Annotated in this window: 51 protein-coding genes and 1 pseudogene (1 of these 52 running past the window's edge); 27 read left to right on the forward strand and 25 right to left on the reverse strand. The window is 61.4% G+C overall.

All coding sequences use genetic code 11. The annotated features are described in order from the left end of the window. Positions 1-182: 182 nt before the first annotated feature. Positions 183-1,718: a histidine ammonia-lyase gene (hutH, locus tag GGI60_RS23980; protein WP_183918973.1), complete on the reverse strand. Its 1,536-nt coding sequence runs from the start codon at positions 1,716-1,718 to the stop codon at positions 183-185. Then, on the reverse strand, positions 1,715-2,977 hold the full coding sequence (gene hutI / locus GGI60_RS23985; protein ID WP_183918972.1) for an imidazolonepropionase: 1,263 nt from the start codon (positions 2,975-2,977) through the stop codon (positions 1,715-1,717). Before hutI ends, hutH (GGI60_RS23980) begins: the two co-directional genes overlap by 4 nt. A 122-nt stretch (positions 2,978-3,099) precedes the next feature. On the opposite strand from hutI, the gene GGI60_RS23990 reads away from it, so the two are divergent. Next, positions 3,100-4,446 carry a formimidoylglutamate deiminase gene (locus GGI60_RS23990; protein WP_183918971.1) on the forward strand — a complete coding sequence of 449 codons (1,347 nt, stop codon included), beginning with the start codon at positions 3,100-3,102 and terminating at the stop codon, positions 4,444-4,446. Between the two features lie 61 nt (positions 4,447-4,507). Next, entirely contained in the window at positions 4,508-5,230 is a 723-nt protein-coding gene (gene hutC, locus GGI60_RS23995; protein ID WP_183918970.1) for a histidine utilization repressor, read from the forward strand. A gap of 31 nt (positions 5,231-5,261) precedes the next feature. Here hutC (GGI60_RS23995) and hutC (GGI60_RS24000) read toward each other — a convergent pair whose 3' ends face one another. Continuing rightward, entirely contained in the window at positions 5,262-6,017 is a 756-nt protein-coding gene (gene hutC / locus GGI60_RS24000; protein WP_183934858.1) for a histidine utilization repressor, read from the reverse strand. Between the two features lie 190 nt (positions 6,018-6,207). On the opposite strand from hutC (GGI60_RS24000), the gene GGI60_RS24005 reads away from it, so the two are divergent. From GGI60_RS24005 to hutH (GGI60_RS24025), 5 genes are all read left to right on the forward strand, one after another. Beyond that, complete coding sequence (locus GGI60_RS24005) at positions 6,208-7,050, forward strand: transporter substrate-binding domain-containing protein (protein WP_183918968.1); 843 nt, start codon at positions 6,208-6,210, stop codon at positions 7,048-7,050. A gap of 105 nt (positions 7,051-7,155) precedes the next feature. Further along, the gene (locus GGI60_RS24010; protein ID WP_183918967.1) at positions 7,156-7,881 is read left to right on the forward strand and encodes an ABC transporter permease; all 726 of its coding nucleotides are present in this window, start codon (positions 7,156-7,158) and stop codon (positions 7,879-7,881) included. A 10-nt stretch (positions 7,882-7,891) separates the two neighbouring features. After that, the gene (locus GGI60_RS24015; RefSeq protein ID WP_183918966.1) at positions 7,892-8,596 is read left to right on the forward strand and encodes an ABC transporter permease; all 705 of its coding nucleotides are present in this window, start codon (positions 7,892-7,894) and stop codon (positions 8,594-8,596) included. Between the two features lie 25 nt (positions 8,597-8,621). Continuing rightward, entirely contained in the window at positions 8,622-9,398 is a 777-nt protein-coding gene (locus GGI60_RS24020; RefSeq protein WP_183918965.1) for an ABC transporter ATP-binding protein, read from the forward strand. Further along, positions 9,395-10,885: a histidine ammonia-lyase gene (gene hutH, locus GGI60_RS24025; protein WP_183918964.1), complete on the forward strand. Its 1,491-nt coding sequence runs from the start codon at positions 9,395-9,397 to the stop codon at positions 10,883-10,885. Before GGI60_RS24020 ends, hutH (GGI60_RS24025) begins: the two co-directional genes overlap by 4 nt. Before the next feature lie 10 nt (positions 10,886-10,895). Here the strand turns inward: hutH (GGI60_RS24025) and GGI60_RS24030 are convergent, their stop codons facing one another. Beyond that, positions 10,896-11,438, reverse strand: a complete 543-nt coding sequence (locus GGI60_RS24030; protein WP_183918963.1) for a hypothetical protein — start codon at positions 11,436-11,438, stop codon at positions 10,896-10,898. A 191-nt stretch (positions 11,439-11,629) separates the two neighbouring features. Here GGI60_RS24030 and GGI60_RS24035 point away from each other — a divergent pair, with 191 nt between their 5' ends. Further along, on the forward strand, positions 11,630-12,367 hold the full coding sequence (locus tag GGI60_RS24035; RefSeq protein WP_183918962.1) for a phosphatase PAP2 family protein: 738 nt from the start codon (positions 11,630-11,632) through the stop codon (positions 12,365-12,367). 55 nt (positions 12,368-12,422) lie between these two features. Here the strand turns inward: GGI60_RS24035 and GGI60_RS24040 are convergent, their stop codons facing one another. The 4 genes from GGI60_RS24040 to GGI60_RS24060 all read right to left on the reverse strand — a co-directional run bounded on the left by GGI60_RS24040 (position 12,423) and on the right by GGI60_RS24060 (position 16,072). Next, positions 12,423-14,984 (reverse strand): FAD-dependent oxidoreductase, encoded by a 2,562-nt coding sequence (locus tag GGI60_RS24040; RefSeq protein ID WP_183918961.1) that lies wholly within the window; start codon positions 14,982-14,984, stop codon positions 12,423-12,425. A gap of 259 nt (positions 14,985-15,243) precedes the next feature. Further along, the gene (locus tag GGI60_RS24050) at positions 15,244-15,483 is read right to left on the reverse strand and encodes a hypothetical protein (protein ID WP_037113314.1); all 240 of its coding nucleotides are present in this window, start codon (positions 15,481-15,483) and stop codon (positions 15,244-15,246) included. 10 nt (positions 15,484-15,493) lie between these two features. Beyond that, complete coding sequence (locus GGI60_RS24055) at positions 15,494-15,754, reverse strand: hypothetical protein (protein ID WP_097581874.1); 261 nt, start codon at positions 15,752-15,754, stop codon at positions 15,494-15,496. Further along, a complete protein-coding gene (locus GGI60_RS24060; RefSeq protein ID WP_106795689.1) occupies positions 15,755-16,072 on the reverse strand; it encodes a multiprotein-bridging factor 1 family protein in 318 nt (105 codons plus the stop codon). A 197-nt stretch (positions 16,073-16,269) separates the two neighbouring features. On the opposite strand from GGI60_RS24060, the gene GGI60_RS24065 reads away from it, so the two are divergent. After that, entirely contained in the window at positions 16,270-17,331 is a 1,062-nt protein-coding gene (locus GGI60_RS24065; protein WP_183918959.1) for a class I SAM-dependent methyltransferase, read from the forward strand. Positions 17,332-17,356: 25 nt separating this feature from the next. Here the strand turns inward: GGI60_RS24065 and GGI60_RS24070 are convergent, their stop codons facing one another. Next, complete coding sequence (locus GGI60_RS24070) at positions 17,357-18,199, reverse strand: AraC family transcriptional regulator (protein ID WP_183919070.1); 843 nt, start codon at positions 18,197-18,199, stop codon at positions 17,357-17,359. Positions 18,200-18,443: 244 nt separating this feature from the next. On the opposite strand from GGI60_RS24070, the gene GGI60_RS24075 reads away from it, so the two are divergent. From GGI60_RS24075 to GGI60_RS24100, 6 genes are all read left to right on the forward strand, one after another. Then, positions 18,444-19,910, forward strand: a complete 1,467-nt coding sequence (locus GGI60_RS24075) for an alpha-glucosidase/alpha-galactosidase (RefSeq protein ID WP_106795690.1) — start codon at positions 18,444-18,446, stop codon at positions 19,908-19,910. A gap of 124 nt (positions 19,911-20,034) precedes the next feature. After that, positions 20,035-22,122, forward strand: a complete 2,088-nt coding sequence (locus tag GGI60_RS24080; RefSeq protein ID WP_086156550.1) for an ABC transporter substrate-binding protein — start codon at positions 20,035-20,037, stop codon at positions 22,120-22,122. Between the two features lie 178 nt (positions 22,123-22,300). Further along, on the forward strand, positions 22,301-23,308 hold the full coding sequence (locus GGI60_RS24085) for an ABC transporter permease (protein ID WP_086156551.1): 1,008 nt from the start codon (positions 22,301-22,303) through the stop codon (positions 23,306-23,308). A gap of 1 nt (position 23,309) precedes the next feature. Beyond that, positions 23,310-24,446, forward strand: a complete 1,137-nt coding sequence (locus GGI60_RS24090; protein WP_183918958.1) for an ABC transporter permease — start codon at positions 23,310-23,312, stop codon at positions 24,444-24,446. Positions 24,447-24,456: 10 nt separating this feature from the next. Beyond that, positions 24,457-26,124, forward strand: a complete 1,668-nt coding sequence (locus tag GGI60_RS24095; protein WP_183919069.1) for an ABC transporter ATP-binding protein — start codon at positions 24,457-24,459, stop codon at positions 26,122-26,124. A 22-nt stretch (positions 26,125-26,146) separates the two neighbouring features. Next, on the forward strand, positions 26,147-27,517 hold the full coding sequence (locus GGI60_RS24100; RefSeq protein WP_183918957.1) for an alpha-glucosidase/alpha-galactosidase: 1,371 nt from the start codon (positions 26,147-26,149) through the stop codon (positions 27,515-27,517). Between the two features lie 96 nt (positions 27,518-27,613). On the opposite strand, the gene GGI60_RS24105 is transcribed toward GGI60_RS24100, so the two are convergent. Further along, positions 27,614-27,913 (reverse strand): hypothetical protein, encoded by a 300-nt coding sequence (locus GGI60_RS24105; RefSeq protein ID WP_009986922.1) that lies wholly within the window; start codon positions 27,911-27,913, stop codon positions 27,614-27,616. Positions 27,914-28,094: 181 nt separating this feature from the next. Between GGI60_RS24105 and GGI60_RS24110 the strand changes: the two are divergent. The 3 genes and pseudogenes from GGI60_RS24110 (at position 28,095) to GGI60_RS24120 (ending at position 32,460) form a co-directional block, all read left to right on the forward strand. Further along, positions 28,095-29,005 (forward strand): annotated as a pseudogene (locus GGI60_RS24110) (HNH endonuclease). 479 nt (positions 29,006-29,484) lie between these two features. After that, positions 29,485-31,446, forward strand: a complete 1,962-nt coding sequence (locus GGI60_RS24115) for an elongation factor G (protein ID WP_183918956.1) — start codon at positions 29,485-29,487, stop codon at positions 31,444-31,446. A gap of 150 nt (positions 31,447-31,596) precedes the next feature. After that, positions 31,597-32,460 carry an NmrA family NAD(P)-binding protein gene (locus GGI60_RS24120; protein WP_183918955.1) on the forward strand — a complete coding sequence of 288 codons (864 nt, stop codon included), beginning with the start codon at positions 31,597-31,599 and terminating at the stop codon, positions 32,458-32,460. Positions 32,461-32,518: 58 nt separating this feature from the next. On the opposite strand, the gene GGI60_RS24125 is transcribed toward GGI60_RS24120, so the two are convergent. Next, positions 32,519-32,830 (reverse strand): hypothetical protein, encoded by a 312-nt coding sequence (locus GGI60_RS24125; RefSeq protein WP_183918954.1) that lies wholly within the window; start codon positions 32,828-32,830, stop codon positions 32,519-32,521. Between the two features lie 345 nt (positions 32,831-33,175). Beyond that, the gene (locus tag GGI60_RS24130) at positions 33,176-33,484 is read right to left on the reverse strand and encodes a hypothetical protein (RefSeq protein WP_096477649.1); all 309 of its coding nucleotides are present in this window, start codon (positions 33,482-33,484) and stop codon (positions 33,176-33,178) included. 942 nt (positions 33,485-34,426) lie between these two features. Here GGI60_RS24130 and GGI60_RS24135 point away from each other — a divergent pair. Then, positions 34,427-34,642 (forward strand): hypothetical protein, encoded by a 216-nt coding sequence (locus GGI60_RS24135; protein WP_096477652.1) that lies wholly within the window; start codon positions 34,427-34,429, stop codon positions 34,640-34,642. Between the two features lie 45 nt (positions 34,643-34,687). On the opposite strand, the gene GGI60_RS24140 is transcribed toward GGI60_RS24135, so the two are convergent. Further along, the gene (locus GGI60_RS24140; RefSeq protein ID WP_096477653.1) at positions 34,688-35,053 is read right to left on the reverse strand and encodes a hypothetical protein; all 366 of its coding nucleotides are present in this window, start codon (positions 35,051-35,053) and stop codon (positions 34,688-34,690) included. 451 nt (positions 35,054-35,504) lie between these two features. Here GGI60_RS24140 and GGI60_RS24145 point away from each other — a divergent pair, with 451 nt between their 5' ends. After that, entirely contained in the window at positions 35,505-35,795 is a 291-nt protein-coding gene (locus GGI60_RS24145; RefSeq protein ID WP_096477654.1) for a hypothetical protein, read from the forward strand. Continuing rightward, on the forward strand, positions 35,792-36,115 hold the full coding sequence (locus GGI60_RS24150; RefSeq protein WP_183918953.1) for an ATPase inhibitor subunit zeta: 324 nt from the start codon (positions 35,792-35,794) through the stop codon (positions 36,113-36,115). Before GGI60_RS24145 ends, GGI60_RS24150 begins: the two co-directional genes overlap by 4 nt. Positions 36,116-36,221: 106 nt before the next feature. Here the strand turns inward: GGI60_RS24150 and GGI60_RS24155 are convergent, their stop codons facing one another. From GGI60_RS24155 to GGI60_RS24165, 3 genes are all read right to left on the reverse strand, one after another. Beyond that, positions 36,222-36,488, reverse strand: a complete 267-nt coding sequence (locus tag GGI60_RS24155) for a BON domain-containing protein (protein ID WP_096477656.1) — start codon at positions 36,486-36,488, stop codon at positions 36,222-36,224. Positions 36,489-36,526: 38 nt separating this feature from the next. Beyond that, complete coding sequence (locus GGI60_RS24160) at positions 36,527-36,793, reverse strand: DUF1488 domain-containing protein (protein WP_096477657.1); 267 nt, start codon at positions 36,791-36,793, stop codon at positions 36,527-36,529. 293 nt (positions 36,794-37,086) lie between these two features. Further along, positions 37,087-37,860, reverse strand: coding sequence for a hypothetical protein (locus tag GGI60_RS24165; protein ID WP_183918952.1), 774 nt, complete (start codon positions 37,858-37,860; stop codon positions 37,087-37,089). 730 nt (positions 37,861-38,590) lie between these two features. Here GGI60_RS24165 and GGI60_RS24170 point away from each other — a divergent pair. From GGI60_RS24170 to GGI60_RS24190, 5 genes are all read left to right on the forward strand, one after another. Then, positions 38,591-38,836: a hypothetical protein gene (locus tag GGI60_RS24170; protein WP_183918951.1), complete on the forward strand. Its 246-nt coding sequence runs from the start codon at positions 38,591-38,593 to the stop codon at positions 38,834-38,836. 404 nt (positions 38,837-39,240) lie between these two features. Continuing rightward, positions 39,241-41,358: a carboxy terminal-processing peptidase gene (locus GGI60_RS24175; RefSeq protein ID WP_183918950.1), complete on the forward strand. Its 2,118-nt coding sequence runs from the start codon at positions 39,241-39,243 to the stop codon at positions 41,356-41,358. Positions 41,359-41,510: 152 nt separating this feature from the next. Next, the gene (locus GGI60_RS24180; RefSeq protein ID WP_183919068.1) at positions 41,511-41,756 is read left to right on the forward strand and encodes a DUF1778 domain-containing protein; all 246 of its coding nucleotides are present in this window, start codon (positions 41,511-41,513) and stop codon (positions 41,754-41,756) included. Then, positions 41,753-42,247: a GNAT family N-acetyltransferase gene (locus GGI60_RS24185; RefSeq protein WP_183918949.1), complete on the forward strand. Its 495-nt coding sequence runs from the start codon at positions 41,753-41,755 to the stop codon at positions 42,245-42,247. Before GGI60_RS24180 ends, GGI60_RS24185 begins: the two co-directional genes overlap by 4 nt. A gap of 129 nt (positions 42,248-42,376) precedes the next feature. Next, on the forward strand, positions 42,377-43,273 hold the full coding sequence (locus tag GGI60_RS24190; RefSeq protein ID WP_183918948.1) for a GGDEF domain-containing protein: 897 nt from the start codon (positions 42,377-42,379) through the stop codon (positions 43,271-43,273). Positions 43,274-43,294: 21 nt separating this feature from the next. Here the strand turns inward: GGI60_RS24190 and GGI60_RS24195 are convergent, their stop codons facing one another. The 9 genes from GGI60_RS24195 to GGI60_RS24235 form a co-directional block, all read right to left on the reverse strand. Further along, positions 43,295-43,648, reverse strand: coding sequence for a hypothetical protein (locus GGI60_RS24195; protein WP_183918947.1), 354 nt, complete (start codon positions 43,646-43,648; stop codon positions 43,295-43,297). 29 nt (positions 43,649-43,677) lie between these two features. Continuing rightward, positions 43,678-44,154 (reverse strand): hypothetical protein, encoded by a 477-nt coding sequence (locus GGI60_RS24200; RefSeq protein WP_183918946.1) that lies wholly within the window; start codon positions 44,152-44,154, stop codon positions 43,678-43,680. 19 nt (positions 44,155-44,173) lie between these two features. Next, entirely contained in the window at positions 44,174-45,394 is a 1,221-nt protein-coding gene (locus tag GGI60_RS24205; RefSeq protein WP_183918945.1) for a hypothetical protein, read from the reverse strand. A gap of 42 nt (positions 45,395-45,436) precedes the next feature. Further along, positions 45,437-46,201 carry a TfuA-like protein gene (locus GGI60_RS24210; RefSeq protein ID WP_183918944.1) on the reverse strand — a complete coding sequence of 255 codons (765 nt, stop codon included), beginning with the start codon at positions 46,199-46,201 and terminating at the stop codon, positions 45,437-45,439. Then, positions 46,191-47,351 carry a YcaO-like family protein gene (locus GGI60_RS24215; RefSeq protein ID WP_183918943.1) on the reverse strand — a complete coding sequence of 387 codons (1,161 nt, stop codon included), beginning with the start codon at positions 47,349-47,351 and terminating at the stop codon, positions 46,191-46,193. Before GGI60_RS24215 ends, GGI60_RS24210 begins: the two co-directional genes overlap by 11 nt. A 131-nt stretch (positions 47,352-47,482) precedes the next feature. Then, positions 47,483-50,491 carry an ATP-binding protein gene (locus GGI60_RS24220; RefSeq protein WP_183918942.1) on the reverse strand — a complete coding sequence of 1,003 codons (3,009 nt, stop codon included), beginning with the start codon at positions 50,489-50,491 and terminating at the stop codon, positions 47,483-47,485. A 108-nt stretch (positions 50,492-50,599) separates the two neighbouring features. Continuing rightward, a complete protein-coding gene (locus GGI60_RS24225) occupies positions 50,600-53,212 on the reverse strand; it encodes an AMP-binding protein (protein WP_183918941.1) in 2,613 nt (870 codons plus the stop codon). Between the two features lie 297 nt (positions 53,213-53,509). After that, positions 53,510-54,013, reverse strand: a complete 504-nt coding sequence (locus GGI60_RS24230) for an SRPBCC family protein (RefSeq protein WP_183918940.1) — start codon at positions 54,011-54,013, stop codon at positions 53,510-53,512. Next, positions 54,006-54,350, reverse strand: a complete 345-nt coding sequence (locus GGI60_RS24235) for an ArsR/SmtB family transcription factor (protein WP_183918939.1) — start codon at positions 54,348-54,350, stop codon at positions 54,006-54,008. The genes GGI60_RS24230 and GGI60_RS24235 overlap by 8 nt, the downstream gene beginning before the upstream one ends. Before the next feature lie 227 nt (positions 54,351-54,577). On the opposite strand from GGI60_RS24235, the gene GGI60_RS24240 reads away from it, so the two are divergent. After that, positions 54,578-56,620, forward strand: the 5' portion of a protein-coding gene (locus GGI60_RS24240) for an adenylate/guanylate cyclase domain-containing protein (RefSeq protein WP_183918938.1). Its footprint extends 120 nt past the window's final position; the window shows 2,043 of its 2,163 coding nt (coding positions 1-2,043); the start codon lies at positions 54,578-54,580; the stop codon falls past the right edge of the window.

Here is a 56,620-nt window from a genome sequence, read left to right on the forward strand (position 1 = left end):
GCAGAAACCCCTCCCCAACCCCTCCCCACAAGGGGGAGGGGCTAAGCTGTGGCACCGGCTCGCAAAACAACAAGCCGGCTGCATATGCTACGCTCAAGAGTGAATACGGCGAGGGCCGCAGGTTAAGCCCCTCCCCCTTGTGGGGAGGGGTTGGGGAGGGGACTTTCTTCTTCATTATCATTTCAGCCCTCCAGAACCGGCAAGATGCCGGATGAAACCGAGGCGTTCAGCGCCCCTGTTGCCACCAGTTCAGCGGCGGCGGCGAGGTCGCCCGCCATGTAACGATCGCTCTCGAGGCTCGGCACTTTGCTGCGGATAGCGGCGATCGCCTTCAAAAGCTCCGGACTCGTCGAAAGCGGCGCGCGCAGTTCAACGCCTTGCGCGGCGGTCAGAGCCTCGATGCCGATGATGGCAAACAGGTTTTCGGTCATCTGCAGAAGGCGCCGGGCGCCGTGGCAGGCCATCGAGACATGGTCTTCCTGGTTGGCCGAGGTCGGGGTCGAATCGACCGAGGCCGGGTGCGACATCTGCTTGTTCTCGGACATCAGCGCTGCCGAGGTCACTTCGGCGATCATCAGGCCAGAATTCAGGCCCGGCTTCTTGGCGAGGAAGGCCGGCAGACCGTAGGAAAGCGTGGGATCAACCAGCAATGCGATGCGGCGCTGCGAGATGGCGCCGATCTCGCAGACGGCAAGGGCGATCTGATCGGCGGCGAAGGCGACGGGTTCGGCGTGGAAATTGCCGCCCGAGACGACGGAATTGTCCGACAGAACCAGCGGATTATCTGTGACGGCGTTGGCTTCGATTTCGAGGGTGCGGGCAACCGAACGCAAGAGATCGAGGCAGGCGCCGTCGACCTGCGGTTGGCAACGGATGCAATAGGGATCCTGAACGCGCTCATCACCCTCGATATGGCTCTGGCGGATGACGGAGCTTTCGAGTAGGGCGCGAAGCGCGGCCGCGGTGTCGATCTGTCCCTTGTGGCCGCGCAATGTGTGGATATCGGAATGGAAAGGCGCGGAGGAGCCCATCGCCGCATCGGTCGACATGGCGCCGGTGATGAGCGCCGACCGTGCGGCGCGATGCGCGCGGAAAAGGCCGGCGAGCGCCAGCGCCGTCGACGTCTGCGTGCCGTTGATCAGCGCCAGGCCTTCCTTGGCGGCGAGCACGACAGGTTTCAGCCCGGCCCTTTCGAGCGCTGTGGCGCCCGAAAGACGTTCGCCGGCGAAGAAGGCTTCGGCCTCGCCTATCATCACGGCCGCCATATGGGCGAGCGGCGCAAGATCGCCGGAGGCGCCGACCGAGCCCTTTTCCGGGATCAGCGGGATGACGCCCTTTTCAAGCATGCCTTCGATCAGCCGTACCAGCTCCAGCCGCACGCCGGAGGCGCCGCGGCCGAGCGAGACCAGCTTCAGCGCCATGATCAGCCGGACGATGTTCTCCGGCAGCGGCGCGCCGATACCGCAGCAATGCGACAGGATGAGATTGCGCTGCAGCGTAGCGACGTCGGCGCTGTCGATCTTGATCGAGGCGAGTTTTCCAAAGCCGGTATTGATGCCATAGACCGGCGCGTTGCCGGCGGCGATCTCGGCGATGCGGGCGGCAGCCTTGGCGATGCCGGCGTCGAAAGAGGGGGCAAGCCTTGCCGGCTCCCCGGTCCAATAGATGGTTTCCAGATCCCTGAGAGAGACGGAGCCCGGGTGGAGCGTGATAGTCATCGACCGTTCCTTTCGCCTTTGAAGACGCGTGTATGAAGCGGGTTGAAGCCGATGCGGTAGACGAGCTCGGCGAGGCTGTCGACATTCCAGACGGCAAGATCGGCCGATTTGCCGGCTTCAATCGTTCCTGTCTCGCTGAGCAGCCCGAGCGCGCGCGCGCCTTCGCGGGTGGCGCCGGCGATGCATTCCTCGACAGTGAGGCCGAACAGTGTCGCCGACATGTTCATGGTGAGCAGCATCGAGGTGAGCGGCGAGGTGCCGGGATTGCAGTCGGTAGCGATGGCGATCGGCACGCCGGCCTGGCGCAGTGCCTCCACAGGCGGCTTCTGCTTCTCATGGATGGCGTAGAAGGCGCCGGGCAGGAGAACGGCAACAGTGCCAGAGGCAGCCATCGCGGCAACGCCTTCGGCGTCGAGATATTCCAAATGATCGGCCGATAGCGCCCCATAACTGGCAGCAAGTTTGGCGCCGCCGAGATTGGAAAGCTGCTCGGCATGCAGCTTGACCGGCAGGCCCAGCGCCTTGGCCTTGTCGAAGACCCGAGCGATCTCTGCCGTTGAAAAGGCGATGCCCTCGCAAAAGCCGTCGACCGCGTCGGCAAGGCCGAGATTATACATGTCGTCGAGGCCGGGCAGCACGACATCGTCGAGATAGTCGCCATTGCGGCCCTTATATTCCACCGGCGTTGCATGGGCGCCGAGATAGCTGGTGGCGACACGGACCGGCCTGATATGGCCGAGCAGACGGGCGCTCTGCAGCATCTTCACTTCGCCGCTCCGGTTGAGGCCATAGCCGGATTTGATCTCGACCGTGGTCACGCCTTCGGCAAGCAGCGTATCGAGCCTCGGCAGCGCCTCGGCGACGAGTTCCTCGACCGACAGCGCATTGGTCGCCTGAACGGAGGAGACGATGCCGCCGCCCGCTCGTGCGATTTCCTCATAGGTCGCGCCTTCAAGCCGCATCTCGAACTCGCGGGCGCGATTGCCGCCGTGAACAATATGGGTGTGGCAGTCGACGAGGCCGGGCGTTACCCAACGGCCTTCGAGATCGACGATTTCGGAATGTTCGATGGCTGACGCCGCCAGCTCGCTTTCGGCGCCAGCAAAGGCGATGAGGCCGTTTTCGGTGAGCACGGCGCCCTTCTCGACGATGCCGAGCCCCGGACGATCGGCCGGGAGCGTCGCCAGCCGCGCGTTGCGCCACAGCACCGGCCTGGTATCAACGGATGGGGTTCCTTCAGAAAAATTGTTCCCGGTCATCAGCTTTGCGCCTTTCCTTATGCTGAAACATGTATATACATAATAGGCAGGTGACAAGAGAAATTTTGCGCGCTCTTCTGGAAAAGAAAGATCGGCGGCGCGGCAGAAGGGGAGAAAAGGTCATGACCACAGTTCACGCAGGCACGGCCCTGATGCCGCAAGGCTGGCAGAAGGACGTGCGGCTGACGCTCGATGCCGGGCGCATTGCGCGGGTCGAGGCCGGCGTTGCCGCCGCGCCCGGCGATGAGCGCCATGCTCTGATCGTTCCCGCCATGGGCAATCTGCACAGCCATGCCTTCCAAAGGGCGATGGCCGGTCTTGCCGAAGTGCGCGGTCCGGCCAACGACAGCTTCTGGAGCTGGCGCACAGTCATGTACAAGTTCGCGCTGGCGATGACGCCGGAGCATGTCGAGGCGGTTGCGGCCAAGCTTTATACGGAGATGCTGGAGGCAGGCTTTTCCCGGGTCGGTGAATTCCACTATCTCCATCACGACAAGGATGGCGGTGCCTATGCCAATATCGCCGAGCTCGCTGAACGCATTGGTGCGGCGAGCCAGCAGACCGGCATCGGTCTGACCCTGCTACCCGTCTTCTATGCCCATTCCGGTTTCGGTGGCGCGGCGCCGATCGACGGCCAGCGGCGCTTCATCAATTCGCTCGAAAGCTTCGAAAGGCTGATGGAGGGATGCCGCGGCGTGACCGGCCGGCTCGACGGCGCCGAGCTCGGGCTCGCGCCGCACAGCCTGCGCGCCGCAACACCGGAGGAATTGATGAAGCTTGTGCCGATGGCAGGCGACGGCCCGATCCATATCCATGTCGCCGAGCAGGTGAAGGAGGTCGAGGACTGCATCGCCTGGTCGGGAGCGCGGCCCGTGCATTGGCTGCTGGATCATATGCCTGTGGATAAGCGCTGGTGCCTGATCCATGCGACGCATATGACCGAGGATGAGACGCGGCGGATGGCGAAAAGCGGTGCGATCGCCGGTCTCTGCCCGATCACCGAAGCCAATCTCGGCGACGGCGCTTTTGCCGCGCCGCTTTTCGTGGAAGAGGGTGGGCGGTACGGCATCGGTTCGGATTCCAACGTGCGGATCTCGCTGTCGGAGGAACTGCGCCAGCTCGAATATTCGCAGCGTCTGGCGCTACGCGCCCGCAACGTCGTTGCAGCGCCCGGCGGTTCGACGGCGCTTGCGCTGTTCAGCCAGGCGCTCGCCGGCGGCGGGGAGGCGCTCAAAGCCCCGGCCGTTCTCGCCGAAGGCCATCATGCCGATCTCGTTTCGCTCGATGTCGCGGCTGTTCCTTATCTTTCCGGCGACCAGATCCTCGATCACTGGCTGTTTGCCGGAGGCGTCTCCGTCGATTGCGTCTGGGCGCGCGGCCGCAAGCAGGTGGAAGGCGGCCGCCATTTCAAGCGTGACGCCATCGACCGTCGCTTCCTTGCTGCGATGGGTGAGTTGCTGGCTGCCTGAAAAAGCACTTTTCACGGTGGAACATTCGATCTAGATCGGGAAACCAAATCGGAACGTGGCGATGAATCAAAGCAGGGATCCTACCTTGCATCAGCGCATCCTGGGCGACATCGAGGGCCGTATCGTCTCGGGCGAATGGCCGCCGGGGCATCGCATTCCCTTCGAGGTCGATCTAGCCACCCAGTATGATGTCTCGCGCATGACGGTGAACAAGGTGCTGACCCAGCTCGCCAAGGCCGGCTTGATCGAGCGCCGCAAGAAATCCGGCAGCTTCGTCACCCAGCCGCAGGCGCAATCGGCGGTTCTCGAAATCCACGACATCAAGGCCGAGGTGCAGTCGCTGAACCTACCCTATTCCTACGCAGTGTCGAAGAAGACGAGCCGCAAGGCCAAGGCGGAAGACAGCCGCCGGTTGGAACTGCCGGTCGCTTCCTCGGTCGTCGAGGTCGTCTGCATCCACAATGCCGGCCCACGTCCTTTCTGCCTGGAAGAGCGGCTGATCAGTCTTGCGACCGTCCCGGAGGCGGCCGATGCCGATTTCCTCACGATGGCGCCGGGGCCCTGGCTACTCAACCAGGTGCCGTGGAGCGCCGCCGAGCACAGGATCCACGCCGTCTCCGCCAATGCCGAGGTGGCGGCGGCCCTCGACATCGCGCGCAACGCCGCCTGCCTGGTGGTCGAGCGCCGCACCTGGAGCGGCGCCGGCCCGGTGACCCACGTGCGCTTCACATATCCCGGCGATCGCCACGCGCTGGTGGCGCGGTTCACGCCGGCGTCGCAATAGCGAGGTTCCATATACAAGATAAGGGGTGTTTTTACTCTTCGAACATCTTGCCGCTGCGCGCCTCGAGCCGGTAGCGATAGCCGGGATAGACGAGGCGAGCGGTCGAGACCACCTGTTTTGCCGACCAGGTGCGTCGGCGGATCGTCAGGCAGGGCTCGCTCTTCAGGATGGTCAGGAGCTTGCATTCCCAGGCCTGCGGCATTGCCGCCTCGACGACGTGCTCGGAGCCGCTGAGCGGGGCGGCCGCCGTCAGATAGGCGTTCGGCGTCAGCGTCGTGAAATCCTGCTCGAGATATTCGGGAGCGGCCTGCGGATGGACGAACCGGTCCTCGATCTGCACCGGAACGCCGTTTTCGCTGTGGACGATCAGCGAGTGGAAAACGGGAGCGCCGATTGCCAGTTCCAAGGCGTCGGCGATCTCGGGAGAGGCGGTTTCCTGGGCCAGAATGACGACGGAGGCCTCATGGATATGGCCGCGTTCGGCAATCTCCTCGGCAATGTTTCGCACCTCGAACAGCGCCGAATAGCCCTTGCGCTCGGCGACGAAAGAACCAACGCCCTGAATGCGGACGAGCTCGCCCTCATTGGCGAGTTCGCGCAGCGCCCGATTGGCGGTCATCTTGCTGACACCGAGTTCGACGACCAGCTCGTTTTCCGACGGCACCCGGTACTTTGGCGGCCATTCGCCACTGTGGATCCGATCGAGAATGACCTGCTTGACGCCGGCATAAAGCGGCGTGCTGTCATTCCCAACCAGGTCGCGCTTCATCTCGTCGGAACGCTTCATTGCCTATTCCTTATGCACGGATGCAACTTGCCACATAATCGACTTTCCTCTTGCATATCACAAAATTTCTCATATGGTACCATATACAACCTCCCAATCGGTCCTCCTTGCAGAAATAGGACGGAAAGGGCAAGCCGGCGGAGATCGGCGGTGCGCAAGGTCTGTTTCAACTTCAGAGGAGAATTCATCAATGAAATTCAGCACAATCCTGCTTTGCGGCGTCGCCGCTCTTTCCGCCTTCGCAGCACCCGCATTTGCCAAGGACTGGACGAAGGCGACCATCACGCTTGAAGGCGCCTATGCGCCGTGGAACCTCACCAATGCCGACGGCACGCTCGGCGGCTTCGAGCCGGAACTCGCCAAGGTGCTTTGCGAACGCGCCAAGATCGAATGCACGCTCGTCGCCTCCGATTGGGACGGCATGATCCCGGCTCTCAACGCCGGCAAGTTCGACGTCATCATGGATGCGCTGTCGATCACCGACGAGCGCAAGCAGGTCATCGATTTTACCATTCCCTATGCCGCGACGCCCGCCGCCTTCGCCACCGCCAAGGACAGCCCGCTGGCGAAAGCCGCCGGCACCGGCGCCACGATCAAGATGACCCCCGGCCAGACCGGCGTGAAGGAGATCGACGCGCTGAAGGAGGCCTTCAAAGGCAAGACGATCGGCATTCAGGCGGCGACCGTCTATGCCAAATTCGTCTACGACAATTTCGGCGACATTGCCGAGATCCGCGAGTACAAGACCGGCGCCGACCGCGACCTCGACCTGCAGAACGGCCGCATCGACCTCGGCTTCGATGACGCCGTCTATTTCGCCAATGCCTTCCAGGCCGCCAACGGCGCGCTCGACTTCACCGGCCCCGAGATCATCGGACCGATCTGGGGCGAGGGCGAGGGTCTCGGCATCCGCAAGGCCGATACCGACCTGCGCGACAAGTTCAACGTGGCGATCAAGTCGGCGCTTGCCGATGGCACCGTCAAGGACCTTTCGATGAAGTGGTTCAAGGTCGACGTCAGCCCGCAGCAGTAAGCGCTTCGGCTGTTTGGCCGCAGGCGCCGGTCTCCGGCTTTATCGCCGGAGACCGCGTGCTATTCTCGATCGACAAAACACTGCCACGGACGGGGAACGGACGCTATGGCAAGCTTGGAACTGCTTGGCTTCGGCTCGACGGGATGGGGCGCGCTGCTCATTCTCGCTGCCTTGATGACGCTGGCCGTCACCGCGACGGCGCTTGCAATCGGCGCGGTGCTCGGCGCCATCGTGGCGGGTGCGAAGCTTTCCGGCAATCCTCTCCTCGTCGCCTTCGGCAATGTCTATACCACCGTCTTTCGCGGCGTGCCGGAACTGCTGATCATCTATCTCATCTATTTCGGCGGCTCTTCGGCCGTCACCTCGATCGGCAAGGCTATGGGCTACGAGGGTTTCCTCGGCCTGCCCTCCTTCGCCGCCGGGGCGCTTGCCGTCGGCATCATCTCCGGCTCCTATCAGGCGGAGGTGTTCCGCGGCGCTTATCTGGCGATCGCCAAGGGTGAGCTCGAAGCCGCTTCGGCGATCGGTATGCACCGCGGCATGCGCTTCCGCCGCATCATCATCCCGCAGGTGCTTCGCTTCGCCATTCCCGGCCTCGGCAATGTCTGGCAGCTCAGCCTCAAGGATTCGGCGCTGGTATCGGTCACCGGTCTTGCCGAGCTGATGCGAACCAGCCAGGTCGCGGCGGGTTCGACCCGGCAATATTTCCTGTTCTTCATCGTCGGCGGCTGTCTCTACCTGATCCTGACCAGCCTTTCTGACCGTATCTTCAACGGCGCGGAGCGCCGCGCCAATCGCAGCATGCCGGCCTCCGCCATGGGCCAGGCGTAAGGAGGCGATGATGGATTTCACCTTTCTCGCCTCGACCATGCTGACGCTGCTGAAAGCCGTGCCGACGACGCTGATCCTGTTTTCACTGTCGATCTTCTTCGGCGGCCTGCTGGCGCTCGTCATCGTCACGATGCGGGTCAGCGGCAACCGCTATCTATCGGGTTTTGCCAAGGGCTATATCTTCGTCTTTCGCGGCTCGCCGCTCTTGATCCAGATGTTCCTGGTGTTCTACGGCCTCGGCCAGTTCGGCGTCATCCGCTATTCCTTCCTCTGGCCGTTCCTGCGCGAGCCGATGGTCTGCGCCGTTCTGTCGCTGGCGCTCTGCACCGCCGGCTACACGGCGGAAATTTTTCGCGGCGGCATTCGCGCGGTTTCGCCGAAGGAGATCGAGGCGGCGCGCTCGATCGGCATGTCCGGCTTCCTGATGGTGCGCCGGATCCTGGCGCCGATCGCCTTCCGCCATGCGCTGCCGGCCTATTCCACCGAGATCGTGCTGATGATGAAATCGACGGCGCTCGCCAGCCTCGTCACCGTCTGGGAGGTCACCGGCGTCGCCCAGCGCCTGATCTCGCAGACCTACCGCACGATGGAAGTCTTCCTCTGCGCGGCGATCATCTATCTCGTTCTCAACTTCATCATCCTGCAGGGCATGGCCCTGCTGGAATATTCGCTGTCCCGACACCGCCGCGCGGCCCCGCAGCCGCTGAAGGCGTAAGCGATTTGACCTGATTGGAGCTACCATGCCAGGCGTAACCCGACTTTCGGTCCGCAATATCCGCAAGAGCTTCGGCACGCACGAAGTGCTGCGCGGCATTTCCCTCGATGCCGAGGATGGCGACGTGATTTCGCTGCTCGGCGCCTCCGGCTCCGGCAAATCGACCTTTCTGCGCTGCATCAACCTGCTCGAAACCGCAAGCGACGGCGAGATCTGGGTCGATGGCGAGCATATCGAGATGGTTCACAAGAACGGCAAGACAAGGCCGGCGAGCCAGAAGCAGGTCGACCATATCCGCTCCGAGCTCGGCATGGTGTTCCAGTCCTTCAATCTCTGGTCCCACATGACCATCCTGCAGAACGTCATCGAAGGGCCGATCCACGTGCTGAAGCGGCCGCGCGCCGACTGCGTCGCCGAGGCCGAGGCGCTGCTCGAAAAGGTCGGCATCGCAGACAAACGTCACGCCTATCCCGCCCATCTCTCCGGCGGCCAGCAGCAGCGCGCCGCAATCGCCCGCGCTTTGGCGATGAAACCGAAGGTGATGCTTTTCGACGAGCCGACTTCGGCGCTCGATCCGGAACTCGTCGGCGAGGTGCTGCGTGTCATGCGCGCGCTTGCCGAGGAAGGCATGACCATGCTCGTCGTCACCCACGAGATGAGCTTTGCCCGCAATGTCTCCAACCGCGTCGTCTTCATGCGCGAAGGGCTGGTTGAAAGCAGCGGCAAGCCGGACGAGATGTTCGGCAGCGGCACCTCGCCGGCCTTCCGCCAGTTCATCGGCCATTTCGGAACAGGGCAATGACGGTCATCATCGATCAAATGCTGACCTGGCGCGACGTCGCGCGCGTCGGGGCGGGCGAAGCACTTGTGCTGTCGGCGGCCGCCTGGGCGCGCATCGAACAGGCAAGCCGCATCGTCGAGCGTATCGTCGAGACCGGCGTGCGCGCCTATGGCGTCAACACCGGTGTCGGCGCGCTCGCCGATACCGTCGTCGACCGGGCCTCGCAGAGCCTGTTGTCGCGCAGCATCGTGCTCAGCCATGCCTGCGGCGTCGGGCCGCTGCTAGCCGGGCGCGAAGTGCGCGCCATCATCGCCGCCCAAATCGCCAATTTTGCCCATGGTCATTCCGGCGTGCGCCGCGAGATCGTCCAGCACCTCACAGCCTTGCTGGAGCATGATTGCATTCCCGACGTGCCGTCGAAAGGCTCGGCCGGTTATCTCACCCACAATGCCCACACCGCGCTCGTGCTGATCGGCGAAGGCAGCGCCAATGTGGCCGGCCGGCGCATGAGCGGCCGTGAGGCGCTGGCGGCGATCGGCCTTCAGCCGTTGCTGCTCGGCGCCAAGGAGGGCCTGAGCCTCGTCAACGGCACGGCCTGCGCCACCGGGCTCACCGCCACGGGACTTTTGCGCGCCGAACGGCTGCTCGACTGGGCCGATGCCATCGCGGCGCTGACGCTGGAGGCGGCAGGCTGCCAGATCGCTGCCTTCGACAAGGCGGTGCTGTCGTTGCGCCCGTCGACGGGAATTGAAAAGGTCGGCGCCGCGCTCCGCGCACGCCTTGCCGGCAGCGGCCTCGTCGCCGCCTCCTTGGGTCGGCGCACGCAGGATGCGCTCAGCCTGCGTTCGGTGCCGCATGCCCATGGCGCCGCCCGCGATGTCTTCGACAATTCCGCCCGCATCACCGATCAGGAACTTGCCTCGGTGACGGACAATCCGGCTGTGTCAGGCACGCCGGAGCAGCCTGTCGTCTCCTCAGAGGCGCATGCCGTCGCCCCGGCGCTCGGGCAGGCCGCCGACAGCCTCGCAATTGCGCTGGCGCAGATCGGCGCGATCAGCGAACGGCGTATGGACCGGCTGGTCAACCCGCTGGTCAGCGGCTTGCCGCCGTTCCTGGCAAGCGATGCCGGCAGTCACTCCGGCTTCATGATCGCCCAATATACCGCCGCCGCGCTCAGCAACGAAAACCGCCGGCTCGCCGCGCCGGCAGCCCTGGACGGTGGCCTGACCTCCGCTCTGCAGGAGGATTTCCTCGCCCATCCGACAGCCGCCGCCGACAAGCTGCTCGCCGTCATCGACAATGCCGAATATATCCTGGCGATCGAGCTGATGGCCGCGGCCCAGGCGCATGATTTCCTCGCGGCGACGGCGCCGCGGGCAGCGGGCACGGATATCCTCTACCGGGCAGTGCGGCAGCGCATCTCCCATTATGACGACCAGCGGCCGCTGAACGGTGATATCGAGGCCGTGCGCAGCCTGATCCGCGAGACCGCGCCGCCGGCTATCTAGGCGAGGGCTGTCAGAAGGGTTTACTCGTTGCCGAATCCTGCTTGGCCGGCCCGCTGGCCTCGAGCCGTTTGAGGCACTGGGCGAAGGTCGGATAGAGCTGGTCCACCCGCGAAAGCGGCAGCGTCCAGTCGCCTTCGTCGCCGGCAAAGGTCAATTGCACGTCAGGCGTTCCGGCAAAGGAATTCTTGATGATCTTCTTCAGACCGCCGCTTCCTTTGCTGCCTTTGGGCCAGAGGCGAAGCGTGGTCTTGTCGAAGAATTCGGCGGCGACCACTTTGGTTGCCGCCCGATCGGTCAGCGTCACCTCGGTCGTGGTGCCGGCCGGAATGTCCCATGTGTTCTTCGAGACCAGCCAGAAGGTTTCGGTGGCGCTCTGACGGAATTCCATCGTCTTGCCCAGTTCGCTGTCCCACACCAGCCGGCAGTAGGCAGGATGTTCGCTGGCAAAACCGACCGACCATTGTCTCGCCTCGCCCATCCATTCGGTCTCGCCGAAGGCCGAGACTGGCGGCAGGACGGCTGCCATCAGAACCATCGCGGTCAGAATTTTCATCGCCGAAACCTCTCCAGATCGATCGCTCCAACGATAGCAAAAGAAGGTTGAGCTTTTGCTACCGAGCCGCCGGGACGGGCGCCGCATGCCTTCATGTACGGCTCTCAAAATGTCGCAAGGGCTTGAATTTGCGGCTGACCTTGCCGATCTGGCGGGGAATGGCATGATCAGAAGGGAGTTCGACCTCAGGGATGAGCGAGGTTCAACGACGCGGATTTTGGGCGAGACTCAGCGCATATGAGCCGCTGACATTGATTACCATGGCATCGATCGCCGGCGGGCTGTTCGTGCTGCAGCGGCTGACGAGCGAGGTGCTCGAAGGCGAAACCTTTCGTTTCGACGAGACGATCCTGCTGGCGCTGCGGCGGGCGAACGATCTCGCCGTGCCGATCGGTCCCGCCTGGCTGACGCATGCCGTCGACGACATCACCAGTCTCGGCGGCGTCACCGTTCTCTCGCTGTTGACGGGGCTCATCACCATCTATCTCCTTCTCGACCGCCGTTGGCCGATCGCGCTCTTCATCTTTTCCTCGGTGCTAACAGGATGGCTGGCGAGCACGACGCTGAAAATCCTGATCGCCAGGCCGCGTCCGGATGTCGTGCCGCATCTCGTCGAGGTGAGCGACCTCAGTTTTCCCTCAGGTCATGCGATGGTTTCGGCGGTCACCTACCTGACGCTCGGCGCGCTTTTGGCCCGCACGCAGCGTTACCGCTCGACGCGGATCTTCGTCATGGCCGCCGGCGTTTTTCTCGCCGTCATCATCGGCTTGAGCCGAATCTATCTGGGCGTTCACTATCCCACCGACGTCTTCGCCGGGTGGTGCGCGGGCGCGATCTGGGCGCTCGGCTGCTGGCTGATCTCGAAACGCTTCGTCCCGAGCAGAGCCCCGGGCGATGGCCTCGAAAACGGCAGCGGCGACGGTGACTAAAGCATAGGCGTAGAACGACTGTGGCGCCCGCATGGGCGCCACAAGGATTTGGCGCTTAGGTGCGCGGCTTCAGGTTTTCCGGGTCGTAGATCGGCTTGTAGCCAACGCCGACAACCTCCACCGGATAGGTCTCGGCAAAGTACTCGACATTCAGCTTGCGTCCGACCTGGCAATAAGACCAGGGCAGGTAGGCCAGTGCAATGTTCTTGCCGACCGTCGGGCCGTAGGCGATCGAGGTCGTGTAGGAGCGGCGGCCGAGCTCGTCGATCAGGACCTCGCCGGTGGCGGGATCGACGACCGGCAGGTTGCCGACGGGATAACGCTTGACGCCCGACTTGTCGGTATTCTCGGTCATCACGAGCGTGCAGAGCATGGCCGGCTGGTGCTCACGCGCCTTGTATTCGAGATGTTTCGCCTTGCCGCGGAAATCGGCTTCCTTGACCTTCGGACGGGCGAGATCGGCTTCGATCAGGTTGTACTGGGTCAGGAGGTCGGCGTTCTGCAGGCGCAGGCTCTTTTCCATGCGGCGCGAGTTTGCATAGGTCTCGACGCCGAAGGCCATCACGCCGGTCGAGCGCAGCGCATCCCAGACGGCGAGGCCGTCCTCGTACTTCATATGCAGTTCCCAGCCCTGCTCGCCGACATAGGAGATGCGGAAGGCGGTGACCGTCTTGCCGGCGATTTCAATCGGCTTGATGGCTGCGAAGGCGAAGTTTTCCTGATCGAGCCCGGCCGGATCGGCAACGACCTTCTTCAGCGTCTCGCGGGCATTCGGTCCCCAGATGCCGATGGTGATGTATTTCTCCGAGACATCGGAGATCGTCACATCAAGGCCGCGATCCTGGGCGACACGCCGCATATAATGCAGGTCACGCGGGCCGGCATCGGCGCCGTTGACGAGACGGCAGCGGTCGGCCATGCGGAAGACGGTGAAGTCGGCGCGGACCATGCCTTCGTCGTCGAGGAAGTGGGTGTAAACACCCTTGCCGATGTTGGCATCGCCGCCGATCTTGGCGGCGCACAGCCATTCCATCAGCTCGACATGGTCAGGTCCTTCGATATCGACCATATGGAAGTGGCTGAGATTGACGATACCGCAATCCTCGCTCATCGCCAGATGCTCGGCATTCGAGACGCGCCAGAAATGGCGATTGTCCCATTCATTCTCGCGCACCGGCACGCGGTCGCCATATTTTTCCAGAAGGTGCTCGTTGGCGGCGTAGCCGTGCGCACGCTCCCAGCCGCCCAGTTCCATGAAGTAGCCGCCCAGCTCCTTTTCGCGCTCGTAGAACGGCGAGCGCTTGACGTTGCGGCTGGATGCATAGGGTTCGCGGGTGTGAACGGCCGGGAAATAGATCTTCTGGGCGGCTTCGAAGCAGCGGTTTTCGATGAATTCTTCCGTCAACTGATGCGGATAGAAGCGGGCATAGTCGATGCTGTTGTGGTCGATTTCGGTGCGGCCGTCGGTCATCCAATCGGCGATCAGCTTGCCGTAGCCGGGGCCGTCCTTGACCCAGATGGCGACGCAATACCAGAGGCCGCGCACTTTCTGGCTCTCGCCGCAGGATGGGCCGCCGGCGGCAGAAACCTGCAGCAGGCCGTTGAAGGAGTGACCTTCGTTGTAGCCGAGTTCGCCGAGGATCGGCGTCAGTTCCATGGCGCGCTCGAGCGGCTCGAGGATCTGTTCCATCTCGAGATCACGCTGCGAGGGCGAAAGGCGGGCTTCGTGTCTTTCGAGAAGATCGCGCGGGTGGCACATGCGCGGATTGGTCGCTTCGTAATAGCCCCACTCGATCTGGCCGCCCTCGGTCGTCGCCGGGTCGCCGGTATCGCGCATATAGGCGGAGTTGCCCTGGTCGCGCAGCAGCGGGAAGCCGATCTCCTTGCCGGTGCCTTCAAACTCGTTATAGGGACCGAAGAAGGTGAGCGGGTGGTCGACCGGCATGACCGGCAGGTCTTCGCCGACCATCTCGGCGATCAGGCGTCCCCAGAGGCCGGCGCAGACGATGACGTGGTCGGCCATAATAGTGCCGCGATGGGTGACGACGCCCTTGATCCGGCCGTTCTCGACGATCAGCGACTTCGCCGGCGTGTTGCCGAACACCTTAAGCTTGCCGGCCTTTTCCGCGGCGTCGACCAGCTTGCCGGCAACGGTCTGCGAGCGCGGAATGACCAGGCCGGCATCCGGATCGAAGAGGCCGCCCATTACCTGATCTTCCTCGATCAGCGGGAACTTTTGCTTGATCTCGGAGGGGCTGACATAATGGGCGCGCGTGCCGAAAGCGCGGGCCGAGGACAGCTTGCGCTTGATTTCCTCCATCCAGGCATGGTCGCCGGTGCGCGCCACTTCGAGGCCGCCGATGCGGGCGTAGTGGCCCATCTTCTCGTAGAAATCGATCGAATATTGAGTCGTCCAGACCGACAGATAGTCGTGGCTCGTGGTGTAACAGAAGTCCGAGGCATGGGCTGTCGAGCCGATATCGGTCGGGATGCCCGACTTGTCGATGCCGACGATATCGTCCCATCCCCGCTCGACGAGATGATGCGCGATGGAGGCACCGACGATGCCCCCGAGCCCGATGATGACGACCTTTGCCTTTTCCGGAAATGCTGCCACGTGCTGTTCCTTCTACTTATGGCACGAATTAAATAACCTAGCCGCGCTTGGTTTGCGCTTCACGCATGAGATCCAAGAGCCATGTCAGCCTCGTAAGCGTGTCACGTTTACCGAAGCTGCAAAACCCCCAGGCCTCTTCGCAAGGAAGCTGAGATGAGGGCATTATGCCTAAGGCTCATGATCGTCATTGGTCCTACGCCGCCGAGTAACGGCGCAATTGCGCTAGTCCGGATCGCCGCTGAAGCAAAGCGCTTCCTCGTCACGGCGCCGAAATCGCCTTGAGCCGGTCGATATCCACGAGCACGATATCTTCCGACACAGGCTCGCGATTGTGCAGCCGGAACCATTCCATCGCTTCGCGCACGCGCTCGCCATGCGGCGATGGATAGGCGCCCAGTCCAAGGACCCATTCGCGCACGGTTTCGCGCTCCATCCGCCCGGCCCGGTATCGGTCACAGACGGTTTTCGCCGAGGCGACGAGATCATTGATGCTTTTCACGGGCTGCCCCTCAATGCACGGAAGGTTCTTCGTCTTCGAGAAGGGACCGGATGCCGTCGCGCGCCACCACCGCGAGGAATTCGTCAAAAGCCTCCCGGTCGGTCGCGAAGGGCTCGTCCCAGCGGATCAGATCTTCAGACTGGGTGACGACTTCCATCGTCCAGTCTTCGTTGCTGCCGGCGGTTCGAAAAATATCGACGAGCACGGTGATGCCGTCGTCGGTGAATTCTCCGGCCAGTTCGGAGTGCTCAATCTTCTGCTTCTTTGTCATTCAGCCGCCAGCGCCGGGAGGGGCGTCGTTTTTGAGATATTCTTCATATTGGACCGTCTCGGTCTCGTCCGTGTCTATAGAAGCCGACGCCGGTTTTGCCAAGCGAACGCCGGCGCCGCCGCCATTCTCCGCGATGAAAAGCACGCCGGCGTCTTCCAGGGCGCGCTTGATATGCCGCAGCGTTCGCTCGTCAGGGGAAAGCCTTCCTGCCTCGAAACCGGCAATCGTCGCCTTGGTTATCTGAGAGGCTGCGGACAGATCCTGCTTGGACCAGGCGATGAGAGCACGCGCGGCACGGCATTGGGCTGGAGACAGCATTAATATCCACCTGGCATTGAGACTCTGATCTGGCGCTGGGGCAGCTCTATAAAAATGTGAACGCGCCCGCAGAAGGCAAGCCGATGCAATTGCTCCGACCTTCGATGCCTAGCCTCATTGGGCGATGGGGTGGGTTGATTGACTGCATATTATTAGAGTCTAATTTACTGCCCTTTTATCACGCCCGGGAGGCAACGATGCGTGAGCCAGATATGCAGAAACTCGATGCACTTGTCGGTCGTCTCGTCGGCGATGTCGGCGCCGCCATGTCAGGTGCCTTGGTCGTGCTTGGCGACAAGGTGGGGCTCTTCAAGGCGATGGCCGACGGGAAGCCGGTGAGCGTTGAGCAGCTTGCCGCCAAGACCGGGATCAAGGAGCGCTATGTCCGGGAATGGCTGAGCGCCCAGGCGGCTGCGGATTATATCGTTTACGATGAAAAGACCGATCGCTTCAGCCTGACGGCGGAACAGGCGATGGTGTTTGCCGAGGAAAACAGCCCGGCCTTCTTCGTCGGCGCCTTCGAGGTCGTGCAATCCATGTGGATGGACGAGCCGAAGGTCACCGAAGCCTTTCGCACCGGCAAGGGTCTCGGCTGGCACGAACACAGCACCTGCCTGTTCCGCGGCACCGAGCGGTTCTTCCGTCCTGGCTACAACAGCCATCTCGTCAATGAATGGATTCCGGCGCTTGCCGGGATGGAGGAGAAACTGAAGGCCGGCGCTAATGTCGCCGATGTCGGCTGTGGTCACGGCGCCTCGACCATCCTGATGGCGCAGGCCTATCCCGCCTCGCATTTTACCGGCTTCGACTATCACAGCCCGTCGATCGAAAGAGCCAAGGCCGCCGCCAAAGAGGCCGGCGTCGCCGACCGCGTCACCTTCGAGCAGGGCAAGGCGGCGGAATTTCCGGGGCGCGGCTATGATATGGTCGCCATGTTCGACTGCCTTCACGACATGGGTGATCCGGTCGGCGCCGGCCGGCACGTCAAGGAGACGCTGGCGCCGAACGGCACCTGGCTAATCGTCGAGCCTTTTGCCCATGACCACCTCAAGGACAATCTCAATCCTGTCGGACGCGTCTATTACGGCGCCTCGACGATGATCTGCACGCCGGCATCGCTCTCCCAGGAGGTGGGGCTCGGGCTTGGCGCCCAGGCGGGGGAAATGAGGTTGCGCAAGGTGGCGCTCGACGCCGGCTTCAAGCATTTCCGCCGGGCGACCGAAACACCGTTCAACATGGTGTTCGAAGTCCGGGCCTGAGAAGCCGGCGGCGCGGCGGCCGGCGCTATTTCGGCCGGCCGATGCTGGCATACATGCCAGTCGTGCGGAATTCGGTGGGATTGGTGCCGTAGACGCGGCGGAAGACCTTCGAGAAATAATTGGCGTCTTCGAAGCCGCACATGATGGCGACTTCCTTGACAGGCAGGAAGTCCGCCTTGGTCAGCAGCTTGACGGCGCGCTGCAGCCGCTGCTGCAGCACGAATTCGGCCGGCGGCACGCCTTCGCTCTCGGCGAAGCTGCGCGAGAAATGGGCGCGGCTGAGGCCGACGATGGCGGCGAGTTCATTGACCGGCAGCGGCTTGTCGAGATTGGCGTTGATATGGTCGATCACTGGCTGCATCAGGCTGAGCTCGGCGGCAAAGGCCGATGAGCCGAAGACGTCGTCATAGAGCGCCATCGCCGCTTCATAGGCGATCGCCGAGGCAGCACCCGGCGAAGTCGCGCCCTTGACGAGGCGCAGGCTGCAATCGGCAAGATGATCGATGGTCGAAGGCTGCAGCTTCAAGACCGGGCCGGCGGTGGACAGCACTAGCTGGTGGATGCGCAGGGTTTCCTCGCCATTCATCGAGATCCAGAAATACTCCCAGCGCTCGCCCTTCTCCAGCCAGTAGCGGTGATTGTGCGGGACGAGCACCAAGAGCGTGTCGCCGCCCTGGAGGTGATAGTTGCGATTCAAATAGCGTAGCCGGCCGCTGCCGCTGATCGTGTGCTGCAGCACGGTGAACGGAGTCTGGCCGCGTTTTCGGCCGTCCCAGTCATAGGTCTCGTTCTCCCGCACTTCGTAGCCGGCGCTGGTCGGCATGGCGTGCAGACGCTGGCGTCCGCGGGGCAGCGAAACCGTCCTCATCGACTGTCCGCTGGCGATCAAATCCTGCAGCACAAAATTACCCCTGAAAGCATAATCCTTCTCTGGTCGGCCTGCCGAATTCGGGCATAATCCCGCTCAACAAAAAGAGGAGAACGCGGCCGATACAGCGGCCGGGAGGAAAACAGGCAGGTTTTACGGCCCTTTCAACCACATGCGCCGGCATGCGGCCTGATCCCTCACAACCATATTTTCTCTAGCATTCCATCGGGTCGAGGTGAAGATCATGAGTTTCAAAATCGCTATCATCGGTGCGGGCAGCGTCGGTTTCACCAAGAAGCTGTTCACCGACATATTGTGCGTTCCGGAGTTCCGCGACGTCGAATTCGCGCTGACCGATCTCAGCGAACACAATCTCGAAATGATCAAGGCGATCCTCGACCGTATCGTCGAGTCGAACGGGCTGCCGACCAAGGTGACGGCAACGACCAACCGGCGCCAGGCGCTGGAAGGCGCGCGCTACATCATCAGCTGTGTGCGCGTCGGCGGGCTCGAGGCCTATGCCGACGATATCCGCATTCCGCTGAAATACGGTATCGACCAGTGCGTCGGCGATACGATCTGCGCCGGCGGCATCCTCTACGGCCAGCGCAACATCCCCGTCATTCTCGATTTCTGCAAAGATATCCGGGAGGTCGCCGAGCCGGGCGCGAAATTCCTGAACTATGCCAATCCGATGGCGATGAACACCTGGGCGGCGATCGAATATGGCAAGGTCGACACCGTCGGTCTCTGCCACGGTGTCCAGCACGGCGCCGAACAGATCGCCGAGGTGCTCGGCGCCAAATCGCTTGGCGAGCTCGACTATGTCTGCTCCGGCATCAACCACCAGACCTGGTTTATCGACCTGCGCCTCAACGGCCGCAAGATCGGCAAGGATGAGCTGGTGGCCGCCTTCGAGGCGCATCCCGTCTATTCGCAGCAGGAGAAACTGCGCATCGACGTGCTGAAGCGTTTCGGCGTCTATTCGACGGAGAGCAACGGCCACCTTTCGGAATACCTGCCCTGGTACCGCAAGCGGCCGGAGGAAATTACCCGCTGGATCGACATGTCCGACTGGATCCACGGCGAGACCGGCGGTTATCTCCGCTATTCCACCGAAACGCGCAACTGGTTCGAGACGGAATTCCCGCAATTCCTGGAATCCGCCGGCAAGCCGATCGATCCAGCCAAGCGCTCGAACGAACATGCGAGCCATATTCTCGAGGCGCTGGAGACCAACCGGGTCTATCGCGGCCATTTCAACGTCAAGAACAATGGTGTCATCACCAACCTGCCGGCCGATGCGATCATCGAATCGCCCGGTTTCGTCGACCGCTTCGGCATCAACATGGTCTCCGGCGTCACCCTGCCGGAAGCCTGTGCGGCCACCTGCATCGCCTCGATCAACGTCCAGCGCATGTCGGTGCATGCGGCGATCTCCGGCGACATCGACCTTCTGAAGCTCGCCGTGCTGCACGATCCGCTGGTCGGCGCCGTCTCGACGCCCGAGGAGGTCTGGCAGATGGTCGACGAGATGGTCGTTGCCCAAGCGCGCTGGCTGCCGCAATATGCCGAGGCCGTGCCGGCCGCCAAGGAGCGGCTGTCGAAATCCAAGGTGCAGACCCGAGACTGGGCCGGGGCCGCACGCCGCAGCGTCCGCTCGATCGAGGAGTTGCGCGCGGAAAAGGCGGCGCTGAAACAGGCCGGCTGATTTACGTGAAGGATGGGTCGTCATGGATTTCCGGGAGGGAAATCCATGACATCAACCCGCCGTCACGCCGTTCGAGGAGAAAGGAGCCGGCTGCCCCCGTGCTCCGAAACAAGAGGGAGAAACGATGATGAATTTCCGCAAAGCAGGCATTCTGGCCGGACTGGCGCTCGGCGTCTCGGTCTTGGCGCTGCATGCCCATGCTTCCGAACCGACCGTGCCGCCGGTGCCGCCGGAATTTCCGGCCGAAGGCAAGATCAACTATGTCGCGCGCGACTCCATTCTGGAGTTCAAGGCGCTGCCCGAATATCACGAGCCCGACTGGGTGACGAAGAATTTCGTCTCCGCCGGCAAGCTTCCCCCCGTGAAGGATCGTCTGCCGAAGGAGCCGATGGTCTTCAAGACGGGCAATATGCCCGATGGCGTCGGCGTCTACGGCGATACGATGCGCCATGTCATCGGCGGCCGGCCGGAAGGCTGGAACTACGGCGCCGGCCAGACGCAGGGCTGGGGCGGCATCGATATCGGCCTATCCGAATGCCTGACGCGCACCGCGCCGCTGTTCCAGGTGAAAGCCCAGGACACCGAGCCGCTGCCGAACCTGGCCAAGAGCTGGGATTGGTCCGAGGACGGCCACAAGCTGACCATGCATCTGATCGAAGGCGCCAAATGGTCGGACGGCGCGCCCTTCAATGCCGACGACATCATGTTCTACTGGGACGACGAAGTGATCGACCCGAACGTCTCGCCGCTCGGCGGCGGCGCATCGCCTGAGGCTTTCGGTGTCGGCACGACGCTGAAGAAGATCGACGACTACACGGTCGAATGGACCTTCAAGGAGGCCTTCCCGAAGCAATATCTCTACACGATGGCCTATCCGAACTTCTGCCCGGGTCCGTCGCATATCCTGAAGCCCCAGCACCCGAAATACTCGAAGAACACCTACGACCAGTTCAAAAACGCCTTCCCGCCGGAATATATGAACATGCCTGTGATGGGCGCCTGGGTGCCGGTGGAATATCGCTCCGACGACATCATCGTGCTGCGCCGCAACCCCTATTACTGGAAGGTCGATGAGAAGGGCAACCAGCTGCCTTATCTCAACGAGCTGCACTACAAGCTCTCGACCTGGGCTGATCGCGACGTTCAGGCCGTGGCAGGCTCCGCCGATATCTCCAACCTCGAGCAGCCGGAAAACTTCGTCGCCTCGCTGAAGCGGGCCGCCGAAAAGACCGCGCCGGCCCGGCTTGCCTTCGGGCCGCGCCTGATCGGCTATAACCTGCGGATGAACTTCTCCGCCAATGGCTGGGGCAACCCGGATGAGCGCGGCCAGGCGATCCGCGAGCTCAACCGCAACGAGGACTTCCGCAAGGCCGTCACCATGGCGCTCGACCGCAAGGCGATCGGCGACTCGCTGGTCAAGGGACCGTTCACGGCGATCTATCCCGGCGGGCTTTCCTCCGGCACCAGCTTCTACGACCGCAACTCCACCGTCTATTATCCCTTCGATCTCAAGGGCGCCAAGGCCGAACTCGCTAAGGCCGGCCTCAAGGATACCGACGGCGACGGCATCGTGAACTTCCCGGCCGGCACGGCCGGCGGCAAGAATGTCGAAATCGTCATGCTGGTCAACAATCAGTACACGACCGACAAGAGCCTTGCCGAAGGTGTGGTCGGCCAGATGGAGAAGCTCGGGCTGAAGATCGTCCTCAATGCGCTCGACGGCGCCAAGCGTGACGATGCGCATTATGCCGGCCGCTTCGACTGGCTGATCCAGCGCAACACCACGGAACTGTCGTCGGTGGTGCAGAATACCGAGCAGCTTGCCCCGGTCGGCCCGCGCACCAGCTGGCAGCATCGCGCCGGCAAGGATGATCAGCTCGATCTGATGCCCTTCGAAAAGGAACTGGTCGACGTCGTCAATAAGTTTACGACGAGCCAGAACAATGACGAGCGCGTCAATCTGATGAAGCAGTATCAGAAGATCTCGACCGAGCACGTCAACACCGTCGGACTGACGGAATATCCGGGCGCGCTCATCATCAACAAGCGCTTCTCGAACGTCCCCCAGGGCACACCGATCTTCATGTTCAACTGGGCTGAAGATTCGGTGATCCGCGAACGCCTGTGGGTGGCCGCCGACAAGCAGGGCAAATACGAGCTGTTCCCCGAGCAGCTGCCCGGCAAGCCCGGCGACAAGGGTCCGATCAACTGATGCATTGGCATCAGGAATGAAAGAGCCAAAGCGCGTCGCAGGTGATGCGACGCGCGGGAAAAAGTTCCCTCCCAGCTGAAGCGAGAGTCAGGCCGCGCGTGGCGCGCGGCCTGATATGACCAACAAGCCGGCCGCGCCGACAAGGAGCGACTGGCGGCAAGGAGAAGCGGACCGTCCGATGTTACGATTCCTGCTCGTGCGCATAGCCTCCGCGATCCCCGTTCTGTTCATCCTGAGCGTGGTGACCTTCGCGATCATCCAGGCTCCGCCCGGTGACTATGCCGATTACATAAGATCGCAGCTGATCAACCAGGGCGGCGCCTCCTACGCCCAGGCCGAAGCGCAGGCGCAGGCCTACCGGGTCGAGCACGGCCTCGACAAGCCGATGGTCGTGCAATACGTCAACTGGATCGGCGGCATCGTCACCCGCGGCGATTTCGGCTACAGCATGTTCTACAACAAACCGGTTGCCGACGTCGTGGGCGAGCGCCTGCCGCGCACCCTGCTTCTGGCGCTCGTCTGCCACATCTTCGCTTCCGTGCTCGGCATCGGTTTCGGCATCTGGGCGGCGACGCGCCAGTACAGCTGGATCGACAGCCTGCTTTCGGGAATTTCCTTCCTCGGCATGACGGTGCCGCGCTTTCTGATGGCACTGATCATCGTCTATCTCCTGGTCTTCCAGTTCAACGTGTCCGAAATCGGCAGCTTCTTTTCGCCGCAATATGGCGGCGCGCCCTGGTCCTGGGCGAAATTCGTCGATCTCGTCCGCCATGTCTGGCCGGTTGTGGCGATCGCCACCTTCGGCGGGCTTGCCTACAATATGCGCGTCATGCGCGGTAATCTGCTCGACACGCTGAATGCCCAATATGTCGAAACCGCCAAAGCCAAAGGTCTTACGGGCGGGGCGGTGGTGATGCGCCACGCCGTCCCGAACGCGCTGCATCCGCTTGTCATGTATCAGGGCGTCGTGCTGCCCTACATGCTGACCGGTGAGATCGAAACCGCGATCATCTTCGCGCTGCCGACCGTCGGGCCGGCGATCGTCGGCTCGATGGCGGTCGGCGACGTCTATGTCACCGCGACCTTCATGATGGTGCTGTCGGCAACGCTGATCGTCGGCAATATCATCGCCGACATGCTGCTCGCCTTGCTCGATCCACGTGTACGCCAATTCGGAGGAGCCTGAGATGCTTGCTTTCGACTCTTCCGACACGCCGCCGACAACCGAGCACGCGATCAGGAAGCCTCCGCACGGCAATGAGAGCTATCTGGCGCTCGTCTGGCGCCGGCTTAGGCGCTCCTGGACCGGCATGGCCGGGCTGGTGCTCGTCGGGCTGCTGCTCCTGATGGCGGTCTTTGCCGATTTCTTCGCGCCGATGGATCCGAAGGCGACCGATGTCGGCTTCGCGCCGCCGCAGGTGATGAGCTTCCACGACAAGGACGGCAATTTCGTCTTCCAGCCGCGGGTCTATGCGCTTTCGGATTCCGAGGAGCTCGACCCGGTCACCTTCCAGCCGATCGTCGGCATGGATTACGACAATCCGCGCCTGCTCGGCTTCTTCGTCAAGGGCGCCGAATACAAGCTGTTCGGCCTCATTCCGGCCGACCGCCACTTCTTCGGCTCGACCGACGGCCAGCCCGTGCATTTCCTCGGCACCGACAAGTTCGGCCGCGATGTGCTGTCGCGCGCCATCATCGGCTCGCGCATCTCGCTGATGATCGCGCTGACCGTCGTCTTCATCGTCACCCTGATCGGCACGACCGTCGGCATGGTGTCGGGCTATTTCGGCGGCACCTTCGATATCTGGTTGCAGCGCTTCGTCGAGCTGGTGCTCGCCTTCCCGCAGCTGCCGCTCTATCTGGCGCTGACCTCGCTGATCCCGGTGACGGCGCCGACCAATGTCTTCCTCGGCTTCGTGATCGTCGTGATGTCGGCGCTCGGCTGGGCGCAGATGTCACGCGAGGTGCGCGGCAAGACCCTGGCGCTCGCCCGTATCGATTACGTCAGGGCGGCGATGGCCGTCGGCGCCACCGACCGGCGCATTATCATGCAGCATATTTTCCCGAATGTGATGAGCCACGTCATCGTCGCGGTGACGCTGGCCATACCGAGCGTCGTGCTCCTGGAATCCTTCCTCGGTTTCTTAGGCTTTGCCGTCAAGCCGCCGCTGATCTCCTGGGGGTTGATGCTGCAGGATACGGCGACCTATTCGGTCATCGGCTCCTATCCCTGGATTCTCGCTCCCGTCGGCTTCGTGCTCGTCACCGTCTTCGCCTTCAATGCGCTCGGCGACGGACTGCGCGATGCAGTCGACCCCTATTGAGGTGATCGATATGGCTCTTTCCCTGGTCAATTCCTTCGCCCCGCCCGTCCGCCACGACCATGACGGCCGCTCGGAAACGCCGATCATCGACGCCCGCAACGTGGCGGTGAATTTCAAGGTTGAGGACGGCATGGTCGAAGCCGTCAAGGACGTCTCCTTCCAGCTCTATCGCGGCGAGACCATCGCCATCGTCGGCGAATCCGGCTCCGGCAAATCGGTGACGGCGCGCACGGTGATGGGGCTTTTGTCGAAGCGCGCCGTGGTCTCCGACAAATCGACTGTTTCCTATGACGGCAGCAATATTCTGAAATTCTCCGAGCGGGCCCGCCGCAAGCTGCGCGGCGACCGCATCTCGATGATCTTCCAGGAGCCGATGAGCTCGCTGAACCCGATCTATACGATCGGCAGCCAGATCGTCGAGGCGATCCGCGTGCATCGGCGCATGAGCCGCAGGGATGCGCAAAAGCGGGCGCTGGAACTGCTGGAACATGTGCAGATCCCCGATCCCGCCGCTCGGCTCATGCAATATCCACATCAGCTTTCCGGCGGTCAGCGCCAGCGTGTAATGATCGCCATGGCGCTCGCCAACGATCCCGATGTGTTGATCGCCGACGAGCCGACGACGGCGCTCGACGTCACCGTGCAGGCGCAGATCCTCAACCTGATCCGCAACCTGCAGAAAGAGTTGGGGATGGCGGTCATCCTCATCACCCACGACCTGACGGTGGTGCGGCAGTTCTCCGACTACGTCTATGTCATGCAGCATGGCGAAGTGCGCGAGCACAATGTCACCGAAGCGCTGTTTGCCAATCCGCAGCACGCCTATACCAAACACCTGCTCGCCTCCGAACCGCGCGGCCAGGCTAATCCGCTGCCGGAGGGATCCGATATCATCCTCGACGCCAAGGGTGTGCGCGTCGGCTTCATGATGCGCCACGGCACTTTCCTGAAGCCGGAGATGCGCGAACTCGTCGCCGTCGACAGCTTGAGCCTGACGCTGCGCCGCCACGAGACGCTCGGTCTCGTCGGCGAATCCGGCTCCGGCAAGACGACCTTCGGCCAGGCGATCCTGCGGCTCAACACGCCGCAGGCCGGCGAAATCCATTTCGACCGCCAGCCGATCCACGGCCTCTCCCGCGCCGAGATGCGCCCCTTCCGCGCCCGCATGCAGATCGTCTTTCAAGATCCGTTCTCATCGCTCAACCCGCGCATGACGATCGGCCAGATCATCGAGGAAGGCCTCGTCGTCAACCGGCTCGGCGCCACCAGGGCCGAGCGGCAGGACCGGGTGCGCGAGGCGCTTGTTGCCGCCGGCATGCCCAGCAATATCCTCTCGCGTTTCCCGCATGAATTTTCCGGCGGCCAGCGCCAGCGCATCGCCATTGCTCGCGCCATCGCGCTGGAGCCGGAATTCATCCTGCTCGACGAACCGACATCGGCCCTCGACCTCTCCGTCCAGGCGCAGATCATCGAACTCTTGCGCAAGCTGCAGGACGAGCGGGGCTTGAGCTACCTCTTCATCTCCCACGACCTCAAGGTTGTGAGGGCGCTCTGCCACCGCGTCATCGTCATGCAGCATGGCAAGATCGTCGAGGAAGGTCCCGTCAACGAAGTTCTCACCCATCCCAAGACCGCCTACACCGAACGGCTCGTCAAGGCCGCTTTCGAGGTAGCATGATTATCGAATGCCGGAGGCACTAATGGCAGCAAATCCCAAAATCACCTTCATCGGAGCAGGTTCCACCGTCTTCATGAAGAACATCATCGGCGACGTGTTGCAGCGTCCGGCGCTCTCGGGCGCAACGATCGCCCTTATGGACCTCAATCCGCAGCGGTTGGAAGAAAGCGGCATCGTCGTCAACAAGCTGATCTCGACGCTCGGCGTCAAGGCCAGGGCCGAGACCTATTCCGACCAGCGCAAGGCGCTGGCCGGCGCCGATTTCGTCGTCGTCGCCTTCCAGATCGGCGGCTATGAGCCTTGCACCGTCACCGATTTCGAGGTGCCGAAGAAATACGGCCTGCGCCAGACGATCGCCGACACGCTCGGCGTCGGCGGCATCATGCGCGGCCTGCGCACCGTGCCGCATCTCTGGAAGGTCTGCGAGGATATGCTCGCCGTCTGCCCCCAGGCGATCATGCTGCAATATGTCAACCCGATGGCGATCAACACCTGGGCGATTGCGGAGAAATACCCGACCATTCGCCAGGTCGGCCTCTGCCACTCGGTGCAGGGCACGGCGATGGAGCTTGCCCACGATCTCGACATTCCCTACGAGGAAATCCGCTACCGCGCCGCCGGCATCAACCACATGGCCTTCTATCTCAAATTCGAGCATCGCCAGGCCGACGGCTCCTACCGCAACCTCTATCCCGATCTCTTGCGCGCCTATCGCGAGGGCAGGGCGCCGAAGCCCGGCTGGAACCCGCGCTGCCCGAACAAGGTGCGCTATGAGATGCTGACGCGGCTCGGCTATTTCGTCACCGAAAGCTCGGAGCATTTCGCCGAATACACGCCCTATTTTATCAAGGAGGGCCGCGATGACCTGATCGAGAAATTCGGCATCCCGCTCGATGAATATCCGAAGCGCTGCATCGAGCAGATCGAGCGCTGGAAGGGCCAGGCGGAGGCCTACCGCAGCGCCGACAAGATCGAGGTTCAGCCATCGAAGGAATATGCCTCCTCGATCATCAACTCGGTCTGGACCGGCGAACCCTCGGTGATCTACGGCAACGTCCGCAACAATGGCTGCATCACCTCGCTGCCGGAAAATTGCGCCGCCGAAGTGCCCTGCCTCGTCGACGCCTCCGGCATCCAGCCGACCTTCATCGGCGACCTGCCGCCGCAGCTGACCGCGCTGATCCGCACCAATATCAACGTGCAGGAGCTGACGGTGCAGGCGCTGATGACCGAAAATCGCGAGCACATCTACCACGCCGCGATGATGGATCCGCACACCGCCGCCGAACTCGACCTCGACCAGATCTGGTCGCTGGTCGACGACCTGCTCGCCACCCACGGCGACTGGCTGCCGGAATGGGCCCGCACCTCCAAGAAAGTCCAGGCCGCCTGACCGCCTCTCCCTGGTCGGGCATCAAGGAGCCCCGCGGTGGCAACAACCGCGGGGCTTTTGCGTGGGGAAACCCGTCGGCATCAAACGCCGGAAACTCTAGATCCCCGATCCATCGAGCTGCTCGTCGTCATCGCCTTCCCAGGGCGAGGGCATCGAGGTGCGATTGGCCGAGGGCATCGGCATCCAACACTTCAACTCCGGCTCGGCATATTCGATAATGTGCCCGGGCGAAGAATCCGAGGCGCGCCAGCCTTCTCCCGCGAATTGATCGCCATGCGACCAATAGGCGAGATCAACCTCCGCCGGCCCCTGCTCGGACGCCCGGATCGTCACCAGGATCCGGCTGCCGTCCTTCGGTGCGGTTGCCATATTGCGCCAGCGGTCTGGTTCATCCATCGATTTTCCTCCTGCCTTGCTGCTGGTGCAAGTGTTGCCTTGTCATCGAAGGCGGTCAACCCAAACTTTGCGGAGCCCGCCCTCGTCTGTCCGATCCAAAGAATCTTTCCTGATCAATTCTCTTCAAACGGAAGATGCAAATGCGGTATCTGAACCGATCTGGTCGTGCTACGCATCGGACATGGGATTCGGGGTCTTCATCCACCGCTCAGATTCGATCTACGACGACAGCCCGGCAGAACAATATCAGTTCCCGACTCAATATCTCGGTCGCGTGCAAGCTTGCCTCGGAGACTGGATTATTTATTACGAGCCGCGCAAGGTTGCGGTGACCCGCGGCTATTTTGCTGTCGCCAAGGTAGCCAAGGTCATTCCGGATCCGAAGGCGTCCGGCATGTATCTGGCACTCATCGAGCCTGGCAGTTACCTCGATTTCGTCAATGCCGTTCCGTTTAGCGGGCCGGACGGTGTGATTGAGCGGGGGGTGCTGAATGAGGAGCGGCGGATTTCCGGTCGAGCACAGGCCGCTGTACGCCCGATATCCACTGCAGATTTCAATCGGATCGTGTTGATTGGCTTAGATGAGCATGAGCCTGAGCTGCCTCGGTTGGATGAGCCAGGAGCAGCGCCCCGTGCCGACGGATTTGAAGACAGAGCTCAAGCGCTCTTCACATTCGACCACGACCGCGATCGAGTTATGCAGCTGTCGTCGCGGATAGTGCGCAATCGGCTATTTCGTCGACTTGTGCTGCAGGCCTATGACAAACGGTGCGCAATCACCGCCTGAAGCTGATAAACGGCGGCGGGCGTGCGGAAGTCGACGCTGCGCATATCCGCCCCGTGGAGGCAAATGGACCCGATATTCTCACGAACGGCATTGCTCTTTCTGGTACCGCACACTGGATGTTCGACCGCGGGCTGATCGGCCTCTCGGATGAACTCGATATCCTAATCTCCCGGCAAGCCAACGATCGGGAAAGCGTCCGAAGCCTGATCAACAAGTCTGGAAAGGCGATTGTGCCGCCCCGGCAGTTCGAGCGGCCACATCCTCATTTTCTCCAGTGGCATCGCCAATATTGCTTCAAGCAGTAGCAAAGACAGCCCGGATCGTTTGAGCCGTTAGTGCCGAGAGAGCTACCTAAAAACCGCCGCTGCCGACGAGCGTTTTAGAGGCCTTCTGCCGCGCTATAGACCAAGTCATTTACCGCCCGCTTGCCAAAAAACCGTAATTGCGTCACCTAAATCACCCATCGACAGAGCTGGCATAAGAATTGGATCCACGCTGAATGCGCATAGCATGCGTTTTTCTTGGTGCATTTCTTGTCATACGAAACGTCTATCGGCGCGGCGGCCTGCATATTGAGCAATCCTATCCTCCGATAGGTGCTAGTTACGACGTGCGGGAAGTCCAAATCCAATATCGTTGAGTTTCGATAGGCATTACTTATCGGGAGGCGTTGCCGCCAATCAGGTCAAAAGCGTTGTCAAACCGAACACCTCTGGCGCCTTGCAGCGGTTCAGGGCATCCTATGATGGCTGAAAATTGTGTTTTGGCAGTTGGAGGAATGCCGATGCGCTGCTTTACCGTGCTTGGACCTTCGCAGACCGGAAAATCGACAGTCGTGGAAAAGCTCGGCTCGCTGGAGGGGACGCCGAGAAAATCCAGCTCCCCTTACGGATTGAACCTCACAGAGTTCACCTTCGGAAACGAGGCGTGGTGTGCACTGGATGCGCCAGGACCCAACGAAGCGTTGGCGCATGCGCAGCACGCGCTTCTTGCCAGCGACGCCTGCATATTGTGCGTTTCATCGGCACCCGAGGAGGCTGTGCTCGCCGCGCCCTATCTCAGGATAATCGAGGCCTCGGGGACGCCTTGCATCCTCTTCGTCAACCGGATGGACGAACCGAGAGGGCGGTTGAGGGACGTGATCGCCGCGCTTCAAGACTACGCCAGCCACACCCTTTTGCTTCGCCAGATCCCGATCCGCGAGGGAGACAGGATCATTGGCAGTTGCGATCTGATTTCGGAGCGGGCGTGGCGCTACCGGGAAGGCCAGCCTTCGGCGCTTATCGCAATCCCCGAAAGCACTGCCGAACGCGAGCACGAAGCGCGCACCGAGCTCCTGGAACACCTGTCCGAATTTGATGACTGGCTTCTCGAGGAACTGATCGAGGACCGCGAGCCATCCAGCGACGCGCTCTATGCCATTTCATCACGGGTTCTCAGGGAAAACAGAATTATCCCGGTCCTCATCGGTGCTGCAAGTCACGGCAACGGCATGATGAGGCTGATGAAAGCGCTGCGCCACGAGTCGCCGCCGGTCGGGATTCTCAGGCAGCGTCTCGCTCATGCGGGAACTGTCGATGAAGGCAAGCTGGTGGCCGTGAGCTTCCATGCCTATCATCGCCAGAATGTTGGCAAGACGGTGCTCGTGCGCGCACTTGGCGAGGGACTGCGGCAAGGCGCATCGCTCGGCGGCTCCAGCCTCGGCGCCGTCCAAAATCTCGCAAACGGGCGGTCCAATTCGGCGGTTCTGCCTGCGCCGGGAGATGTCTTCGCGGCGGTCAAGTCCGACCATCTGCCCGTCCCTTCGCTGTTAGCCTCCGGCGCGGTGGTCGCCCCGCCTGAGTGGACGGAACCGCCGACGCCGATGCTTGAAAGGATCCTGGTTCCGGGCAGCGAGCGCGATGAAAACAAACTTTCCGAAACGCTAGCGAAACTGTCCGAGACGGATCGCGGTCTGAAAGTCTTGCAGGAGGAAGGCACGGGCGCTCAACTCGTCCGCGCCCAAGGACCGGTGCATCTGCGTGATCTCTGCCGAACGCTGGCGGAAGTCTTTCACATCACGGTGACCGACCGAACGCCAAGCCCGATCTACCGAGAGACGATCGCGAAACCATCGGAGGTTCATTACCGCCATCGCAAACAGACCGGCGGTGCCGGGCAATTCGCGGATGTGAAGTTGAGCATTCACCCCAACGAGCGCGGCCAGGGCTTCACCTTTGGCGAAACCGTCAAGGGCGGCGCCGTTCCGCGCAATTACTTCCCCGCCGTCGAAGCGGGGGCGCGCGAAGCGATGGAGAAAGGACCGCTAGGCTTCGAAGTCATCGATGTCGGCGTAACGCTGTTGGATGGTCAGCACCATGCCGTCGACAGTTCAGAACACGCCTTCCGGACTGCGTCGAAAATGGGGGTGCGACAGGCGCTTTCTGAAGGATCGCCCGTCTTGATGCAGCCGGTCTTCCGCACCGAGTTCCACATCCCGTCGGTCTATTCAGGCAGCCTTGTCCAGATCGTCGCTGCTCTCAACGGTCAGGTTCTCGGCTTCGACCGTGATGAAACCGCCAAGGGATGGGACATCTTCCGGGCGCTCGTTCCGGGCGGCGCACTTGAAGATCTGGCGCGGGCGCTGCGCTCGGCGACGCAGGGCATTGGTTATTTTTCCAAGACCTTCGATCACTTCGAGGAACTATACGGCAAGGAAGCGGACGCCATTGTGAAGGCAAAGGAGAAAGCAGGCACCGCCCACTGAAACGTTGGCGCCATTTCAAGGCGCTCAAGCACGGTCGGATCGAACCGAGTTCAAGAGCGGCAAGGCAGTCGGGAATCGGTGTCGGTGAATTGAGCAAGGAACCTTCGAAGGGGGCGAAACGTTATGCGCCTCATTGCTGGAGACTGGCTAATGTACATCGTTGTTGGCGGGACGGGCCACGTCGGTTCCGTCGTGGCGCAGACACTGCTCGATGAGGGCGAGGCCGTTACCATCGTCACGCGAGACCGTGAGAAGGCCGGCGGATGGCAACGGCGGGGCGCGGAGGTGGCCGTCGCCGACGTCCACGACGTAGCCTCGCTGCGTGAGGTGTTCCGCCGCGGGAAGCGGGCCTTCCTACTGAACCCGAACGCTGACATTTCGAGCGATACGGATCGGGAGGAACGCGAGACTGTGCGCTGCCTGCTTGAGGCGATCGAAGGGTCCGGACTGGAGAAGGTCGTGGCGCAATCAACCTTGGGCGCCCAGCCGGGCAAGGAATCCGGCGATCTCAACGTCCTTTACGAACTGGAAGTGGGCCTGAGGAGCCAGCCGATTCCTGCCAGTATCATCCGTGCAGCCTACTACTACAGCAATTGGGATAGGATGTTGGAGTCTGTCATGAGGGACGGGGTGCTATCGACCATGCTCCCTGCCGACCTCAAGCTCCCGATGGTCGCGCCGGAGGATCTGGGAAGGGTGGCGGCGCGGCTCCTGCAGGCGCCGATCGAACAGATCGGCGTATACCCCGTAGAGGGGCCGGAACGGAACTCCCCCAATGATGTCGCCGCAGCCTTCGCTGCCGCACTCGGCCGGGCGGTTCGCGTCGACGTGATCCCGCGTGAAACCTGGGAAGACGCATACCGCAGCTTGGGCCTCTCCGACGCGGCGGCTCGATCATATGCAAGGATGACGGCTCTCACGGCTGACGGTCCCGAATATCCCGAGGATCCAATTCGAGGATCGATCTCGCTCCAGACCTACATAGGCAAGCTCGTCGCGGCTAAAATACCATAATTGCGCCACCACCGCCGCCAGCCCGTGGGGCTATCCTTTGAGGTGAGTGATTGCTGACTCAATCCTTAAGGCGGTCCATATTGCGAGACCAAGGGAAAGAAATCACCGGTTTCTGCGCAACGGGCGTATGTTCGCTTGGTGCTTCCTGTTCAGCAGATCCGGCATCGCGCAGTGCCTCGCGAAGGGCCTGACCTTGCGGATGATCGCCGAAGTGCTCCAGGAAGCTCGAAATCGGCCATCTCGTCTCCGTGCCGCCGGAGGCGTCGTTGGCGTGATGGATCACGATATGCTGGTCCGCGGTTTCGGTATGAGCGAGATACCATTTGTCTCCGTTTGCGCTCGCTGCGAATTCTTTTGGTGCTTCTGGCATTCCAGCCTCCTCTGATGGTGCCCATTATTGTGCCGCTTCCCGGCGCACTGTCGCCCATTTATGGTTCGGCAAGTGCAGCAAAGGGGATCGAGTGAACGGCTTGGCCGCTCTGCCGGGCGACCCCGATGATATATCAAAGCAGCAGATACATCTGCCGGGGGCATTCCGACGCCGTGTCACTGAGTTGCAGGTAGTTCATGCGCGGAGAGTCGATGACTTCCTGCGCCGCCGACGCTTGCGCCAAGGGCGATGAGAAGCTCGTCCAGCTGTTCGAACTGCTCCGACATGCACCTGCCATCCGGGTGGCAATGGCTTCGTCGAATTAGTAACTCACCACGCGTCTGTTCAAGCGCCGGTGGGCGACTTAACCACAACGGCTGATCGGATCCCCTGTACCCGCTTGCGATTTTTTTCGAACTCCGCGGATGATTTCGAGGACAGTGGTGTTTTTCCAAAGTGCCGGCTGAGTTCGATGGAAAGGGCGGCGGGCGAGGTCATTCCATCATTATAGAGATTGAACAGCAATTTGACCGCGATGTTGTAATATTTCGGATCTGCGAGGCTACTTGTGGAATCGTATCCGGCGTCGTCGAGGACGCCTTGCAATACAGCCAGGTCAGAGGTCCGCACGGAGATGTTGAGATTGGAAGACATGCTGTCCTCCTTCAATTTGGGGCGAAGGGACAACCGACCTCCACGCAGTAGCGCCCTGAGAAACAGCTACTGAAGATGCATCCTGCGCCTAATCAATGCGGCTGGCAAACTAAATATTCCGGGGTAGCAGGAAGCGGTCAGGCTTATGCGTTCGAATGTAGTTATTCTCGCAATCATCGTTTCCCGGTTCGATAGTCACCGCGCCAAAAGACGTTCCTCGCTGAATCGCCCGCGGCGTCATCAATTTTTCTTGTCCGCAGGCGGGTGCACAGCTCGCGTGGCGCCTCCTTCGTTTTCCCATGATGCCAAAGCCTCAGGATCGGCATGCAGCTTCCGCCGCCTCGAAGAGGGGTAGGTGGGCGCCGGGATCGTCGCCGCCCTGATGCGTCTAATCACCATCACCTCTTCGTGATGGTCGCCATTTTCCGAAGCAACGAGATCTGTCGTCGCATAGTCCGCTCGCTTGAGGATGGACCGCAGCCGCCAATTCTCGTCGCGTTTCGCAGCAGTTCCAGTCGTGATGATTACTACCATAACCATCCTCTCAAAATTAAACTAATGATGACGGCGAAGCTCGCCAGGATGGAAGCCCTGAATAAGAAGTCGCCGTAAGCCACGGTATGGGAAGAGTGCTTGAAGGTGGAAGACATCTTGTCCTCCTTTGATTGGGGCGAAGGGAGCCACCCTTTGATCGGCAGCGCCCGTTTCATTGGCTGCCGATATGCGAATATGCGCCTCCATTGCGCTTTATCCAAGGCAAAAGCGACGAACGCTGTGCAAGGCGCCTCTATAATTTTCCGTCCCGGGGCCACTCGGTCACGGGGCGAGAGGCTCGGGCTCTGTCTTAGCTCGTTCGGCGACGACAACAAGTTGACGGCCGCGATAATACCGGGCGGCCCCGAATTGAATCCTACTTTCGCCGCCTGTGTGATATAGTCTCTTATGACCTATTCTCCGAAGGACCTGGAACTCGCGCGCCGGCAAGTGATTGTCGACCGGCAGATGATTTGCGCTCAGCAGGGCCTGATCGACGGAATGCTGGCGCGAGGCGAGCCTGCCGGGCTGGCCAGGGAAAGGCTGGTCAAGTTGACAGAGGATTTGCGCAACCACTGCTTCCATCAGGATCTGATTCAGGCGTCGATCCGATTGGAGCGCTGAGCCAGCCGCCGCCCACGGGGGGCGGTCGGCGGGTCTAATCCTTGTTCACTCACCAGCTTTTTCGTCACGCTCCTCGGCACGCCTCTCGGATTCCCGGGTGGCGATCTTCCTGCTGTGATCGGTCCGCGCCTGCTCGAGTTCACCCATTGTAGGAAGATCCCGGACAGCAAGACTCTTATCTTCGGCCTCAGGGCTTCGGCGCTTTGTGAACCGATGCCGCGGGTTCTTTGCTTCACGCAGTTCGTCAACTGCGCGCGCTTCCTCGGACGGCACGGCGAGGTCGGTGCGTGCGGCGACGGCATGGGCGATCAATTCCTTCGCGGAGGGATTGCCGTCCGGACGCTTGCCGTTAGCGCCGAAGTCGTTTCGGTCACTTGCGGTAGGGGGCTTGGCGTTGTTATGTCTCGACATTTGAAGGCCTCTTTTTCATGAAGTCATGAGCCTGCCGTTCGCGCGGGACGCGCTTTCGCGGCCGACTTCCTGCTTGTCGAGCAGGCGGGCGAAGGTAGTGTATATTTCTGCAAAATCCGATCTTTTGAATTGCGGTATCTTGTATTTCATGAAAATAGCGCAAGAAAAAGGCGAATAAGGCTCTATTGGATGGCTAGTTTAATTTAGATTTTCTACCAATAATATTTTAAACTTGACCAATCGAGTCTAAATAAAACCTTCATTTTAGGATTTTGTCCCAGTTGTGACGCAATTGGGGCGTAAGAGTCCCCTGTCGTCGTTTGGCCCTGTGGTTCTCGTCCGTGTCAAAGAGTTGAACACCATCATCGCTCCGAATTCCGATCGCCATGCCAATGCCCTTTAGGAAGTATTAGCGGGCCTTGGCTAACCGCCTTCAACTGGAGCTGTCACCATGTCCGACCTATCCTCCACACGCACGACGGACACCATCGTTCACTTCTCCGCCCCTTTCGCGCTTCCCGATCTTGTTGGTGAGGTGCATCCGGCCGGCGATTACAAGATCGCGCAGGATGAGGAGCGGATCGAAGGCCTGTCGTGGCTTGCCTACCGCCGCACCGCAACCTACATTCATCTGCCGTCGATTGCGCAGGGCAACCGCTTGCGCAGGATCGTCCGGATCGAGCCGACGGCGCTCGCTGATCTCTTGGCGGCGACGAATGCGACGCAGGAGCTGTCCCGATGAACGCCATCGAAAACCGTGAGAAAGCGCTGGAGGAGATCTATTTCCTGAACTCGGAAATGGCCTTCAAGGTGCGATCGCGCCGCGACCGTCTACTGGCGGTCTGGGTCTGCGGCATAACAGGCGCTGCCGATGTCAAAGCCTATGTCGGAGAGATCGTCGATCTCAGGATGTCAGGGGCTGACGATGAAGCCGTGATTGCCAAAATCCTTGCAGATTTGCGCTCGACCGGAAATGATCTCGATGAAAGAGCCTTGCGGGAGCGCATGAAGACTTTGAGCGTTGCCGCCACGCAGGATATCGCCCGGCAACCCTCTTTATGATCGGGAGATCCATCTGCCGCTGGCGAAAGCTGTCCCGGGTTTGGCTAGCGGCCGGGCCGGAATACGACGCAGCCGCGCCATGGAAATAGTGCCGGACGGACTTGCCTCATAAATCCGGCGACAGTTCATTGTGAACCTTGCGCACGCCGTTGGTTCTCAGTGTAATCTCCTCGGCCCGTGACACCTCCGCTTTCAAATGCACCCATCCGGCCAGCGTGATGTCGCGGCCGTGCGCGGTGACGAAGATATAGCTGGGGTCGAGATCGCCGGCATGGGCGAGCGCGCTGTAGACGGCCGATTCAAGATCGCCCTGGTCGGGACAGCGGGTCGCCACGCGGCCCGCGACACTGAGGTGTTTTCTGTCGACTGACATGGGTTCGGCTCCTGCACGGCCTTTCCGGGTGTAAAAGTCTACCGGCGTATATCCTGCGCCGTCAGGGTATATCGGTCTTTGCCGCTGCGGCCGTAGGCATGGGTCGCCGCTTCCAGAATGATCTCGCGCGCCATGTCGAAGGCTCTCAGGCACTCGTCCTCGGAGCGGCCGGGCTGGCTCGCGGTCCGCAAGGCGTTAGCTTCGACCAAAAACCGCACTTCGAACATGCCGTCATAACCGGAGAAGCGGACCGCATTCCGGCTCTCATCAAAACTGCGGCTTTTATTGGGAAAGGTCAGTGTCACGCATTCTCTCCCGGATGGTCATTAATGCCATGCATTAGGACTGTAGCAAGAACATGTTGTTGGGGACGAAGTAGCCGGTCTCGCCTGAGGCGCGGCAAGGCTGCTCAAACTGCCGGTGTGCTACGGATGCACACCATCATCCTCGGGTCGCCCGAATTCCCGCGAACGGCTGCACTTCGCAGTTCCGCTCCTCTAGAAATATAGGGCGCGGCATTCGAATTGCAATGTAGGGGCCGGGTGGCCAGAATCTGCCGAGAGCGTGGGAGGCGCCGGACAGGGACTTCCGCTGCTCTTTAATCGCTCATGCAGGCACCACTGCGAAGCTGGTACGGACGATTGCAGTCCCAGCCGTTGCCCGCCGAGTTAAGATGTGCGTTTTCGGGAAGCTTGACCTGCAGGCATTGATTGCTCGTCATCTCGAAGCCTCGGTCGCATTTCCATTTTTGCCCGTGGGACGTGTCGACGAAGATGGCATTCTCCGGAACCTGGACGGCGGCACACGCCTGATCCTTCTTTTCAAAGCCTCTATCGCACCTCCACTCATTTCCGCCGGTTGTCAGATAGGCGCGGGCAGGGAGTTCGAGCTTGAGGCATGCTTGTTGTGTCGCGCGATAACCTCTTTCGCATTCCCAGCCGGATTCTGTGGTGTTATCGGACAGGAATGCTTTCTCCGGGACTTTAATAAGGTCGCAACCCACATTGGTTTGACGGTAACCACGCAGGCATTTCCAGCGGTCGCCGGAAGATGGGTCGAGATATGCATTGGTCGGGATTTGGACGGTGAGGCACTGGTCCCCCTTCTCGAGAAAGCCGTAATGGCAATCCCAGCCATTGCCAAAGGAGGAGTTCGTCAGAAACGCGTTGGCTGGAGGCTGCACCTCGAAGCAGGTGTCATCCCGCCTTCGAAAACCACGATTGCATTCCCAGCCGGAGCCGTATCGGCTTGCCTGGGCATTTTCAGGCACCGGCCTTGCGGTCTGGCCGAACGCCGAGGAGCTGAGCCCCGATGCAGATTGCAGGAGGACGGTCATCGTGAGGGCCAGCGCCCTGTAATATGATTGGCGCATGAGTTGTCTCCAAGGGCCTGCATCTGCAATCTCCAGGTCCGGATTCCGAGATACAACGCTGATGGTTAAAGAGGGAAAGACAGATACGGTGCTACCAGAGCCTTGGCTTTTTCTCGGGAGCTTTCTGAGGAAAAATGGGCGTCGGCCGTATCTCATGACCGACAAGTGACGAGCCATGAAGTTGCCGTCTCTTGCGAACCATCGGAAAGGCTCTATGGACTTCCCGATTGCCCGGATTGTGCTTGCTTTCGCCGTTGGCGTTCAGGAGCATTTTCTGGAAATAAAGCAGGAAGCAGGCATGTGAGGATCGGGACGTCATCGCGTCCTCCTCTTGTCGGGGCTAGGGCGCGCACATGTCCCTCAGGCGGCAGCGCCCTGACCAGTTGCAGCCGATATCGCACCCTGGACTTCATTTCCGCCTTTGGCAAGCAAGGTTTTGCGATTCATGTGGTGCGTTGAAAGAGGCTGATCAAACCCTTATATAAACTGCACGTTTTCAGCCTTTCGGCTACCTGATCCCGGCCGCGTCGGTTGCTTGGCAAATCCTGATTCTGCGAACGTTTCGAACTTCACCATACTGGCTGCAGCGGTTTGGAGGCGAGACATACGCCAAGATGCAGCAGCTTCTGTCGGAACGGTTGGCCTGACTTGTGTTTTCCCATGATACCGCAGACAGGACGGTGATGATCAAACTGTCCTCGACAATCGCTCCAATCGCAAGGATTAGGTTATGACCGTTTTTGACTATAGTGCCGGCGCGGGGCTTTACCCGTGCAAGACAATCAACAGAAAAAGCAGGCTCGGTTACATAAGGTTCGATTCCGTCGCCGAAGCCCTTCGCTTTGCGATCGAGGACATGCCGGCCTCGCTCCTTCGAGGATCCGTGCTCGAAGTCGAGGAGGCGCGCTTCGATGGTTTGCAGATGCGCAAACTCTATGAAGCCGAGGCATATCCGCTGACGCGCCGGAAGTCGTGAGGCGGTGGTGCCAATGCGAGCTGCGGCGCGAACAAGAGGCGAGTATTATTAACTCAGGTTGTGTTCGCTCTTGGCGTTTCCAGCTTCGAAGGCCAGCTGGTTTTGCGGCATTCCGGAACGACACCAGCTTGCTGCTTCGACAGCGGCCTCGCGCAGGTTTTTCAACATATCCATCATTGCAAACAGGTAAAAATTTCCAGGCTAGCCTACGAATTTATTACAGCAGAACCCGTAATAACGGGGTCGTTAGTCCTGGACGACTCGTTCCGGTTCATGGCCTCCCGGCCGAATACTAAAATGGCTCCCTAGACACACCCATTTGCTCCCCGCTTGCCAAAAAACCATAATTGCGCCACCTAAATCACCCATCGACAAAGCACGCATAAGAATTGGATCCACGCTGAATGCGCATAGCCTACGTTTTTCTTGGTGCATTTCTTGCAATTGCGCCGTCCGCATATGCTGAAGTTGCACCGCCGCCTGTTTTGAAGCCGCTGGAGCGGCAGGCGGATGCGGCTTTGTTGAGCGCGCAGTTTCTGTCGCGCTACAGCTACAAGCCGGTTGCGCTCGATGACGCCTTGTCGGCGAGGGTGATGGATGGGTTCATCAAGTCACTGGATCCCGACCGCATGCTCTTCCTGCAGGCCGATATCGACAAGTTCATGGCGGACCGCAGCAAGATCGACGATGCGATCGAACGGAAGGATCTGACAATCCCGTTTGCGATCTTCAATGCTTATGAGCAGCGCGTTGCCGATCGCATGACCTATGCGCGCAGCCTGCTGAAGCAAGGGTTCGATTTCAGCGTGAAGGAAGATTATGCGGTGCTGCGCGAGAAGGCGCCATGGCCGCAGTCAGAAGCCGAGAGCGACGAGCTTTGGCGCAAGCGCGTCAAGAGCGACTGGCTGCGGCTGAAACTCGGCGGCAAGACCGATGCCGCCATTCGCGAAACGCTCGACAAGCGTTATGAAAACACGCTCGAGCGCGCCTACAAGTTCAAGAGCGACGATGTCTTCCAGTCGTTCATGGACGCCTATTCAAACGCGATCGATCCGCACACGGATTATTTCGGAGCGGCCGCTTCGGCCGATTTCAATGTCTCGATGAAGCTGTCGCTGTTCGGTATCGGCGCGGTGCTGCAGGAGCGCGACGATTACACAACGATCCGTGAGCTCGTGCCCGGCGGGCCGGCGCAGCTCTCCGGCAAGCTTGCCGTCGGCGACCGGATCACCGGCGTCGGCCAGGGCAAGGACGGGCCGATCAAGGAAGTGGTGGGCACGCGCCTCGATGAAGTCGTGCAGATGATCCGCGGCAAGAAAGGCTCCGTCGTACGCCTGGATATACTGCCGGCCGATGCCGGCGCCGATGCCACGCATCGGGTCGTCAGCCTGGTGCGCGATAAGATCAGTCTCGACAAGCAGGCCGCCAAGAAGACGGTACTCTCAGTCAAGGCGGGCGAAGCCACCCGCAAGATCGGCATCATCACCCTGCCGGTTTTCTATGAGGATTTCGAAGCCAAGAACAAGGGCGACAAGGATTATAAGAGCGCCAGCCGCGACGTCGCCAAGCTGCTCGATGAACTGAGCCAGGAGAATGTCGACGGCGTCCTCATCGATCTGCGCAACAATGGCGGTGGCTCGTTGGACGAGGCGATCGATCTCACCGGCCTCTTCATCGGCAAGGGCCCGGTCGTCCAGCAGCGCGCCAGCAATGGCAAGATCGCGGTGAAGAGCGCCGAGTTTGCAGCCCCCGCCTGGACAGGCCCGATGGGCGTGCTGATCAATCGCGGCTCGGCTTCGGCTTCGGAAATTTTTGCCGCCGCCATCCAGGATTACGGGCGCGGCGTCATCATCGGCGAACCGAGCTTTGGCAAGGGTACGGTGCAGACGGTCGTCGATCTCGACGAGGTAGTTCACAACAGCAAGCCCGAGCTCGGCGAGCTGAAGGTGACGATTTCGCAGTTCTTCCGGGTCAATGGCGGCACGACGCAGCTGCGCGGCGTCACCCCTGATATCAGCTTGCCGGGCTTGTCCGATCCGACGAGCTTCGGCGAGACGAGCTATGACAATGCCCTGCCTTGGGCAGAGATCAAGCCGGCGAAATATACCCCGGAAGACGATGTCACGGCTCTGCTGCCGGCCCTGCATAGCCGTCATGACGCGCGGGTCAAGAGCGATCCGGATTTCCAGCGTCTGATCGAGGACATTGCCGAGCTGAAGGCGCAGCGCGAAAAAGGCGTCGTGTCGCTGAATGAAGCCGAGCGCCGCAAGGAAGCGGCGGCCCGCGAGAAGCGGTTCAAGGACCGGGCCGAGGCGAGCGACGGCGAGGATCCGACCGGCGATGACGGCCTGCAGTCGGACGAGCGTAGCCTGAGCGCCGATATCGCCATGGAAAACGCCCGCAAGAAGGCCAAAGACGTCCTGCTCGACGAGGCGGCCGCCATTGTTGGCGACCAGGCGGATTTGCAGCAGGGCGGCGTCAAGGCAGCGACGACACAAACGGGAAAGCCCAAGGGAAAATAGGGTCCGCGCCGCGCGAGGGATAGCGTAACGGCGATATCTTTGCGATGCTTGTAAAGATGGTGTCGTTACGCTATTTGTAAAGCTCCACATAGGAGTTTTCCGTGTCCGCTTCGTCCACGAACAAAGGTCCTGAGGCAAGCGTACCGCTGAATATGCGCATCAAGCCTGCGACCCGCAATCTGATTGACCGCGCCGCCGAGTTGCTTGGCAAGACGCGCACGGATTTCATGCTGGAGGCTTCGGAGCGCCGGGCTGAGGAAGTGCTGCTCGACCGGACCGTATTCACGGTCAGCCCCGAGATCTATGCCGAATATCTTGCCCGCCTTGATGCGCCGGCTGAGCCCAACGAGCGCCTGAAACGGACGATGTCGACCAGAGCGCCATGGGATGAAGCGTGACTCTCAGCCCTCCGGCGCCTTTGGCCGATCATCACGAGCTGGCCGAATTCAATTCCGGCGTGCCTGAACTGGACGAATGGCTGCGTCGCCGCGCCCGCGCCAATCAGGCGGGCGGCGCGTCGCGCACCTTCGTCGTCTGCGAGGGAAACCGGGTCGTCGCCTATTATGCGCTCGCCTCTGGAGCCGTGCGGCAGCCGGAAGCGCCCGGCCGTTTTCGGCGGAACATGCCCGACCCTGTCCCGGTTGCCGTGCTTGGCCGCCTCGCCATCGATCAATCCCTCCAGGGGCGCGGTATCGGCAGGGCATTGGTGCGCGATGCGGGCCTGCGCCTGGTCAACGCCGCAGAAATTCTCGGAATTCGCGGTCTGCTAGTGCATGCGATTTCCGACGACGCGCGCGCCTTCTATGAGGCGGTCGGCTTCCTGCCGTCGCCATCCGATCCCATGATGCTGATGGTCGGATTGCATGATCTCAACAGCGCGCTGCGGTGAAGCCGGCGGCGGCGCGCTGTTTGTTGACGTTTCCGTAATCACGGGAGGCGCCTTTGCTTGCCGCAGCCGGCCCTTTCCTCATAGGATTTCTGCGCCATGTCATGCCAGGACAACCAGACAGGGTACGGTATGGACGCACACGTCGAACAGCTTCTCAATCTTTCTGCACAGACCGAAACGCTGATTGCGGTCTATGATGGGGATGACCGGCTGCAATATGCCAACAGCGCCTTTCGTTCGGCCTATTTCATCGAGCCCGATGAGACGCCGCTCTGGCCCGATCTCATGCGGCGCAATTTCGAACTCGGCCGGGGCACCGTCCTGCGGACCGATGATTTTGAGGCGTGGCTGCGCTCGACCCAGTCGCGCCGCGGCAAGATCGGCTATCGCGCCTTCGAGACCGATTTGTGCGACGGCCGCTGGCTGTGGATGACCGAGGCGGTGCAGCAGAATGGTTGGATGTTATGCATTGCCAGCGACATCACCCGGTTGAGAGCGCAGGGCAGGACAGTCCGCCAGGATCGCGATCAGGCGATCAAGGCGTCCTATACAGACGAACTCACTGGCGTCGCCAACCGCCGCTTCGTCATGGCCCGCGTCGACGACATGCTGGCGGCCGCCCGGACTGGAGGCAGCGGCTGCCTCGCCGTCTTCGACATCGACAATTTCAAGCGCATCAATGATCGGCTCGGCCACCACGCCGGCGATCTCGTGCTGCGTGATTTCGCCCATCGCATTCATCAGAATGTTCGCCGCAACGATTGTTTCGGCCGGGTCGGCGGCGAAGAATTCCTGCTCGTCATGCCGTCGACGAGCCCGGAAGATGCCTTGGCCATGGTCGAGCGCATGCTGACGGTGATCCGCTTTTCCCGGCCGCTCGCCGACTCGCCCGACTTCAGCTACACCTGCTCCGCCGGCATCGCCGCCAGTCTGCCGTCCGACACCGCCTCGGAGCTTTACCGGCGCGCCGACCAGGCGCTCTATGACGCCAAGCTGAGCGGCCGCGATAGGGTGCGGGCGGCTTAATCCAGAGATCCGTAGAATTGGCTATGGACCAATCCGCTGTTTTATGGCCTCGATCTCTTCGGTAAGCTTGCCGATATCGCTTTGCGATACGGCGGCTGGCTTAGGGAAGGTGATTGTTCCGGTCGCATCGAGCTCAGCTGGAATTTTGTAGCTGGTAGGTATAGGAGTGGCACCTGCCACCGCTTCATCGATTATGACCTCACCTACGTTGTTTTTCTGTCCGATCAACACTTGGAAAGTGGCCGACTTTTTTACTACAACGTACTTGAGTTCTGTATCCGTCAGAATATCCATGCAGATGCTATCGCTAAGCCAGTCTTTCACTGTGATCGATGCGTAGGCTTTAGCAAAGTAAATACCAACTTTATATGGCATAGTTACGCTCCCCTTGCTGTAGAACCAATCTACTCGTTTGTGAGGCGACCATTGCGATGCGCCATCCTCAAGGTGATGGCGTAGGAACTAGGAGATCTCTTACCGGGCAACTGCGATTCCAGGATGAGGGTCCTTGCATTGCCAAAGGCCGTTGAAATTTCGAGGATTTGTTCAGATGCGGTGATCCGCCACATTTTGTAACCCAGCTTACGCAACTCGTCGTCAAAGCAGCAGCCCACTGCCTTCTCCGCAATCGGACCCGTAATAATAAAAATGCGGGTTGAATCCAGCCTGTAGCAGTGGCCTTCGAAGGCGTAGCCATAAGCAAGCACTGTGTAGCCGGTTACTATTCCAGCATCCAGTTTTACTTGCAGCTCTGCATTATTGACAAGCCCAACATCCAGATGGGCGACGCCCCTGGCGTCATTCAAGTCTATGCCATAGAGTATGATCTCATCCGCGATATAGCGGGGTCCAGGCGGTGCTGGAACGCTGTCGTCTATCATCGATGCCTCCCGTCGTTGGTTAGAGAATGCCGCGCCACCTCATGCAATCGTCAATCTGGTCGATATAGGAGATCCCGCGCCCGCGGCTCGCCGCCTCGAGGAGGGCCAGGGCCGCCGCTTCGAAGGTCAGGCTGTCGGGATCGAGGTATTTCCAGGAGCGAATGAGCGCTTCGCCGATGATGTCGCGCGCCTCCTGCAGGGCGGCTTTCGCGGCGAAATGCATCAGCTCGTAGGATGCTGGCGGTACGTGAAGTGCTTCTTCCATCAGGGCCGGCGCCATCTGCTGGCGCAGATCGCTGAAGCGCCTCGGGTCGATGTCCGACACGCCGCGCTCGAACAGCAGCGACTGGTAGACCTCGACGAGGCAGTCGAAGAGGGCTGCTGCAAAGGGTTTCGACCGGTCGTGCACTTCCTGGCTGACATCGCCGATGCGAAGCGAGTTGTTGAGCAATCTCAGCTGCTTCTCGTCGCTGAGTTCGGCAAATTTGTCGAGTTCGTTGTGCAGCAGCAGATTGCCGCCGGTCCGGCGCAGCAGCCGGTCGAGCGCCGTGTCGAAGCTCAGCAACCCGAGCAGCGAGATGAAATCGGCGATCGCTTCGTGATAGGCAAAGAAATCGCTGCCTGAGCCGTCGCCTTCGAGGACGCCGAGTTCGCTGAGCAGAATGAGATGGCCCATTTCGTGGGCGACCGCATCGAAATTCAGCGCGAAGCAGGATGCCCGGCCGTGCTCCTCGCTTTCGCCGAGTTCGAGAAAGCCGAAGCCGGACTGGGCGTTTTGCCAATGCGGGATGCGGGGAACGATTTCCAGCCGTTCCAGCGTCGGCTGGAAGAACCAGACGATCGAGCGGCCGAGATAGCCCTCGCAGATGTCGAGAACGCGGCGGGTGCAGGCATAGCTGTGGGTCGCAAGGAAGGCCGGTGAGCCGGGCCCGATGTGATCGAAATGGCCGTCGGGGCCGGGCTCGGCCGGCGGCTGCAGCAGGCCGGGATAGGGCGGGATATAAGGCGCGGCATAGGGCGATTTCGCCTCGACCGGATTTGCCACATAGATGCGGCTGTCGGACGGCCCGGCCAGGATCGGCCCTGCCGAAGGCCCGATCCACACCACCTCGGGCTTTTCGTAACCGGGAATGAAGGATGGCTGGGGAAAGACGAGGAAACGCGTCCCAAGCGGCCGCTCTGGAGCTGCCTCGTGGCCTGCGCCCTCGGTATGCGTGATGGCATCCAATGCTGCCCCCACCGCTCGTTGCCCAACGTCAAGCGATTGGCGACTATACCAGTACTACGTGCCTTTCGACAATAGACTATCGATCATGTTGTAGTACTCCATGTCGTTGGCGAATGATTCCGTAAGTTCAAACTCGAAATGAACGCGTTCATTCGGCCGGTTGATCTTTTGATTAGCGAGATATGTCAGCAGATTTACCGCATCGATCCGCTTCCGGCTTGCGGCGCCAGTTTTCAGCCAAGCCTTTAGTGCCTCGATTTCGCCCGCGGCGCCGCAATTGTTTTCGGCCGCCGCCAAAAGCTTCGGGAAGGACCTTTCGCTGAAGTGAAGCGCGCGCGCCAAGGATTCGAGCTCGCATCGCAGCCGTCTTTGAATGATGCCGATGCGTTCGGCTTTCTTGAGCGTCAGCCTGATGTCGACGAGGGCGTCGCCCAATGCGCGGGATCCGATTGCGGGGGGCGCCATCGGCACCGTCACATCTGCATCGTCGGCGAACGGGTGCCTCCTGTACCAGCGGTAGATCAGCCCGTGGCCGATCATGCCCTGCGGCGCGAGTTCGGCGGCCCGCAGCGCGCCGATGCTGGAGGCGCCATAGATGCGCACGCCGCGGACCATCGCCCACAGAATTTCCTGGTGGCGGACGGCCGGAAGCTGCCCGAAGACGCCATCGATCAGCACGATCGCCGCGGGCGCATATTTGGCCACGGCCCGCACGACATCCGCGCAGCCTACTGGAGGAAGATAGACGGCATCCAGATAGGTCCGGGCTTGCGGCTCGGAGAGGGTAGGGCCGAGAAAAACTACGATGTCATCGCGCAAGATCGGCCTCCGGATTGGTTTCCAGCGGCGGCGCAACGACGCGGACGACGTGCAGCGGAATGCGATCGTCCGAATGAAGAACCACAAGAACGGCCGCATGCGCGCCGGCGAGCTTCAATGCCTCGATGACGGGCGCAAGGGATCGCTCTTCGGCCGCAGAACAGTCCCGGGGGAAGGAACGGCCCGCTTTTGCGAGTTGCAGGCGCCAGGCGGCCAGTTCCCCGGCGTCGGCATGATTATAAAGCTCCGTCCTGATATCGTCGCGCGCTGCCGAAATGACGCCGAGGCGGGACTGGCAGGCTTCCAGCAAGGCGCTGGTCAGCGCGCGGTCATGGCTGATATCGCAGCCGAAACCTTCGGCCGGCAGCGGCGCAAAGGGGGCTCTGCCGCCATCTTCCATAATGTGGCACCAGTAGATCGGCAGGGCATGCGGCGCCGGGATCTGCCAGATGCCGACGACAAAACCGGCCTTGGAGAGTTGCCGCATGATGTCGCCGGCGTTTCCCGATTGCACCGACCGGGCGTCGATCTGGCAGCGGTCGAAGAAATGCGGGATCTTCATCGCCGTGCAGCGGGCCTGTCGCTCGAGGATCTCCAGGCAGGCATGCAGAACAGCGCTTTGCAGGCTCATGCCGGCAGCGAGGCCCGTGGTGTCGCGGGCGATCCAATGGGGATGCGGCGACGGGACGATGTAGGCGGTATCGACGAGGGCAAGCGGAACGGCCATTTGCCGCCCTGAAAGGAGATCCAGCCCGGCAATCCAGGAGAGCATCTCCTCGTCCCGGCCGATGCCGAGGTGCGACCAGTCTCCCCGTGCGTTCATGGCGCGCAGGCTTGCCGTGACGATGCGCTCCTGATCAATCCGCTCCGAGGCCCAGCCTTCCAGGGATTCCATCAGGCCCGATATCGCCGCCAGCGGAAAGGTCAGTCCTTTGCCCTGGCTGACGGCGACGGAGCGTGAGCGCGGCCGAACGACCTGGACGACCGGGACTCCGATCCAATCGAGCCCGGTGATCGAACCGAGCCTGGTGATGCCGTAATCCTGTCTGCGCGCAAGGATGCGCTGCACCGTCTGCCGGGGATCGGGAGGCGAGGGGACTTCGGCCTTCAGGATGATATCAAGGATGTTATCGAGCGTCGCTTCGTCCATCACATCCTTCCATCTTTGCTAGAGCATGATGCCGAAAAGTGTGAGCGGTTTTCGGGCGACATCATGCTCTAACTCGTTAATTTAGAACAGGATTCAGATTTTAGGCCGACCGGGCCTAAAATCATTCTGTTCTAGGGCCGCGGCAGTCCGTCCAGGCTTTGCTTTGCTCGTTCCGCCAACCAGGCGGCCTTTTGTCCGTCGGCAATCTGGATGGCGCGTGTCAGGTCTCGTCTGATCGATGAGGGCGGCTCGTTCAGATCATGCTTCAGTTGGGCGCTGAGGCGGTAGAGTTCGGCAAGCCAGAACGATTGGCCGCTGCTGCGCCCGACATTGATCGCGTTCTGGACGGTCGTCAGGGCTTCGGCAGACCGGCCGCGGTGCCGCAGCACCTGCGCATGCATGTCGCTGTGCATGGAAAAATTGTCGTCGGTGCCCAATTGCTGCTGGAGAGCCAGGCCGCCGGCAAAACGCTCTTCGCCGCCGGCTGCGGACGAGGTCATCAGCTCCGCCCAGCCGCAATACATGTTCGCCCGCGCCTGGCTTGCCGCCAGCCCGTGCCGCTCGGCGAGTGACAGCATCTGTTCGCCGAGCGCGTGGACCTCGTCATAGCGGCCCTGGCAGCGGGCAAGCACCATGGCGTAATAGAGCGCATGCACCATGCTGCCGGCGTGATCGGTCGCGCTTGCCCATTCCAGGCATTGTCCGATCGCAAGTTCGCTCGCCTCGGATTCGTCGAGCAGGAGGTAGGAAAGGGCGCTCTCGCCGAGCCCGCAGACCTTGGCGTCATGGCCGCCGAAGAAGGCCCGATTGCGCACCGCGCTTTCTGGATCGTAGAGCGCGAGGCCCTTGGCGACACAGTCGAGACAAAAGCCGTGTTCGCCGGCGTGGAAGCTCGTCGCCCAGCCGCAGTGATAGGATTGAAGCCGCGTCTCCCGATCCTCGACGGCTTGCATGTCGGCCACGAGAATGCGCGCGCGTGACTGCTGGGTCAGAATGTTGGGGGCGGTGAACCACCATCCCCAATAGACCGGGAAATGTTTGACGCGCACGGCCGAGGGCTGTTTGCGCAGAAGCTGCATGGCGCGGGCATAGACCCGCCGCGCGCTCTCCGATCCCTCGCCTTCGAGTGCGCTTGCGACGATGCCTTGAAGTTCGAACAGGCTGAGGGCGAGTTCGGTGCGGTCGGGGTGGCGCCGGGAAAGGCTGCCGACCGCCTCGGCACAGAGTTCGAGCGAGACATTTGCCTCCCGCATTGCCGAGCGGAGGACGCTTGCCTCCGCCGCCGCCAGGGCAAATCGGGCGGCAGCGTCATGCAGGCCTGCCTCGGCACACTGCCAGGCGGCGATTGCAGCCGGCAGGCTGGGTTTTTCTTCGCCGACCAGGAGACGGGCGATCCGCCGGTGGATGCGGCGCCGGTCGCTCTTGAGAAGGCTGCTATAGGCGGCTTCCTGCGCCAGCACGTGCCGAAACTGATAGGAGCCGTGCGAGGTGGTCGAACGCTCGATGATGCCTTGCGACAGAAGCTGCTCGATATCGACGTCGACGCTGCGGCGGCTGACCCCTTCGAGGAGATAGGTGAGCAGCGAGATGCTGAATTCGCGGCCGATGACGCTGGCAAATTGCGCCGCCTGGCGTGCCGAACCGGTCGCAGCGAGCCTGGCCGACAGCAGATCGTTGAGCGAGGTGACGCCGCCTTCTCTGAGCAGTCCTTTCCATTCCGAGAGCGATTTGCCCAATGGCTGCCTGCCGCGGAAGAAGCTGGCCAGTTCTTCCGCATAGAGCGGCATGCCGTCGCATTGGTCGAGAATGAAATCCGACAGGCCGGGCGGGGGACGCTCCCGCCAGATCGAGGCGACGAGATCGCGAACCGCGGCCGCGGTCAGCCCCGGCAAATCGATCTCGCTGGCGACCGCGAGAGATCGTCGGATTCTCGATGTCTGAATGACCAGGATCGGAAGCCTGGCCGCCAGCGATCCCAGCCTGTCGATCAGCTCCAGCGTCATGTCGTCGGCCCAGTGCACATCCTCGAAGATGAGGAGCGTCGGGAGACCGGCGGCCTTGCATGTCAGAATGTCGGCGGCGGCTTCGATGACCTTCCGCCTGAAGGCGCGCCCGGAGAGATCGGAAACGCGGATATTGCGCGACGTCGCCGGCGAACGGTCGGCGGTGAACGCGAGGATCGTGTCGGCGGCGGATGCATCGAGCTGTCGGCCGGACGCTTGAAGAGCCCGCATGAAGGCGTCGTTGTCGCCATCCTTCAGGACCGAGGGTTCGGCGACCAGCCTCTCGAGAAATGAAACGAATGGATGCAGCGGCTGGCTCTCCAGGCGCCTGCCGCATTGGAAGACCACGGTCTCATGCGCGCTCTGCCGCAGACCTTCGGCGAATTCGCCGACCAGCCTGGATTTGCCGATACCGGGCTCGCCGACGACGGCGATCAGACTTCCCTTGCCGCCGACGGCCGAATTCCAGGCGCTGGCGAGGGCGGCAAGCTCCTTTTCCCGGCCGCGGATCGGTCTGTCGTAGCCCTGGGACGGCGATGGCTCGGCGGTCGATCGATCGCGCTCCTGCGGGCGCCAGAGGGCAATCGGATGTTCGAAGCCCTTCAGCCTTGCCTCCCGCAGCAGGCTGTAATCGAATTTCTGCCGGGTGAGCTGGACGGTCGAATCGGCGACGAGGACGGAATTGGGGTCGGCCTCGGCCTGCAGCCGGGCCGCCAGAACCGGCGCCGTGCCGACGATCTCATCGCCTTGCGTGGAGAAGACGACGAGCCCGGTGGCAACCCCGATCCGCAGCCGGAACGGCCGGCGCGCCTTGGCCTTGGCCTGGGTCGTGGTCTCGGCCCCTGCCGCGACGCGCAGCAGCTCCAGAGAAGCGCGCACCGCGCTTTCAGCTGCATCCTCGGACTGCTCGGGATAGCCGAAGAAGCAGCATCCGCCATCGCCGAGCCGCTGATGAAGAAATCCCCCGTGTTTCCTGATGACCGTCTCGGCGCTCTGATGTAACGCCGAGACCGACCGGAAGAATTTCTCCGGCTCGCTGCGCAACAAGAGCTCGGTGGAACCGACAATGTCATAGAAAAGGGCCGTGACCTGTCGCCGCTCACCTGTAAACCGAATTCGTGCGTCGAGGGTTTTCATAGCGGGGCGCCCAACACCACTGAAGCCATGCTCAGGACATCCGATTTAATGCCTGCATGCAAGCTTTTCGTGCGGTGCTGCTAATATATTCTGCTGTTCGCTTGCAGTTCAGACAGTCTCCGCCATTACAGTACGTCCGCCCGTGCCGCGGGCCATTGCTATCCCACCAAGCAGATTGCGAAGGTCAGCCGCGATTTTGTTGGCGATGACGCCGAGCGCCAGGCCACCTGATATCGCCAGCAGATGAAAGAGGGGAACCGGCAGCATGGCCGCTGCCTGCGGCATCAGCAGTTCCGGAACGAAACGGTGCAGCAGGTAGGTGGGAAAGGCCGAGACGGCGATAAGCGTCACGAGACGCCCAAGCCGCACGGGTAGGTGAATGCGCGGCAGGTAGAGAAGGGCGAGAAGCGCTGCGAAGATCGTCAGATACTTGACCGTGGTTCCGATCCACAGCGTTTCCCAGAAGGCGAGATAACCGAGCACGGCGGCGGCAATCGACGTCAGGATGATCCGCTGCGCCTGCCTGCCGGCCAGGCCCGCGCACCAGCCGAACATGCCGAGATGCAGGCCCCAGTAGATGGTGAAAATCTGCCGCCCGCCGATATCGAAGAGGGGCGGCAGAGAAAACCGCGCCGCGACCGCCAGCGCCAGGAGTGCGAGCGAGAAGGTAAAGGGTTGCGCCCGCGCGAGCCCGCGCACCGCAGGCGCGGCAAAAACCAGCGAGAAAACCAGAAGCGTCTGCGCATAGGCTTCGATGAACCAGTAGAGATAGGGAAGCATCTCATGACGCTCCGGCTCGGCATAGCCGAAATTGCCGGTCAGCGTCACCGAGGCCCAGGGAATGGTCCGCCAGGCCAGCCCATAGGCGGCGACGATGAGGAAATAGGGAATGAGGACATTGATGGCAGGCCGCAGCGCATGGCGGAAATTGCCGGCGAGGAAATGGCCGGACTGAAAGCGCGCCAGGCTGAAGCCGACGAGGAGCAGCATCACGCCCGATCCGCCGGGAATGGGCCAGAGCATCTGGTGATGGGTCACGACGAGCAGGATGGCAATTGCCCTCAGAACCAGATCGGTCGGCAGCGTCCTGATCTCTGCGCTCCGGCCGGACGCGATAACCCGCGAGCCAATATCGAGTTCGGCGATCCGCTTTTGCTCCCAGCCTTCCGGCAGCTCGACGCCAAGCCGGTCGAGCTCCATCGTCAATTGCAGGAAGCGCAGCGAATCGCCGCCAAGCGAGACGAAGCTGTCGTTGCGGCTCACTTTGTGGGGATAGAAGACTTTGGCATAGGCATCGAGCACGCTCACCGCCACGGCGCGACTTGTCTCGCGAGCCGCCAGCATCTCGGCGCTGAGGCCTGCATAATCGATCTTGCCGGAGGCAAGCCTCGGAAGCTCGCTTCGCACCCTGACGGTAACAAGGCTCGCCGGAAGATGGCTCGCCTCGACGAGCACCTGGAGCGCCCGGTCGGCGTCACGCGCATCGGTCACACAGGCCTGCAGTCCGTGATCGTCGCCAACGACGGCGGCCGCGATCCCCACTTCGGCCAGAACCTGCTCTATGATGTCGAAGCCGATCCGGAGCCCCGCGACCTTGGCAAAACGGCTCTTGCGACCGACGATCCGGAAGAAACCGTCCTCATCACGCATGGCGATGTCGCCGGTGTGCAAGTCCGCGACCTCGGCGCCCCGCTGAAGATCGGCGCGATCGGTGCCGTAGCCCATCATCACGTTCGGGCCGGCATAGACCAGTTCACCGGCAACGTCCGGTCGGTCGAGCAAATGCCCGTCATCGTCGACGAGGCTGAGGCTGCCGCCGGGAATGGCGATGCCGATCCGCTCCTCATGGTCGGCCAGATCTTCCGGCGGCACGAAGGCGATGCGGGCGGCTGCCTCGGTCTGGCCGTACATGACGAAGAAGCGGCCGCCGTTCGCGCGCATATGGTCGCGGTAGAGGCGGATGAGTTCGGGCGCCAGCCGTCCGCCGGCCACCGTCATGAAGCGCAGCGCCTTCAGTTCGTGGCTTCGGAAGCGCGTCCTTTCCATCAGCTCATAGGAATAGGGCACGCCCGAAAGATTGGTGCAGCCGCTTTCGCCGAGCAGTCTTGCAAAGTCCTCGCTCACCACGGAGACGCCTGGAACGAAGATGCTGCCGCCGGCAACGAGGTGCGAATGGAGGACGGAGAGACCGTAGGAATAATGAAGCGGCAGAACGAGCGCGGTTCTGTCGGCAGGGGAGAGTTCGAGATAACCGGCAATCGCGCGCGCATTGGCGTCAAGATTGGCATAGGAAAGGCGCACAGCTTTCGCGAGCCCGGAACTGCCTGAGGTCATCAGCAGCAAGGCGAGATCCGGATGCGGCGGCGTGTCGCTTTGCTGAGGCCGGTTTTCCCGGACGAGCCGCCAACGGCCGCCGGCGGGGCGGTAGGTGAAATCAGGCCGAAAGGCTGGGAGAAACTCTTGCCACAGCCTGTCATCGCAGGGCGGCAGCATGGCCACAGCATGGCCGGCGCGCAGCGCGCCGAGATAGGCGACGATCACATGTTCCGAAACATCCGCCGAAATCGCCACAAGCCGCTTTTCCCCCCGCCCCAGCTGCTCGGCGAAGCGCAGCGTCCGGGCGTTGAGGTCGGCATAGGAGACCATCCGTCCGTCGGCGAAGACAAGGGCTGGGCGCTGATCGGCGCGAGTGATTTCAGAAAACAGGTCGGCGGGGATCATGCTCGCGCTTCGAATGGCAGAAACTGGCGAAGCGCGTATAATCCTTGATAATGTCAGTCAAGTAATTTGCGCCTGCACAAGCTTGGGGCGACGCAATTTCGAGCTCGGGAAGGCGGCTTCGCGCCCTCAATACGGCTGTTTGGATCTCAGGTTTGTCATTCTTGGAGCTGCGGGGCACCCGAACATTTGGACTAAGGATTAATGTCTGGCGGGAACGCGCCCTCGTTCGGCGAGAAAGCGTGGTGGGGCCGCTTCCCAAGAGCAGACGCTCCCTCCAGGCGATTCCCTCGACCGGCGCTACCCGCCTATGCTGGACAGCAATTCGTCGAGCTGCTCCAACTGCTCCGGCAAGGCGGCCGCCGAGCCCTGCAGGGCTTCCTCAAGCGCCTGCTTGGACGGATAGACTTCGTGGAAAGTCAGGAGTGTCTTGCCGCCTTGATCCGCGAAGGTCACGGTCGTGATCGCGCCTTCTTCGCCCTCGTCGTTGGTCCAGACGATGCGTTCGTTCGGCACCACATCGAGATATTTGCCGTAGAAGGCCATGGTGTCGGAACCGTCGGCGCCGAATTCCAGCCGATATTTGCCGCCGGTACGCACGTCCACCTCGCATGAGACGAGCGAAATGCCGGATACCGATTTCGGCACCCACCAGCGCTGGAACAGCTCGGGCTGGCTCCACGTCCTGTACACCGTGCTCGGCGGCGCATTGAATATCCTGGTTACCAGGAGTTCGCGATCGCCTCTGCGCTCGACCGACGTGCGGTTCTCAGCACCCACTGCACCGTTACCTCGCTCAGTCATCGCTTCCCTCCCGTTTCATTTCGCTGATGATCTCGTCCAATGCTTCGAAGCGGGCCTCGAAGAGCTTGCGATGCGCCTCGATCCACTCGGCCTCCGCCTTGAGGCCGCGTGTCCCAAGCTTGCAGGTTCTCACCCGTCCGACCTTGTGCGTGACGACCAGCCCCGCCCGCTCGAGAACCTGGACGTGCTTCTTCATGCCGGTCAGCGTCATCTGGAACTGATCCGCCAGACTGGTGATCGACGCGTCCCCCCGCCCCAGCTGATCGATGATCCCGCGGCGGGTCGCATCGGACAGCGCCGCAAACGAGAGGTCGAGGGGACTTTCATACTGAACCATCTAGTTCAGTGTTTTAACCTGCTTGTGCAGGAAGCGCAAGCGTTCAGAACCTTCGATGCCGCAAATCGGTTACCGATCCGACCCTCAATCAATATCGCCAAGCGTTGCGTCTTCTCGGAAGAGAAGAAGCGCGGCTCCAATTGAGCTAAAAGCCCGAGTCCGGTGCCAGCGCGCGCTCGGTCGTGGTAAGATGTCCAGCTCCCTGTATCGAAAGGGTGGGCAGAGAAATGGAGAGGCGTCTCGCCGCGATACTTTCCGCTGACGTGGTAGGCTATAGTCGTCTCATGGGAGTGGATGAGGGCGGCACGCTTGAGCGGTTGAAGGCCTGCCGTCGGGAGCTGGTCGATTCCGCCATCGAAGAGCACCATGGCCGCATCATCAAACTCATGGGTGACGGGGCGCTGGTCGAGTTTGCTAGCGTTGTGGACGCGGTTCAATGCGCGGCCGTAATCCAGCGGGGAATGTCCGGCAGAGACCCGGGACTTCCCGCGGAACAGCGCATTCGATTTCGCATCGGGATCAATCTTGGCGACATTATTGTTGAAGGAGATGACATCTATGGCGACGGCGTCAACATTGCCGCCCGTCTGCAGGGGATTGCCGAACCTGGCGGAATATTCATCTCCGGTACCGCATTCGACCACGTCGCGCACAAGGTCGATGTCGGTTTCTCCGCCCTCGGCGAACATCGACTGAAAAACATAGCGGACCCGGTTCGGGTATATTGCGTCCTGCTTGACCCAGCCCACACTGGCAAAGTCGTCTTCTCCCCTCGGGCAAGGCCCCGGGATATGGCGCTGTTGGCGCTGGTAGGACTAGTGATCGCTGCCAGTGCAACCGTCTTCGCATGGCAATGGCCGCATAAACAACGCGCATCGATCGCCGTACTACCCTTCTCCAATTTGAGTGACCAAACCCAGGATTATTTCGCCGATGGCATTACCGACAACCTGATTACAGATCTCACTAGGTTGTCGAAATTTGATGTCATTTCCCAAAATTCCGTCTTTGCCTACAAGGATAAACCCCACGTGCTTGCGGAAATACGCCGTGATCTCGGCGTGCGTTATCTGGTGGAGGGCAGTGTACAGCGAATGGGCGACCTGATACGCGTCAACGCGCAACTGGTCGACACCGCGAGCGGCGACCGTCTGTGGGCCAATCGATTTGATCGCAGCGGCGCCGACGTGTTTGCTGTGCAGGATTCGATGAGCCGCCAGATCGCTAATGCGCTCGGTCTGGAACTCTCCCCGTCAGAGGCAGAGCGAATTGCCCGTCCGCCGACCGCCAATCTCGAGGCTTATGACTATTATCTGCGTGCCGAGCAGGCGGCCCGCACCGGACGCCGTTCTCGGATGCTGGAGGCATTGGCGCTGTTTGACAAGGCCGAGGAACTCGACAGCGGCTTTGCCGAAGCCTTCGCGTCCGATGCGCATGCGACGGCCTATGTCTGGCGAAGCGCGTATGATGATGTCCTCCAGAGTGCCCTGGCGCGAAAAAGAGCCTACGATAAGGCAAGTCGCGCACTCGCCCTCGATCCCGAACTACCGTCGCCTTATGCGGTCCTCGCTATCATGCAGGTCGTGGACCGACGTTACGAGCAGGCAATTGCCTCCGCGCAGAAGGCGGTGTCAATCGGCCCCGCCGACGCCGAAACCCACATGGCGGTTGCATATGTTCAATTGATATCGGGCAATCATGCCGATGCCGTTGCGGCTGTCGAGAAGGCGCTCAGGATCGATCCGAACCCCTCTGCTGTCGACCGATATACGGCTGGCATGATCTTCTATCTGCAACGCGACTACGAGAGGGCGATCGACAGTTTCAAACGCGCGGGCTATGGCTCCCAAGGCAACGGCGAGTTCGTTACCGCTCTTGCCATGGCCTATGTCCGTGTCGGTCGCATTGATGAGGCTCGAGCGACTGTCGCCGAGGCTGAGCGCCTTCTCGGGGGGCGTGACTGCCTCGCTTCCTGGCGGCTCGGCAATGCCCATTTCAGGGACGAGGATTTGGCATTTATCCTGGACGCGTTGCGCGAGGCCGGACTGCCGGAATGGCCGTTTGGTTTCCAGGGGAATGAGCAAAATCGGTTGAAGGGTGCGGAGATCGCGGCCACGGTCATAGGCAAACTTCTGCGAGGAAAGACCGAACCGTCCGAAAGCCCTGCGTTAATGCAAGTCCAAATCGACGGTAAGGCCGCATTCCGCTCGGCATCCCAGATGATGACCGAGAAGATTTCCGTCAAAGGAGACCTGCTTTGCGAGCAAAGT

Origin of the sequence: Rhizobium lentis, assembly GCF_014200175.1 — a bacterium.
Lineage (GTDB): Bacteria > Pseudomonadota > Alphaproteobacteria > Rhizobiales > Rhizobiaceae > Rhizobium > Rhizobium mulingense.

What these genes read in the sequence shown, in the direction of transcription:
- hutI (WP_183918972.1), bottom strand. Translation starts at nt 2,977, where the DNA reads ATGACCGGGAACAATTTTTCTGAAGGAACCCCATCCGTTGATACCAGG.
- GGI60_RS24020 (WP_183918965.1), top strand. Translation starts at nt 8,622, where the DNA reads ATGCCAGGCGTAACCCGACTTTCGGTCCGCAATATCCGCAAGAGCTTC.
- GGI60_RS23990 (WP_183918971.1), top strand. Translation starts at nt 3,100, where the DNA reads ATGACCACAGTTCACGCAGGCACGGCCCTGATGCCGCAAGGCTGGCAG.
- GGI60_RS24215 (WP_183918943.1), bottom strand. Translation starts at nt 47,351, where the DNA reads ATGGACGAAGCGACGCTCGATAACATCCTTGATATCATCCTGAAGGCC.
- GGI60_RS24135 (WP_096477652.1), top strand. Translation starts at nt 34,427, where the DNA reads ATGACCTATTCTCCGAAGGACCTGGAACTCGCGCGCCGGCAAGTGATT.
- hutC (WP_183918970.1), top strand. Translation starts at nt 4,508, where the DNA reads ATGAATCAAAGCAGGGATCCTACCTTGCATCAGCGCATCCTGGGCGAC.
- GGI60_RS24225 (WP_183918941.1), bottom strand. Translation starts at nt 53,212, where the DNA reads ATGATCCCCGCCGACCTGTTTTCTGAAATCACTCGCGCCGATCAGCGC.
- GGI60_RS24230 (WP_183918940.1), bottom strand. Translation starts at nt 54,013, where the DNA reads ATGACTGAGCGAGGTAACGGTGCAGTGGGTGCTGAGAACCGCACGTCG.
- GGI60_RS24180 (WP_183919068.1), top strand. Translation starts at nt 41,511, where the DNA reads ATGCGCATCAAGCCTGCGACCCGCAATCTGATTGACCGCGCCGCCGAG.
- GGI60_RS24030 (WP_183918963.1), bottom strand. Translation starts at nt 11,438, where the DNA reads ATGAAAATTCTGACCGCGATGGTTCTGATGGCAGCCGTCCTGCCGCCA.
- GGI60_RS24085 (WP_086156551.1), top strand. Translation starts at nt 22,301, where the DNA reads ATGTTACGATTCCTGCTCGTGCGCATAGCCTCCGCGATCCCCGTTCTG.
- GGI60_RS24090 (WP_183918958.1), top strand. Translation starts at nt 23,310, where the DNA reads ATGCTTGCTTTCGACTCTTCCGACACGCCGCCGACAACCGAGCACGCG.
- GGI60_RS24075 (WP_106795690.1), top strand. Translation starts at nt 18,444, where the DNA reads ATGAGTTTCAAAATCGCTATCATCGGTGCGGGCAGCGTCGGTTTCACC.
- GGI60_RS24115 (WP_183918956.1), top strand. Translation starts at nt 29,485, where the DNA reads ATGCGCTGCTTTACCGTGCTTGGACCTTCGCAGACCGGAAAATCGACA.
- GGI60_RS24065 (WP_183918959.1), top strand. Translation starts at nt 16,270, where the DNA reads ATGCGTGAGCCAGATATGCAGAAACTCGATGCACTTGTCGGTCGTCTC.
- GGI60_RS24175 (WP_183918950.1), top strand. Translation starts at nt 39,241, where the DNA reads ATGCGCATAGCCTACGTTTTTCTTGGTGCATTTCTTGCAATTGCGCCG.
- GGI60_RS24015 (WP_183918966.1), top strand. Translation starts at nt 7,892, where the DNA reads ATGGATTTCACCTTTCTCGCCTCGACCATGCTGACGCTGCTGAAAGCC.
- GGI60_RS24145 (WP_096477654.1), top strand. Translation starts at nt 35,505, where the DNA reads ATGTCCGACCTATCCTCCACACGCACGACGGACACCATCGTTCACTTC.
- GGI60_RS24220 (WP_183918942.1), bottom strand. Translation starts at nt 50,491, where the DNA reads ATGAAAACCCTCGACGCACGAATTCGGTTTACAGGTGAGCGGCGACAG.
- GGI60_RS24235 (WP_183918939.1), bottom strand. Translation starts at nt 54,350, where the DNA reads ATGGTTCAGTATGAAAGTCCCCTCGACCTCTCGTTTGCGGCGCTGTCC.
- GGI60_RS24165 (WP_183918952.1), bottom strand. Translation starts at nt 37,860, where the DNA reads ATGCGCCAATCATATTACAGGGCGCTGGCCCTCACGATGACCGTCCTC.
- GGI60_RS24140 (WP_096477653.1), bottom strand. Translation starts at nt 35,053, where the DNA reads ATGTCGAGACATAACAACGCCAAGCCCCCTACCGCAAGTGACCGAAAC.
- GGI60_RS24125 (WP_183918954.1), bottom strand. Translation starts at nt 32,830, where the DNA reads ATGCCAGAAGCACCAAAAGAATTCGCAGCGAGCGCAAACGGAGACAAA.
- hutH (WP_183918964.1), top strand. Translation starts at nt 9,395, where the DNA reads ATGACGGTCATCATCGATCAAATGCTGACCTGGCGCGACGTCGCGCGC.
- GGI60_RS24130 (WP_096477649.1), bottom strand. Translation starts at nt 33,484, where the DNA reads ATGTCTTCCAATCTCAACATCTCCGTGCGGACCTCTGACCTGGCTGTA.
- GGI60_RS24080 (WP_086156550.1), top strand. Translation starts at nt 20,035, where the DNA reads ATGATGAATTTCCGCAAAGCAGGCATTCTGGCCGGACTGGCGCTCGGC.
- GGI60_RS24195 (WP_183918947.1), bottom strand. Translation starts at nt 43,648, where the DNA reads ATGCCATATAAAGTTGGTATTTACTTTGCTAAAGCCTACGCATCGATC.
- hutH (WP_183918973.1), bottom strand. Translation starts at nt 1,718, where the DNA reads ATGACTATCACGCTCCACCCGGGCTCCGTCTCTCTCAGGGATCTGGAA.
- GGI60_RS24150 (WP_183918953.1), top strand. Translation starts at nt 35,792, where the DNA reads ATGAACGCCATCGAAAACCGTGAGAAAGCGCTGGAGGAGATCTATTTC.
- GGI60_RS24035 (WP_183918962.1), top strand. Translation starts at nt 11,630, where the DNA reads ATGAGCGAGGTTCAACGACGCGGATTTTGGGCGAGACTCAGCGCATAT.
- GGI60_RS24100 (WP_183918957.1), top strand. Translation starts at nt 26,147, where the DNA reads ATGGCAGCAAATCCCAAAATCACCTTCATCGGAGCAGGTTCCACCGTC.
- GGI60_RS24190 (WP_183918948.1), top strand. Translation starts at nt 42,377, where the DNA reads ATGGACGCACACGTCGAACAGCTTCTCAATCTTTCTGCACAGACCGAA.
- GGI60_RS24155 (WP_096477656.1), bottom strand. Translation starts at nt 36,488, where the DNA reads ATGTCAGTCGACAGAAAACACCTCAGTGTCGCGGGCCGCGTGGCGACC.
- GGI60_RS24070 (WP_183919070.1), bottom strand. Translation starts at nt 18,199, where the DNA reads ATGAGGACGGTTTCGCTGCCCCGCGGACGCCAGCGTCTGCACGCCATG.
- GGI60_RS24170 (WP_183918951.1), top strand. Translation starts at nt 38,591, where the DNA reads ATGACCGTTTTTGACTATAGTGCCGGCGCGGGGCTTTACCCGTGCAAG.
- hutC (WP_183934858.1), bottom strand. Translation starts at nt 6,017, where the DNA reads ATGAAGCGTTCCGACGAGATGAAGCGCGACCTGGTTGGGAATGACAGC.
- GGI60_RS24200 (WP_183918946.1), bottom strand. Translation starts at nt 44,154, where the DNA reads ATGATAGACGACAGCGTTCCAGCACCGCCTGGACCCCGCTATATCGCG.
- GGI60_RS24120 (WP_183918955.1), top strand. Translation starts at nt 31,597, where the DNA reads ATGTACATCGTTGTTGGCGGGACGGGCCACGTCGGTTCCGTCGTGGCG.
- GGI60_RS24105 (WP_009986922.1), bottom strand. Translation starts at nt 27,913, where the DNA reads ATGGATGAACCAGACCGCTGGCGCAATATGGCAACCGCACCGAAGGAC.
- GGI60_RS24010 (WP_183918967.1), top strand. Translation starts at nt 7,156, where the DNA reads ATGGCAAGCTTGGAACTGCTTGGCTTCGGCTCGACGGGATGGGGCGCG.
- GGI60_RS24005 (WP_183918968.1), top strand. Translation starts at nt 6,208, where the DNA reads ATGAAATTCAGCACAATCCTGCTTTGCGGCGTCGCCGCTCTTTCCGCC.
- GGI60_RS24095 (WP_183919069.1), top strand. Translation starts at nt 24,457, where the DNA reads ATGGCTCTTTCCCTGGTCAATTCCTTCGCCCCGCCCGTCCGCCACGAC.
- GGI60_RS24060 (WP_106795689.1), bottom strand. Translation starts at nt 16,072, where the DNA reads ATGCTGTCTCCAGCCCAATGCCGTGCCGCGCGTGCTCTCATCGCCTGG.
- GGI60_RS24055 (WP_097581874.1), bottom strand. Translation starts at nt 15,754, where the DNA reads ATGACAAAGAAGCAGAAGATTGAGCACTCCGAACTGGCCGGAGAATTC.